We start from the raw sequence: 57,671 nt of genomic DNA on the forward strand, positions 1-57,671 counted from the left end.
AATCGATACTTGGTACTTAGTGAGTTTACAGGGTGAGCGCGGCGCGAATGCAAGCCTGCTGCGCCAAACCTTAGCGCAAGACACTAAGGCCCATGAGTTTGACGATATCGCCTCGGCATGGACGGCATTAAAAGCGCAAATTCAGCCCGATGATGTGGTAATTGTGTTTGGCTCCTTTTACACTGTGGCAGGTTTTAAGTCTCTCTTTAAGCAGGATAACCGTTTTGTCTAGCCAGTTTCATAATCGATTAGTCGGCACTGTGGTGCTGGTCGCCCTCGGGGTGATTTTTCTGCCGGATATTTTAGATGGCAAGAAGGACCGCCAAGAGGAACAATTTGCCGAAATTCCCCTGCGTCCTGCCGCGATAGCGCAGCAAAACGCCGATGATATGTTTGAGGTGTTGTCCACTCAGGATGTGGATGGCGAAGGCGCCATGCCTGAAGAGGCCTCTCCGAATGATGAGGCGGCGTTAGCGCAGGCGGTCAATACTGACGTCAAAGGCACGCCTGCAGCAAAAGTTGAGCCTAAAGCGGAAGCGGTGAAGGAGCAAGCCAAACCACAGACGGCAAAAGCAGAAACTAAACCTGAAGTGAAAGAGCCGGTGAAAACCGAGACTGCTAAGGCCGAGCCGAAGAAAGAGACGCCAAAGCCGACTCCAGTGAAAACTGAGCCGAAAAAGCCAGAATCCAAGCCAACCACAGTGGCGAAAACTGACAAGCCTAAAGCCGAAACTGCGAAAACAGAATCTGCAAAACCTGCCAAAGACGATGGCATTAAAGTGGTGAGCCGTGATTCATTAAAACCTGGACTTACCCTGCAACTAGGCGCATTTAGCAATGCCGCCAACGTAAAAGCGCTGGTGGCGCAGTTACGCAAAAGTGGTTACAAGGCGTACACAATTCCAGACACACCAAAGGATGGCGTATTGACTAAAGTGTTCGTGGGGCCTGATGTTTCCGAAGCTAAGCTCAAGAAAATGCAGGAAGAAATTGAAACCCTAACCCGTTTGAAAGGCAGAATTGTGCCTTTTAATCCGTTGGAATCTTAATGCTGAACTGCGGAGGCTGAAATAATTTATTTACCTCGCTAGGGGTGAGAATCGTTTCAGTCTCTGGTAGAATCGCGCCGTCTTAAAGCCTATGCTGGAAAGCCATCTCAATGGTTTGGATTGATTACGCTATCATCTTTGTTATCGGGTTATCGACTCTTATCAGTCTGATCCGCGGATTTGCCAAAGAAGCCATGTCGTTAGTGGTATGGTTCGCGGCTTTCTTTGTTGCCAGCCAATTTTATCAAGATCTCGCCGTTCATCTCACGCAAATGAACGATGAGGTGCTACGCAATGGGGTCTCCATTGCTATTCTTTTTATCACTACATTAATACTCGGCGCCCTGATCAATTACATCATTGGGCAATTAGTGGTTAAAACCGGATTATCTGGCACTGACAGACTCTTAGGTCTGTGTTTCGGTGCCATTAGGGGCGCACTGATCGTCAGTGCGCTGCTGTTTTTTATGGATGCTTTTACAGGTTCACCCAACACCCAATGGTGGAAGGATTCTGTACTAGTGCCCGAATTTGGCGTTGTGATCCAATGGTTCTTTAACTATTTGGAAAACACCTCCAGCTTTGTACCCAAACTATAAAAAAGACAATAAATTTATCCTAAATGATGGAGGATAAGTCATTGTTGAGGCCGAACACCTAAGGTACGGACTCAACACTGAGATGAAGCTCTTAAGTCGTATGGCTGGAGATTTACTTCGTCTTTTACTTATATTTCAACATGAAAGGGCATAGAACATCTTACAATGAGGAAGCTTACCCATGTGTGGTATCGTCGGAATAGTTGGCCAATCATCGGTTAATCAGACCATTTATGACGCACTGACCGTGCTTCAGCACAGAGGTCAGGATGCGGCAGGTATTGTGACCGTTGATCGTGGTGCTTTCAGACTACGTAAAGCCAATGGTCTGGTCAAAGATGTATTTGAAGTCAAACACATGCAGCGCCTACAGGGCAACGCTGGTATTGGCCACGTACGTTATCCTACTGCAGGCAGTTCCAGCGCGTCAGAAGCGCAGCCTTTCTATGTTAACTCGCCATTTGGGATTTCATTAGCCCATAACGGTAACTTAACCAACACGGTTGAATTAGCTGAAGGCCTGATCAAAAAGCGTCGCCATGTGAACACCACATCCGACTCAGAAGTATTATTGAACCTGCTGGCCGATGAGCTGCAAAAAACCACCAGCTTGATGCTGACCGCCGATGAGGTGTTCGACACTGTTGCCAAGGTGCACGAGCAAGCCCGTGGCGCCTACGCGGTAGTGGCCATGATTATCGGTCAAGGTCTGGTGGCCTTTCGCGATCCTTTCGGTATTCGTCCTCTGGTATTAGGTAAGCACGAAACCCCAACCGGTACTGAGTACATGGTGGCCTCTGAGAGCGTGGCGCTCGATGCCGTCGGTTTTGAAGTGATGCGCGATGTGGCACCAGGCGAGGCAATTTATATCTCTCTCGATGGTCAGCTTTACACTCGCCAATGCGCCAAAGAGCCAAGCTACTCACCTTGTATCTTCGAATTCGTGTATTTTGCGCGTCCAGATTCGACTATCGACAACGTCTCTGTTTATGCCAGCCGCGTAAACATGGGTGCCAAGCTCGGTGAAAAGATCAAAAAAGAATGGTACGACCATGATATCGACGTGGTGATCCCGATTCCTGAAACTTCATGCGATATCGCATTAGAAATCGCCCGTTGCATGGACTTACCTTACCGCCAAGGTTTTGTGAAGAACCGTTATATCGGCCGTACCTTTATTATGCCTGGTCAACAGGAGCGTAAAAAATCGGTACGCCGTAAACTCAATGCCATCAACACTGAGTTTAAAGGTAAGAACGTGCTGTTAGTGGATGACTCTATCGTTCGTGGTACCACCTCAGAACAAATCATTGAGATGGCGCGTGAAGCGGGTGCGAAGAAAGTGTACTTTGCCTCGGCGGCACCGGAAATTCGTTTCCCGAACGTTTACGGTATCGATATGCCAACCTCGAATGAACTGATTGCCCACGGTCGTGATGCCGACGAAATTGCTAAGCTGATTGGCGCCGATGGCATTATCTTCCAAAATCTGCCGGATCTGGTTGAAGCGGTGAGAATGGAAAACCCAGAGATCAAACGTTTCGAAACCTCAGTGTTCGACGGTCACTACATCACTAACGATGTTGACCAATCTTACCTCGACCACTTAACTCAGTTACGTAACGACGATGCCAAAGCCGACCGTAATAAAGACATTGGCACTAACTTAGAGTTACACAACGTTTGCCATCCATAAGATGAAATGCTTAAGATGAAAAAGTGTGTTTGGCGGTAAGCGTTAGCACACTTTAAAACGCCAAATAAAAAGCCAGTGATGAGTCACTGGCTTTTTTGTTTTGATAATAAACACTTATGAAGCTTTGGGATTCTCGCCTGATTGATTGAGAGCCGTTTGCTCATCCTGCGCATTTTTACGCTCAACCCAATAGTCCGCATGGGGAATACCGAGTTTTTCAGGATCGAATAGCGGCTCAATACCTTGTTTTTGTTGTGACTCATAATCCTTAAGGCAAGTGAAGGCGATGCGTTGCAATAGAATAATGGCAATAATGTTTAACCACGCCATTAAACCTACGCCAATATCACCCATGCCCCATGCTAAATCGGCGGTTTTCACTGTGCCGTAGACAGTTGACGCCATCAGCACCACTTTCAGTACTACGGTCAGCCAAGGACGATTTACCTTACGGTTGATATAAGCGATGTTGGTCTCGGCAATATAGTAGTAGGCCACAATGGTGGTGAAGGCGAAGAAGAACAACGCGACGGCGACGAACATATTACCAAAGCCTGGCATCATGCTTTCCATCGCGGTTTGTACATAACCAGGGCCCGCTGCAACGCCGGCAATGCCAGTGTAGAGTGCGACACCTTCAGGCCCTTGCACATTGTAAAGTCCAGTGATAAGCAGCATAAAACCAGTGGCAGAGCACACAAAAAGAGTGTCAATGTACACAGAGAATGCTTGTACTAATCCTTGTTTTGCAGGATGACTTACCGCTGCGGCCGAGGAGGCGTGTGGCCCAGTACCTTGACCCGCTTCGTTGGAGTAAATACCGCGTTTTACCCCCCACATAATCGCAAGACCTAAAATCGCACCAAAGCCTGCATCGAGTCCGAAGGCGCTTTTTAGGATCAACATAACAATATCGGGCAGCTGACCAATGTTAAGGGCAATAATCACGCAGGCGACAATGATATAGCCGAGCGCCATAAAGGGCACTACGGTGCTGGCAAACTGGGCAATACGTTTTACACCACCAAAAATAATGAAACCTAACAGCATGGCGAGGATAGCAGCGGTGACGTTAGGGTCGATATCGAAGGCGGTTTTTAGGCTCGAACCAATCGAGTTAGCTTGTACGCCGGGCAGTAAAATCCCGCAGGCAAAAATGGTCGCAATGGCAAATGTCCAAGCGTACCACTTCATGCCTAAGCCTTTTTCAATGTAAAAGGCAGGGCCGCCGCGGTATTCACCATTGATTTTTTCTTTGTAGACTTGGCCTAAGGTGGATTCGACGAATGCGGAGCTGGCGCCAAGAAACGCCACCATCCACATCCAAAACAATGCACCCGGGCCGCCGAAGGTAATAGCCGTAGCGACACCGGCAATGTTCCCGGTTCCCACACGACCGGCTAGGGTCATGGCTAAAGCTTGGAAGGAAGACACGCCAGCATCTGTGCTCTTACCATCAAACATTAAACGGATCATTTCGGGTAAATGGCGTAACTGTAAGAAACGTGAGCGCAGGGAGAAAAAGAGTCCTACACCGAGGCAAAGATAAACGAGTGCGGGGCTCCAAACGATATTGTTGACCGCATTAACAATCTCATTCATATAATTCAACTCCAATATTCTGTTGTTTTTGCAGAGTTTTTAAGATTTTTGCTTGTGATTTTGGGTACTAAACAGCCAATTAGGCCTAAGGTTAAGACGCGTGGGGACGTCCAAGAGCTTCAACATAACGACTTTTTAAGCCGCTTCATAGCTAAAGTTGTTAAATAATTGATAATTTAACGTTCTTTATTTGATTGCTTTATTGATAGGGGATTTAGCGGTGCTCTAAGTCGCTAGGTTTCGAGTCGTGTCTGTCAACTGAGAGATTGAAAAAGGCGGGGCAAGGTGTGTGGGTTTGCACTCTTTATTTTGCCTAAGCAGATGTGAGTGTGGGTATCCATACAAGGCTTAAGAAACTGGGCTTACATCACCAGCCATAACAGCATCCATAGTCCGAATAGCCATGCCAAACTGCGGCGGCTAACACTATGTTTTAATAGCAAAGACAGGCTTACAGCCACGGGCAAATACAGGATAACTCCCCAAGAAAGGAAAGGCATCTCAAGCCCAAGCCTTTTTAGCCCCATTTCACAAAGCAGACTTAATGCTAGCAATAACAGGCTGTGGAAGATCACCAATTGATTGAATCTTAAGGCGAGTGCTGGCTTAAAGGCTGGGATTGAAGGGCCTGGCAAGGTCAGTGTATTCATTTGTTTTCTCGATTTTTCGTAACGGATGCAAGGGATTTTAGTTTTAGATGAGAATCATTCTCAATTAAATTTACACAGCTTTAGTGTTTCGTTACCGCAGAGCGAGTTAAATCGGCCCTTGAGGTAAAACGGCGGTTTGCACTCTTGTCCGCTTTGGGCTAAATTACACTGTAATTATATCCAGTATTTAATGTAGATATGATCCTCTATATTGCTGAAAAACCAAGCCTAGGGCGTGCAATCGCCGATGTGCTGCCTAAACCCCACAAAAAAGGTGACGGGTTTATCGAAGACGCAAACGGTAACTGTGTGTCTTGGTGTGTCGGGCACTTGCTCGAACAGGCTGAGCCCGATGCCTATAATCCCGAGTTTAAATCGTGGAAGTTTGAGCATTTACCCATAGTGCCAGAGAAGTGGCAGCTTAAACCTAAGGCCGCGACCCGCAGCCAACTCACAGTACTTAAAAAGCTGGTGAAGCAGGCCGATACTTTAGTGAATGCGGGTGATCCCGACAGGGAAGGGCAGTTATTGGTTGATGAAGTGATCGCCTATTTGGGCGTGACGGGCGATAAATTACAGCAAACGCAGCGACTCCTTATCAGCGACTTAAACCCGCAGGCGGTGAAACGTGCCTTGTCACAACTCCGCAGTAATCGTGAGTTTATTCCTTTGTCGACCTCGGCACTTGCCAGAAGCCGCGCCGATTGGCTCTATGGCATGAATATGACGCGGGCCTACACTATTCAAGGGAAAAAGGTTGGCTATCAGGGCGTACTATCGGTCGGCCGAGTACAGACCCCGCTGCTTGGGCTTATCGTGCGCCGCGATGAGGAAATCGCAAATTTTCAATCTAAGCCTTTTTATGAGGTTCTGGCCCACTTAGTGACGGACAAAGATCAGGCTTTCACGGCGAAGTGGCAACCCAGTGAAGCCTGTTTACCCTATATGGATGAGGAAGGGCGCGTGCTCGCTAAGGGCCTAGCACAAAATGTGGTGCGTCGGATCACCGATAAACCCGCCAAAGTGACCCAGTTAAGCACTAAGGATAAGCAGCAGAATCCGCCTTTACCCTATAGTTTATCGGCGCTGCAAATAGATGCCGCCAAGCGCTTCGGTATGAGCGCCAAGGACGTGCTCGATACCTGCCAGAGCTTATACGAGCGCCATAAGCTAATCACTTATCCACGCTCAGACAGTCGTTATTTGCCCACCGAGCAGCATGGGCTTGCAAGTGGGGTATTAGCGGCCATTACGGGCGGTGCGCCCGAGTTAGTCGCACATGCTGAGGCGCCCAATCCTCGGCTTAAATCTAAGGCGTGGGATGATAAAAAAGTCGATGCTCACCACGCCATTATTCCAACGGAAAAACAGCCCAATCTAGCTGGTTTAAGCCAGCGGGAAAGGCAGCTTTATCTGCATATTGCTCGCCAGTATTTGGCGCAGTTTTACCCTGCCTATTGCTACAGTGAAACCGCGGTCGAAGTGACGATCGAAGGTGGCCTTTTTAAAACTAAGGCAAAACAGGATAAGTCTCTCGGTTGGAAACAACTGTTTGCCAGAGAAGAGAACGAACGAAAGGACGCATCATCCGCAGCGAGTTTTGCGCAAGGCGACAAGGACACAGAGGAAGGGGAATATCTTGGTCAGTTACCGCCTCTTACCTTAGGACAAGTTCTTCATTGTCACCAAGGTGAATTAGTCGAGAAGCAAACTCAACCTCCCAAAGCCTTTACCGATGCTACCTTGCTGAGTGCGATGACGGGGATTAACCGTTATGTGACTGACCCAGAGATCCGCAAAATTTTAAAGGAAACCGATGGCTTAGGTACGGAAGCGACTCGCGCAGGCATTATTGAACTGCTGTTTAAACGGGGCTTTATTCAGCGTCAGGGCAAGTCGATTGTGGCCACGGAGGTGGGCAAGGGCTTAATTAATAGTTTACCCCTTAGCGCCACGACACCCGATATGACGGCGCTGTGGGAGGCAAGTCTAAACGGTATCTGCCATAAAGAAATCTCATATCAAGGCTTTATGCAACCACTGCTGGGGACGCTAAATAACTTAATTGAAAATGCGGGCGCTCAATTACCCTCAGCCCTCAATGGCTTAAAAGGGCAGGGCTTTAAGCGTGCAGCAACGAAAAAGTCCGGCTATCGAAAAGCTGGAGCCAAAGGGGCAGGATGGAAAAAATCCGGCACTAAAAACGCGGCAGTGGGAAGCTCGGCCGCTAAAACTACCGCGGCTAAATCGACGGTCTCGACATCCGGTACGCCTACTACGCCTAGACGGCGAGCGAGCAAAGCGCCCGCCCAAGCTTGATGACACAAATGTAATCAAACTGTCGCTAATGCTCGCGATCTAGTAACGATATTTAATATATTCCGCGATATTTAATTGCCGCCAATCACGATATTTAGCGAGTGCTGATAGATGAAACGTTAATTTCATCTTGGTTAGAAACTCGCTCCCCTGCTTTTTTGACTATGTTTGTCATGCACTCAACCCCGTTGAGTGCATTTTTTTAGGCAAAAAAAAAAGAGTAAGCCAATACGGATTACTCTTACGGAAATTGGTCGTTGAATGTTGTAGCCAAAATCACTCATATGGATGAGGAGCCAGCACACAATGACAGCTTTTACTTAATTAACCCTTAAAATTAACATTTATCTCAAATGTTCACCGCGGTTGAGACTAATGAGCTTATCTAAGATCCGCTCGCCATCCATTCGAATGCCATTGTGTTCATATTCTGAGGTTAACCAATACTTTAAGTGCGCAACTTGTTTGGCTGTTTCGAGGCTATAGTCCATCTCTACGTACATATCTTCGCTGTAAATCGCCGCAGCAACGGGGACGCGGTTATGGCTGAGCTGCTCAAGATTATACAGTGCTGGCCAGTCCGTCTTATGGGCAAGGAGATTGGCCGCGGCTTGCAGTGGCGCTAAATGGCTAAATTGTTCAAACATCCAAGGGTAAATCATTTCGCCGGTAAACAGGAAAGGCTTACCCACTTGATAGTTAAAGGCCGGATACTGCTCACGCACCCTATGGGCAGACCACTGTGACGCACTGTGTTGGCAGTAGATGGCCTCGTGTAACAGGGCGAAAATCGGGTTGGTGTTATAGTCGAGCAATTGACAGAAATGATTTAAAAACAGAGGGTTGACATAATCACCTTGGGGCGAGTGCACCAGCGCCTGTTCAAGCAAATAGTAAACCGACTCTGGGCCTTGCTCCATGCCCAAGTTAATACCGAGCAGTTGCAGCATTTCGACCGTGAGGCGCTCGCCCGTGGCTAAATGCACTGGATGTTCGAGTAAATGTTTGGCGAGGCGAGTCACCAGATGCTGCGCATCGTGGAAGCGTAGGAAGAAGTCCTTATTCTTAGCGAGTACGCGCTGATAGGTGGCTTGATACACCTCATCGCTGCTACGTGTTAAAGAAGGAATTCCGCCGGTAATATAGGCTTCACTCACGCCCTGAGAGGCGGCGCTTAAGTAATGCAGCACGCAGAAACCACCAAAACTTTGACCTAAAATCGCCCATTTATCGGCGGGACAGAGTTGGGTACGGATCGCCTCGGCATCACGGACAATACTATCTGCCCTGAAGTGGCTTAAATACTCGGCCTGTTGTTCTGGGGTTAAGTGGCCGAGGCTTTGGTAATTGATGGGACTAGAGAGTCCTGTACCCCGTTGGTCGAGCAACAATACTCTAAACTCTTTGAGTGCGCGGCGGATCCAACCGCTATTATTAGCGGGGCGCATGGCAGCAAAGCCGGGGCCTCCCTGAAAAAAAACGATATATGGCAGTTTTTTATCTTTATTTTCAATGGCGCAGAGTTCCCGAGCGAACACACTGATCTGTTCACCAATCGGCTGTTGATAATTAAGCGGCAGGGTAAAAGTGTGTTTTTTGGCGAGAACACCAGCGAGCATCATATCGGGTTTCATCAATTAACCTTAAGGGGAGGGCTTGTTGTTTATGGCAGATTGTATACAAAAGCTCTGTTGTCGCAAGTTAGGATTATTTGATTAGCCTTTGGTTGAGATCAATTTTTATTGTAAAAAATTGAGCCATCATAAGCCTCTTAGCGTAATCTATCGGCTATGGATAACACGAGATTGAAGCTATGAAGTATCAAATTATTCCTGTGACACCTTTCCAACAGAATTGCAGCTTGATTTGGTGTGAAAAAACTAAGCGTGCCGCGGTTGTCGATCCGGGAGGGAATGTCGACCGTATTCTAGGTGAAATGGACAAATTGGGACTGACCCTCGAAAAAGTGCTGCTGACCCACGGCCATATCGACCATGTGGGTGGCGCTAAACTCTTGGCGCAGCAAACGAATGTGCCGATCATTGGCCCCCATGAGGCCGATAAATTTTGGATTGATAATCTACCTAAACAAAGCCAAAACTTTGGTTTTCCCCACTGTGAGGCCTTTGAACCCGACCAATATCTGCAGGATGGTGATGTCGTTACCGTAGGTGAACAAAACTTAAGTGTGCTGCATTGCCCTGGGCATACACCGGGTCACGTAGCATTTTACTCCGCTGAGGCCAAGCTTGCGTGGGTGGGCGATATCCTGTTTAGAAGCTCGATTGGCCGTACCGATTTTCCCCAATCAAATCATCAAAGTTTGATCCATTCCATTACCACCAAGCTCTGGCCTTTAGGGGCCGACGTGGAATTTATTCCCGGCCACGGACCTATGTCGACCTTTGGTGAAGAGCGTGAACATAACCCTTTCGTGGCGGATCAATTACTGCTTTAACTGCTCATCCATACGTTTGATCTATTTCAGTCATGTTTTGCGCAAGGTTAAAACTGGCACACTCGGTTTTCTGGTGTGCCTGATTGAGATTGCAATAAACACCTAAGCATCGAACGCTTTAAGCTAACCAATGTAGCCGACTCTTTCCATATCTTCTTCATTTATATCGATATCGTCCGTTTGTAGCGAGATATTTCAAAAAAGCACTTTTAGTAAGTGATAATCGTTCGTAACTATTTATATTGCCTAATTTTATTCTGAAATTTACTTTTTTGTTACATATTCCCAGCTAGACTTAAATCAGCGGTTGTATTTGTCTATTGGGGTTTACTATGAATACAAAAACAATGATGAGTGTTGTCTTTTCCACCATAGTCGTCAGTGCGTTGATTACGGCGGTGTTGAGTTTTAATGTCAAATCTAAGATTGAGCTTTTTAACAATGCAGCGAATATTCGCTATCAATCCTACCAAATTGCCGATGAATTAAGGCAAAGCTCCGATGATTTAACGAGGCTCGCCCGAACCTATGCGGTGACTGGGGAGGATAAGTACGAAAAAATGTATATGGATATTTTGGCGATACGTAATGGCGAAAAACCGAGGCCGGAAAAATATCACCAAATTTATTGGGATTTGGTACTCAGTTACGGAGATAAACCTAAGCCAGACGGTGCCAGAGTCGCTATCAAAAGCCAAATGAAGGCCTTAGGGTTCTCCGACGAGGAATTCCATTATCTCGAGCAGGCTCAGCAAAATTCTGATGCCTTAGTCGCCCTTGAGGTCAAGGCGATGAATGCGGTCAAAGGGATTTTTATGGATCCTAATACCCAAACCTACAGCATTAAAGGTGAACCAAACCTAGCGATGGCGCGAGAACTACTGCACAGCGAGCAATACCATAGGGAAAAGGCCAAGATCATGCAGCCTATCGACGAGTTCTTTACTGCTTTGGATAAACGTACCGAAGGCGAAGTGAGCAATCGATTAGACTCCTTGAATATGGCACTCAATGGCTCACAGTTTGTGTTGTTTCTGGTGATTTTGGTCGCCGTTGGTGGCTTTGTGATTGTGAAGAGTCGCATCGTAACGCCGATAGTGCAAACCTGCCGTGAACTACTCGATATTCAACGTTCTAAAAATCTGGCGCGGCGGATCTCTGTCTCGGCGCAGGGTGAAATCGGTGAAATCGTCAATCAAATCAATTTGTTTATTTCTTCTCTCGCCAGCTCATTAGCGACAACGGATGGAATTGCCAAAGAAGTTGCCGATCTGGCGAAGCAGACCAAAGCCTCCATTCAAGTGTCGCGTGAAAGCTCGAACCGCGTCGCGAAAGAGTTAGATGCCAGCGCGAGCGCGATGGAAGAGATGACTACCACCTTAGTGCATGTGAGTGAGAGCACCTCCAACGCCGAAATTCGTGCGGCAGAAAATGAAACCCATGTGGGCGTTGGCCAAGATACAGTATCTGAGGCGCTCAATGCCATGGCCGTGCTTGAGAGCGAATTTACGACTACCCAAGATTCGATGCAGCATTTAGTGAACGAGAGCACCCAAGTGAGTAATGTGCTGAGCGTCATTAAGGCAATTGCCGAACAAACCAACCTACTGGCGCTCAATGCGGCGATTGAAGCTGCGAGGGCAGGCGAACAGGGCCGAGGCTTTGCTGTGGTGGCCGATGAAGTGCGTTCACTCGCCCAGCGGACACAGGATTCCACTAAGGAAATCGACGATATTGTTGCCAGTTTGCAGAATCGAACCAATCAGGTGGGCAGCTCTGTCACCCAGGCGGCGAGTTTAATGCAGAAAGCCTCAGGTGAATTACAGCGTATCGTGACTGTCTTCGATGATATTCGCCATAGCACGGCGGCCATCCATGGGATCAATACGCAAGTCGCCGCCTCAACCGAGGAGCAATCTTTGGTTTCTAAGGATATTGCCACTAGTCTTGTGGTGATCCGCGATAACTCCCGCGAGGTATCGCAAATTATCGAGCAAATTGAGTCCACCTCCATCAGTTTGGATAATCAATCCCAAGCGCTACGCACCAAAGCGGGGGAATATCAGTTTTAATACTTAATCTCGGGGTCCTGCAACGGGACTGGCATAGATGACAGGGATGTCAGACTGTTCCGCTTAATCCAATCAACCTTTCCGCTTCTTTTCCCTTTTAAATTCGAGTTGCCTTTGTTAGCTTGTTCTACATTCGGTAAAAATAATGTTTATGAATAATGATGCTAATTGATGACTACAGTTGTCATACGTGTGCCTATTGATTAGTGGAATAGAGAGGGAGCCTAGGTCGATGGATCACCAAATGGAAGACTTATTAGAGCATTGGCTCCCCTTAGCCGATGATGCCTGGGTGCTGGCGGTGATTACCCATATCCAAGGCTCGTCCTACCGTAAGCCCGGTGCCATGATGTTATTCCACGAGTTTGGCCAAGGCGCGGGGATCTTAAGTGGTGGCTGTTTAGAGGCGGATCTTCGCCGTCATGCGCAGCAAGCCATGCAATCGCAGCAGATTGCTTGTGTCACCTACGATGCGACCGATGAATCCGATGCCAGCTACCGCCTAGGTTGCGGCGGTAAAGTCGATATCATGTTGATCCCTCTACTTAAAGAAAATCATGATCTTGGCCTAGTGGACATAGTGCAAGCGTTTCGTAAGGGGCAGTCGGGATACTATCAATTACCTCTCGCACCCGCGGGCAGCGATGCTCGCAGTTACGCCGCGCAGTTTTATCCGGCCCAGAGTGCCCCTTTTCCTACCGCGGATTTTCCTAAGGCGGGCATACTCAGCCAGCCTGAAGGGGAGGCGCTCATCATCCCGCTCAGACCGCGATTTCATTTAGGGATTTTTGGTGGGGGTATCGATGCTAAGCCCGTGGCGACGATTGCCCACAGTTTAGGTTGGCAGGTGAGCGTGTTTGATACGCGCACCGCCTACGCGAGAACTGCCGACTTTCCCCATGCCCATATCGTCAAGCAAAGTGTTCATGAGGCGAGCACCCTTGTTGCATCCTTAGATTGTGCTGTGGTCATGCACCATAACCTGAACTTAGATGCGGCGGCGCTCAAAGCCATTCAACCCTTTGATCTTAAATATGTTGCGCTCTTAGGGCCTGCCCATCGGCGGGATAAAGTGCTGGAGATGGCTGAACTCAGTACCGATTCGTTTAGTGGCTTTTTCTCGGCGCCCGCGGGACTTGCGCTTGGTGGTGAGTTACCGAGCGCCATAGCCTTGAGTATTTTGGCCCAATGCCATGGTGTGTTACACGGCGCGCCATGTTCGATTCTCGATGGGATCATGCCCTAATGCCGAGTCGCCAACGCTTGTTAATTGCCGTGCTGGCTGCAGGGGAGAGCCGGCGATTTCAGGGGATTAAACTGGCGCAGCCATTATCAACGCCCTCGAGTGTAAATAGCGGACAAAGCATCTTACAACGCCATATCGACCGTTTGGCTCGTTTCACCTCCGCACCATTGGCAATGGAGTCATCCAATCAAGTCAGCGCTTCGTTGCTGGTGGTGCTCGGTGCCCACGCCCACGAACTTCGTCCCCAACTTGAGGCTTTTGGGGCGAATCAATGCACGCTACTGCATAATGCCGACTGGCAGACGGGTTTGTCATCGTCGCTGCGAGCCGCGGCTATCTATGCAAAAGCACAGCAGTTTGATGGCATGTTACTCACCTTAGCGGATCAGGTCGCGCTGACATTTGAAGACTATCAGCAGTTGATTGAGACTTGGCAAACGAGTCAGCAATCTGTGGCCGCGCTTTATCATCACGAAGCAGGGAAGCTGGATGAATTAGGCGCTCCTGCTATTTTTAATGCCTCAATACTCGATTTATTAACGGATTTGACCGGCGATCGCGGCGCCAAATCCATCTTAAAACAACTGGCAAATGTGGGTGAGCTAGTGGCTGTTCCCTTACCCCATGCCGCGATTGATATTGATACTAAAGCCGATCTTGCGTCGTGGTTGGCACTTAAGGAGTGAGTTATGGCAATACCATCCTCGGAGGCGGCAAAGGACCAGAGTCTTGCGATGCCTTCCCAAAACCTGACCATTAATGGCAGATCTTTTACCTTAAATGCGGATCCCAATATGCCTATCCTCTGGGCGTTACGGGATATTTTAGGCTTAACGGGCACTAAATATGGCTGCGGCGCCGGACTCTGCGGCGCCTGTACCGTGCATTTAGATGGTCAGCCTGTGCGCGCCTGTTTAACCAGCGTATCCCAGGCGCAGGGCAAACAACTGACCACGATTGAAGGGCTGGATAATCAAAAGCTTAAAAATGCTTGGGCCGAACAGAATGTTCCTCAGTGTGGTTATTGTCAGGCGGGGCAATTAATGTCCGCAGCAGCTTTAGTCACTCAGCATCCAAAACCGTCGGCGGAGCAAATTGATGCTGCCATGTCGGGTAATTTGTGTCGCTGCGGTACCTATCCTCGGATAAAAGCGGCGCTGCAAAGCTATGCCAAACAGGAGGGCTAAGATGAGTACATTCACCGCAGTTGAAAATATCAGTCGCCGCGATGTGTTAAAACTCTTCGGCGCCGTTGGGGGCGGTCTCGCCCTTGGCGCCAGTGGCCTCAGTTGGAGCCCAATGGCATTGGCACAGGACCAACAGGCGCGGCTCAATCTGTTTATCGCCATCGGTGAGGATGACAAGGTCTATTTGACCTGCCATCGCTCCGAAATGGGTCAGGGGATCCGCACGGGGATTTTACAAATCTTGGCCGAAGAACTGGAGGCCGATTGGGATAAAATTGTGCCTATTCAAGGACTCGCCGATAAACGCTACGCCAGCCAAAATACCGATGGTAGCCGCAGTATCCGCGAAAACTATGATCGCATGCGAGAGATGGGCGCGATGGCTCGAACCATGCTTGAACAAGCCGCTGCAGCCCGCTGGAAAGTCCCCGTGAGTGAAGTGCAGGCTAAAGATCATCAAGTGCTGCATGCTAAATCTGGCCGTGCTGCGCGCTTTGGTGAATTAGCCCTTGATGCGGCGGGATTACCACTGCCCGCGGCCGATTCACTGCGATTAAAGGCGGTTAAGGATTTTAAGCAAATTGGTGCTTCGCGTCAGATAGTCGATATGCAGGCCATGCTCACGGGTAAGGCTGTCTATGGCTATGATATTCAAGTGGATAACATGCTTTATGCCAGCATTATGCGCCCACCCGTATTGGGGAGCGATGTCGCAAGTCTTGACGATAGTGCGGCGCGCAAAGTAGCGGGTGTGGTCGATGTGTTCCGTATGCCTACGCCCAAGGGCGCTCCTGCTTTTCAAGCCTTAGGCGGCGTAGCTGTGGTGGCGACAAATACTTGGAGTGCGCTGCAGGGACGTAAAGCCTTGCAAGTGAGCTGGACTGAGTCAACCAACAGCAGTCACGATTCTAAAACCTACCTTAAAGAGCTGGTGGACAAGGTACAAGCCCCTGGCAAGGTGGTACGTCAAGTTGGTGATGAGGTCAAAGCGTGGCCAAAGGATGATACCCTTAAGGCGATTTATACCGTGCCTTACCTTATCCATTCCTCCATCGAGCCGCCGGTGGCCACCGCCAATGTGACCGAGAAGGGCTGCGAAATTTGGGCATCGACACAAACACCGCAGAGTACCCAGCAAAATGTGGCCGCGGCCTTAGGTATCGCTGAGGATGCGGTGAAAGTGAATGTGACGTTACTGGGCGGCGGCTTTGGGCGCAAGTCCAAACCAGATTTCAGTGTCGAGGCAGCGCTACTCTCCAAGCAATTTAAACGGCCAGTGAAGGTGAGTTGGAGCCGTGAGGATGAAATCCAAAACGGTTATTACCACGCCATCAGTGCCCAGTGTTATCAGGCCTTGTTCGATGCTAATAACAAACCAACGGCGCTGCTCGCGCGTACGGGCTTCCCGTCGATCAGCTCCACCTTTGCCGAGGGCGTTGAGTATCCATCCGGTGGAGAGCTGGATTTAGGCTTTGTCGATGTGCCCTTTGCCCTCGCAAATTTACGCTACGAGGCCGTTAAGGCCACAGCCCATAGCCGTATCGGTTGGATGCGCTCGGTATGTAACATTCAACATGGGTTTGGCGTGGGCAGTTTTGTCGATGAAATGGCCCATAAAGCCAAGTTATCTTGCCCCGATATGTGGCGCAGTCTACTGGGCCAAGCAAGGCGAGAGACCTTTGAAAACCAAGGCTTTAAATATGGCAACTATGGCGAAGACTTAAACCGTCATCCAGTCGATGTCGGCCGTTACCTCAAGGTGATTGAGGCGGTTGAACAAGCCCAAGCCAAGGCGCCTAAAGTTGGTAAGAATCAAGGTTGGGGCTTTGCGGTGCACCGCAGCTTTGTGAGTGTGGTGGCGGTGGCGATGCGGGTAGAAGTCGGCGAGGACAAACAGCTTAAGGTGCTAAATGCCATTGCTGCGATTGATGCCGGCACTGTGGTTAACCCCGACAGGGTGAAAGCGCAGACTGAAGGCGCGATAGTATTTGGTTTAAGCTTGGCGCTAATGGGGGAGATCAGTTATCAAGAGGGTAAGGTGATGCAGTCTAACTTCCATGATTATCCCTTGCTACGTTTACCCCAAGTGCCAGAGATGGAGATCATCATTATCGACTCGGATGCACCGCCTGCGGGTGTGGGTGAGCCCGGCGTGCCGCCGGTGGCACCAAGCCTGACCAATGCGATATTTGCCGCAACAGGCCTTAGGATCCGCGACCTACCAGTTAATAAACAGTTAAAGGTGTGATGCTGTAAACGACACCTGAGTGAGCAAAAAAGCGCCTAATAAGCGCTTTTTTCGTTTTTTTACCACAAATAAATTGCTTGTTAGCAAATTTACGGGCATTAATGCCGAAAATTAGCAATAGATCAGGTTTTTGTTACCAGGATAGAGGTAATTTAACCAATATGTTTACTCAAGTGACCTAAGGTATGCGGACTCGCGTACACATTCATTTGAATCGGTTCCTAGTCGGCCTGTGAGTCAGTTTTCGATTGCAGATCCCTACTAAAAATTGATCGACACGGAAGTGAAGGGCGCTATAACACCATAATACAGCCGCACCTTAAGCGCATTTGAGTATTAACTTCCGTGAAAACAATACAAAGGGGTCATCATGGAAAATCGTTGGCAAGTCGCTATTTCGGCGGGGCTATTAGCTGCTGTCTGGTGTGGTATCGCAGATGCCTTTCATCTCGTTACTTGGATTGGCTTTTTAGGTTGTAGCACCTTCTTTGCTCAGCCGAAGGCTGGTTTTCAAGGCGTGATGATGGCGTGGTGCACCAATCTCTCCGGTGTGTTTTGGGCTTGGCTCATTATCAGCGGTAGCAGTTTCTTCGTATCGCCTGTGGCGGGTTATCTGTTTACGGGTATCGCGACCTCGGCAATGTGCCTGCAGGCCAGTTATCAAAAATTAAGCTTTATTCCCGGTGCCTTTATTGGCTGTTGTATTACCTTTGCCATGGCAGGGGATGTCGCCAATATTGTGCCATCCTTAGTGTTGGGCGCCCTGTTAGGTTTTTGCATGAGTTTGTTGACGGCGCAGTTAGTCACCCTTCGCCAAAAATGGTCAGCATCAACAGGTTCTGAAATCGCCAGTGCCGATTAAATTCATCATTTCTTAATGTGCAGATGATGCCTGTGCGCTAAAAAAAGTGATGGAATATATGAGCTATAATGCTGATTTAGTACCCGATAGCCTTTAGGTCTTAGGAAATATCAAGATGAAACAAATCCAGTTTCGCACCATTGATGCCATATTGATCAAATTCAGTCTCAACGGAAAGTTTTGGGTTGTCTGCTCTATGGTGGCGCTGATCACCGCCGCCGTTGCACTCGTCAATTACCAACATGCCCACCGCAACCTCGAAGCCGCCTCTTTGGCTCGGGTGCAGGCGACGGTCGATGCCTTTGCTCAAGTCGCGAATGCACAGCAGTTGACAGGGGATACGTTGTCACAGTTTGCCCGTGACAATGGTTTAAGTGTTGTCAGTCGCCAAACTGAGGCACAGCGCCAAAGAGATAATGTGACCGCCAGTGCCAGCGTAGGATCCAGCGGCGCACTCGAGCTGTCGCAAAATGTTGCTCAATGGGAAAGCGAGGGGCGCAGCGATGCCAACTTAATGTTTTGGCTCGCGTTAATCGGTTTATTGCCCTTATTCCAACTCAGCTACTGGATTTCAACCTCCCTCGGTGGTGGCCTGTGGGATATGTACATGGCCATCAAACGCTTAGCCGATGGTGACTTAAGTTTCAGATTAAACTTTTTCGGCACCGATGACTTCAGTTTAATCGCCCGCGAAATTGACCGCTGCGCCGATAACATGAGTGAAATGGTAAGTGCTATCCGCAGCAATGCCCAGACGCTCTCCCTCGCCGCCGACGAGTTTAATCAGCAGGCCAAAAGCAGTGGCGAGTTAATTGGTGCCCAGCATCAATTTTTAGACTCTGTGGCCGTTGCCATGGCGCAGATGACCTCGGCGATTGAAGAAGTATCGGTCAATGCCAGTAATACCTCGCTCCAGACCAAAGATAACGCCAGCCAAATGAGTGCCAGCCAAGGGCGTATTAGCCACACGGTGGATAGTATTGGGCAACTCTCAACCAAGATTGGCGCGGCATTTTCATCGGTAGAACAGTTATCTAAGGATGCGGCGGGTATCGATGCCGTGGTGACGACCATCAACAGTATTTCTGAGCAGACCAATTTGCTGGCGCTGAATGCGGCCATCGAAGCAGCCCGTGCGGGTGAGCAAGGTCGCGGTTTTGCGGTGGTTGCCGATGAAGTGCGTACCTTAGCGGGACGTACTCAACAAGCCACTGTCGAGATCCAAGCGATGATCGAAGGATTGCAATCGGGCACTCGTCAGTTATCCAATATCACTACCGAGATTGTGGATCGCGCCGATGAAGGTCGCAGCGCCATTATTGCCGTGGGCGACGATGTCGAGGGGATGGCGCAATCGGTTAATGCCGTATTCGATATGAGCAGCCAGATTGCTGCATCGGCGGAAGAGCAGAGCGTTGCCGCCCGTGATATCGCTGGCCAGCTCAATGAGATCCGCCATCAATCCGATACCATTAAACAAACGGCGCAGCGCAGTGTCACCCTAGCGCATGATTTGCAACATGCCTCGGTTGAACTCGAAGGGATCCTTAAACAGTACCGCACTAGCTAATCTTACCTTCAATGTGGGCATTGCCAGTTTTCAGTGTGGGTAGTTGAGCAATAACACCCGATACTGAGTCTCATACAAAGCATTAGCGTATCATCTGAAAATGGCGGAAATCGTAGATTTCCGCCATTTCATTTTCGAAATACCTCAAAGCAGATAACTGAGTTGCATAGCAGTAATTGTCACTATTTCCCCAATATCACGCTCTCCTTTTATTACTAAAATATCCCTATTTTAGAGGGGTACTGGTGCAACAATGCCAATCTTAACTAACCCTTTTGCTGCTCGTTTAGCTAAAAAGCTTTTGCGTCATAATAAGTCGGCCGAATCGGATATTGCGATATATACATTGCCACTGTTTCCCCTGTGACACGACGCCTCTGTATTAACATGAAGTATCCCTATAGACTCGACGACGGCATCTGCAACACATGGAAGTGTAAATGCCGCGTTCACATGGCCTATGATGTTTCCGACATCATAGTGGCATTTCCCATATCCCTATGGGTCAGATGTGAAAGAGCGGCTATGCCGCCAACGATCACTGTTGTAACAATGGCAATTTTAATGACCATTGAACTGTTCATCTGGCTAAAAGCTTTTGCCCCAAAACGAGATAAGTTCGTCGTCAGGTGTGTAGGATGAATTGTCATTGTTTCCCCAGTGACACGCCGTGAATATGTCCCTATAGGCTCGACGGCGACATCCATGTCGCCAACGGTCACTGTTGCAACAATGGCAATTTTGACGACCATGGCATTGTTCATTTGGCAAAAAAGCTAATTGCCCCTTTCCGCGCTTCGGTTCGTTAGGTCAACCGAAAATTCCCGCACCTGCTGCCATACATATTCTTATCTATTTGCCTATGTTTGGCCTTACCAGAAATCGGCTAATAATGTATAGGTATGGCTCTTCTCTGAACATGGTGGAATAGGTATAGTTCTAGCCAAATTCCTCTTAAATTTCAGTGATGAGTGAAGCTGCTTTATATCAACAAATCTTGGGGCTAAAGGCACCTTGGGTCGTATCCAGTGTTCAACTCGATGAACCACGTCAGAGCATAATTGTTACCATCGCCTACGCTTCTCAAGCAGGCTTTAAATGCCCTATATGCCACAATGCGAGTCGCCATTACGATTCCCGTTTCCGAAAATGGCGTCACTTGGATACCTGCCAGTATCAAACGCTCATTCAAGCTAACGTGCCACGAGTACACTGTACCTCACACGGTTATCAAACCCTCCAAGTCCCATGGGCCAGTGGCAGCAGTCGTTACACTGAATTGTTTGAGATGCGTGTATTAACCTTGCTTGCGATGAGTTCTCTTAATGCCGTCAGTCGGTTCTTTAAACTGAGCTGGGGAGCCATGGATAGGATTATGGCGCGCGCTGTTTATCGTGGACTGGCAAAACGCAAACTGATTAATACCGATTATTTATTGGTCGATGAAACCGCTCTTAAAAAGGGGCATGAATATGTCACGCTGCTCTCTAATCATGAAGGACAAGTTTTAGCGGTTTCAGAGGGACGTTCAGCTGCAAGTTTTGATGCCTGCCTAAAACAGCTGCCTGCAGATGCATTACGTCAAACTCAGTCTATCTGTATGGATATGAGCCCTACTTACATTAAAGCAGCAAAGAAAGCGCTGCCCAATGCAGAGAGGAAAATCGCATTTGATCACTTCCATGTAGCCAAGATGCTAACGGAGGCGGTTAACCGGATCCGCAAAGACGAGTTATTCAGGTTGGCGCCGTCAATGCGGCAAGAGGCACATCGCACACGTTTTTACTGGTTAAAGCGACGAGATAATCTCAGCGAACCCGACCGAGAGAGGGTCAATAGACTCATCCCGGCAATGATGAATACGGCTCTTGCATGGTATTTTAAAGAGCAGGCTCGGAACATCTGGCATGGCAATAGTGTTCGAGGAACAAAGCAGCGATGGAAAGATTGGATAGCTTTAGCTAAAGCCAGCGGTCTCAAACCCTTAATGGCAGTGGCAGATACAATCGAGAACAAACTCTGGGGCATACTTAATGCCATGCGCTTTGGTCTATCAAACGGTTTGGCAGAAGCAATCAATAGCCAAGTTAGACAGCTCAGAGTAAAGGCTATGGGGTATCGAAATTCAGAGCGATTTCAACGTGCCATCCTCTTTCACTTTGGAAAGCTGGATATGGGGTTCCACCAATAACAACGAAGAGCCATAGGTATACAGTCGTATTTAAATTTAGGTATTTTTGTATGATTTTCAGACAAAATCAGTGCACACTTATTCCATCCGAAATAAATAAAACTCTATAAAATCAGGTGAATATAGTAACTGAATTTTAGTTAATAGGTTTGGAAAACGCGCATGCGCGTTTTTCCAGATGGAGTATTTAGCAAAATGCTGATAAGTTCATTACATACAAATAGTTAACTGTGCGCGTTTTCACAGGTCCAATGAGCTAAACGCGCATGCGCACGAATAAAATGTTAGCTTTCTCAGTAGTGAAACAAGGAATTATACAAATATTATGCTTGATAAAATCTTTAAATATACAGGACTCAGGCTTGAATTTTTCGACAACATGCTAATGCGAGCGAGCCAGAAGTATGCATTGAATGATCCTTTTGAACTTAGACCGAGTCATAGAAAAAGTAATAAAGCATTTGCTGATGAATATTACTTTGATTATGCAGTAGTTTCTTTATCTGAGACGAATAATAACTTATTGATGTGGTCTCATTATGCTGACCAACACAAAGGAATGGTTATTGAATTTGACATGACTCAGCCGTTATTCGATTCATATAAAACTTATAAAGCAACCATGCCGGACCCTGACGAGGAGTATGACTGCGTTGATATTATAGATGAAGAAGAAACAAAAAAGCGTGAGGCAATTAAATCAGGGCAAATACAAAGAGTGAGATACAACTCAATGCGCCCGAGTATATATAATTTTGATAATGTACTTGAGCACTTTTTGGTTAAGAGTGAAGAGTGGATCTATGAGAAAGAACATCGTGTGATATTGCCATTAATTACAGCAGACAAAATCATAGTTCACGAAAAATACTTACCTAAAATTGAGTTTACCCTTTACGATAGCAGCGAGCTTAATAAGGTTCCATTAGATAATAATATGTACCTAATCAATCTTAAAGAGGTTACTGAGCGAGATGGAAATCGATTTTTGAGTGGTTGGTATAGTTCTACTACTCCAGAGGAAGACCTTAAGTATGGTTTCATTGAGTCGACATATTTGGAGTATTTAAGAGAGATCTCAGAGGACCCAAGTACAATCTTCCTCTACCAAGTGCCACCTAAAGCAATAAAATCAATTTTTCTTGGTTGTAGAGTCAGTTGTGAAGATAGAAATGCTGTCATGGAGAAAATTCGGACGTCTGACTCTTTGAATCACATAGAAATATTTCAAGCTACTCCTAGTAATGAAAGATTCGAGCTTGAATTTAAAAAGCTAACAAAAGCTTAAAGACGGATTCACAACGCGTGGCATTTTTATTATGCGTTGATTTTAGTGATTACGGAGTAATGCAGGTACTTCACATTGCGTTGCTCACCACTTAAGCTGGCGTTATGGCCTTAGGAGATTTTGGTGTCTTCAGACAAAATTATAGATCATAAAATACTATCTCTTGATGAATGGCTTTCGTTCATTTCAGTACCCAGAAATGAACGAAACTTTCAAATTCTAGATTGCCAATTTGCTACTGACTCACATCGTGAAGAATACATTTCCAACATACAAAGTAGATCACTAGAGGAGGTGAACTACTTAATATCACAGTTTCTTATTGAGGGAGGCAGTTTAGGTTATGATCGGTTTCTTCTAGATTGGTTGTTGAGTCACCCCCGCGAAAAATTTGAGGCTATGATTGAAAAGAGTAGGTTTTTGAAGAGGCTATTAGTTCAAAGTGATGATGTACATACATGGCCAGATATAACATGGGTGCTAGACCTACTTCCACACTACCCACAAGAAGCAATACAAGCTATAGAATCATATTTTCAGGCTCATTGTCAGTTTTTTCCTGACGGAAGAATATTCGGTTTGGGTGATGCGCAAGCGTTAATTCGCGCGAAATACATGAATCACGCGCTACCAGCATGTGAATCTGTACTAAGTCTATCACCCAGAGACTTTGAATTGCTTGTGGGCTACTTGTACCAAAAGAAAGGATATGGTGTGGTTATCACGCCTAGGGTAAAGGATGGAGGGTATGATGTAGAAGCTGAAATTGCTAATGAGCGAGGAACTGAGCGGCTTCATATCGAATGTAAACGATATCAACAAAAAATTGGGGTTGCTATAGCTCGACAAGTGCTGGGAACTTTAAGTGTAAGCAATGCCACCAAGGCGGTAATCGTTTCAAGCTCATATTTCACAAAGCCAGCTTTGGATGAGGCTAGGCGATCAAAGAGACTTGAGCTAATAAGCATCAAGAATTTTGATGAAGAAATGAGAAAGTATTGTAGTTATAACTGGGTGGTATACATTGATAGGTATATCATGGAAATAAAAAATAGCCATAACAAACATTGCAGCGGACAAGCCGCTGAATGCAGCGTTAACCCATAGATATTTTTATCTGAAGCAAACGCGTTTGAGTTAAGGCTTAATTCGTAAATGTCCCCAAAGCATGCTGCTACGTATTTCTTTAAAGCAAACAGGCTTCGCCGATGCTAAACAGGTGAGCCATGGTGATTAGCGAGACGACCGTCCGCCCCATGGCCGCTCTTTGGCATCCATGCCATCAAGGCATTCGTGAATCCATTACATCTGACGGGGCGGGCCTGTATCCAAGGATGGACTTGAACAACATCCCTGTTTAAATGCCTGTTTGCCATCTGATAGGCTGGACGCCTGAATGTCGTGCAATGCAAGGACGCATGAGAACGACCATGGCTCTCGTTTATAAGCTTAGAACCCCTATGTGTCTATTCACCGTGTCGTCTAATGAATATCATGGCTCGCCTATGAAGCCTGCACTTAACGTACTCACTTTTAAACAAAAACATCGGCCTAGGCCGATGTTTTTTATATCGATTAAAGTAGTCACTCAAGCGAGTTAGGCTTCTTTAAAGGTGCTCCAAATTGGTGCGTGATCTGAGGGTTTATCGATGCCGCGCAGATCGTAATCGACGTCGGATTCGACTAAACGCGCTGCCAGTGACGGCGTGGCTAAGATCACATCGATGCGTAGGCCGCGGTTATCATCGAAGCCTTTGCTGCGGTAATCGAACCATGAATAACGCTCGCTGCGGTCGGGGTGTAGTTGACGGAAGGTGTCCACCAATCCCCAATCTTGCAGGGTCTTGAGCCATTCACGCTCTTCGGGTTGGAAACTGCATTTACCGGTTTTTAGCCAACGTTTGCGGTTGACTTCACCAATGCCGATATCTAAATCGATGGGCGAAATATTGATATCACCAATGATGGCTATATCTTCATCGTTGCTATGATTTGCGTGCAAATGCGCCATTAAGTCCTGATAAAACTTACGTTTAGCAGGGTACTTTGTCGGATGGTCGATGCTTTCGCCCTGAGGAAAATAACCATTCAACACAGTTAACGGACGGCCATTTGCCTGAGCAAAGGTGCCGATAATCATGCGGCGCTGCGCATCTTCTCCATCGGTTGCAAAACCCTTTTGCACCTTAATTGGGGCGACTTTGGAGAGCATGGCTACGCCATAGTGTGCCTTGCCGCCGTGGTAATGCACGTGATAGCCCATGGCCTCGACTTCGGCGAGCGGGAAGGCTTCATCGTGCACTTTGGTTTCTTGCAGGCCGATAATATCGGGCTGATGGCTGTCGATTAACGCTTGCAATTGATGCAGGCGAGAACGCAATCCATTGATATTGAAAGAAACGATTTTCATTAAGGGAGAACTCGTTTGAAGGGTTTTACCACAACGCTTTGATATACGCCCGCAGCGAAGTAAGGATCGGCATCTGCCCAGGCTTGAGCCGTGGCTAACGAATCGAAATCCGCCACCACTAACGAGCCACTAAAACCCGCATCGCCTGGGTTTTCGCTATCGATAGCAGGGTGTGGACCCGCAACCAGCAAGCGACCTTCATCGGCCAGTTCCTGTAAGCGTGCTAAATGCGCAGGACGCGCCGCTAAACGTTTTTCTAAGCTGTTCTCAACATCTTGAGCTGAAATCATATACCACATTATTTGAGTTCCTTGCGTTGATCTTCGGGAAGATGTTTATAAAGGTAAAAGACGGTGATAACGGTATTAATCAGGGTTAAGGCGGTGAGGCCAAACACTTTAAAGTTCACCCAAGTTTCTAACGGCAGTTTAAAGGCGACATAGATATTGACTAGGCCACAGATGGCAAAAAAGCTTACCCAGTACCAAGTTACGTGTGCCCAAATCTTATCGGCTACCTTCATCTCTTTACCCAACATGGACTTTAAAATCGACTTGTTGAGTAGCTGGCTCACGCCTAGGGCTAGGGCAAATAAAGCATAAATAATAGTGACTTTCCACTTGATAAAGGCATCGTCATGGAACACTAAGGTGAGGGTGCCAAACACTGTCACCATAGCGAAAGTAATAAGGTGCATCTTCTCCAATTTTTTGTACAGCGCATAGGTCACGACTAATTGCAGTGCAGTGGCTGCGATTAAGGCGCCACTGGCGATATAAATATCGAAAAATTTATAGACGGCAAAAAAGATAATGAGGGGCAGAAAATCAAGCAGTTGTTTCATAAATAATCGTGTTAAGAAGACGTGGGCTTGAGTGTAGCACGGGGGGCTAGAGGGAAAAAGCCGTGAAAGGTGACCGATTACTAACTGTTGCATGAAAGCGGCGGCAAGGGCTGTTGCAATCCATGTTGCCCTTACAACTAAGTGGGCCGTGACCGATAAGGCTAAGCTTGTGCGGCACGTTTGGCTTGGGCGCGCGTGGCTAACGGGCAATCGGCGCAGCGATGACTGTTGGCGAGTTGATACCTTAAGCAACACACGCGGCGAATATTGTCCGCGTCAGCTGCTGAGGCGGGCAGCAGATTAATGCTGTTGTAGAGTGGATTATCTTCGCCATCGTCAAAGGATTTAGTGTTAAACAGCTGCGTCTTAAGCTGTTCAAATTCAATTTCTGGCAATGCCATTTCGCCTAAATACCAGTGAATAAGGTAGCCTAAATGGCTCCAATACAACTTTGCGGGGGTTGGGCTTAAACCGATTAATCGCTCAACGCTAGGGATTAGATGGCTTTGAATCCACTGAATAAGTTGTCGCTCGCGGGGTGGCGTTAAGACAGTGGTTTTAACTATGCCAGCTTTTACTATAGCGGCTTTATCCCGAGGAGTGGGAGTTAGTTGAAACTCAAAACCTGCGACTCTGCCTGAATCGTGGGGCCGAAGATAAAAATGCTCAGGCGCTATATCAATCAGCTCAATCTGCTCAATGGTGCTCGCGAGTGAGTGCGGCGCGCTAATAATCCATTCCAACATGGGCGGGACTAACAGACCGAAATACCACTGTCCCCAGAGCGAGTGCAGGGCTTTGGAATTATGGCTATGGCTGAGCAATATCTGCTCGGGAATATTTTCTAACGTGATGAAAGATGAGGTTTTCCCCAAAGGTGGATAGGCCTTGGCAAAATCCAGTAAAAGCTGCTGATAAACGGCTGGCTGACTCCAAGTATCAAAACTGAGTCCTTGGGGCTTGGTGGTTGCCACAAAGTGCTGGGCATAAAATGGGGCGCGCAGCGCCAGTCGTTGATTAAACGCTTTGGCGACTTGAGTTAAATCCGCAGGGCTTAGCGCTGTTAAGTCGGTTGTTTGCGCGCCGCCCGTAGTGTTTAAACTTTGCGAGCATTTGCTATGGCAGTGCTTGGTATGATCAGGTTGGGTTCCTCTGGAAAGCTTGGCTAAGCTCGGTACCGTTTCCCTTTGGCGCGCCATAATCACTCCTTAGGCTTGAATTGATTAAACTGCGGTGAGTCTACTCACCGCAGCTTTCATTGATGAACAGCTGGTTATCGTCAGTCCGTTAGAAGCGATAATCTACATTCACGCTCACGCTGCGCGGGGTACCATATTGGTACTGACTAAATTGCCCCACTTGGCTGTAGTAGGTTTTATCTAAGGCGTTGTGCACATTGGCGCTTAGCTTTAGCTGCTCGGTAAAGGCATAACTTGCCATCAAGCTGGCCAATGCATAGGAGTCTTGCTCAACCTCGACTCTGCCTAAGGGCGAGTTGACGGTTTGATAGACTCGGCTTTGCCAATTAACCCCAGCGCCAAGCTGCAACTTGTTCCAATTGCCGCTAAAGGTATAAGTGGTAAAGAGTTTTAGCTGCTGGCGAGGTGATGAGGTGTTGATGCGATTGCCCTTAGGATCATCGGTGCTGAATTGGGTGTAGCCGAAGTAGATATTCCAGTCATCGGTGATTTTGCCTGTGGATTCAAACTCAAAGCCTTGGGTCTTAGTGCCGTTAACCTCTCGATACACAGGGATAGTGGTGCCTGGCAATACATCTCCGGTGCGTTCACCAACATTGTCTTGGCGAATTTCAAATACCGACAACGACATATCTAAGCTTTCATCCATTAAGCTGGCTTTAATGCCCGCCTCGTAGTTTTTGCCTTTGACGGGGTCGATGTAACTTGCATCGATGCGCTGCAAGGTTTGCGGCGCAAAAATATCCGTATAACTGGCGTAGAGGGAGTATTGCTCACCGAGCGCGTAGGTCAGGCCAAAATAGGTGGTGAGTTCATTGTCGACCTTAAAGTCATACATGCTGCCAAAGTTATCTTGGTCGGTTTGCCACTGGTTAAGGCGCAGGCCCGCGAGCAATGCCAAGGCATCGGTCAGATTGAGCTGCGTGGCCACATAGGCGGCGCTTTGCTCGGTTTCGCCGAAGGAGCCCGTGGTGTGAGTCTCTTTCCACTGAGGTTTTGGATACTGGAAGTTGGGATCGCGAAAATCTCCCAAGGGCGGCACGGCGGCCGTAGGATAATAGTAAGGGTTGGCAAACTCTTGGCGCTGACCCGTCCAGCCAAAGGTCAGCTGATGTTCTTGGCCAAACAGGGCAAACATTCCCTGCGCCCGTAAGTCGAGGTTATGTTGGGTACGACTTCCATCGACATAGGCGATTGAGCCTGCGGTGGCACCAAGATTAGTCACGGGGTCAGGGTAACCTGTAGCCCACAGCACATTATATTTCAGCGAGTTATCGCCATAGCTGTAGGTGCCTTTCAGCTCCCAACCGTTATCAAAACGATGTTCAAGGCTGGCGAAGGTATTGAGTCCTTGGGTATGCGCCGAGGCCCAATCGGGGGCGGTGGAAGTGGCGCGATCGTAATTTGTTCGGCTGCCATCACTGTGGAACAGCGGCAGCCCGCCGGACATAGTCGCTTCGGGCGTGGTGTCTTGATAATCTACGCCTAAGGTCAGCAGTGTGCTGTCGGTAATATCGGTTTCAAAAATGCCATAGAGGGTGGTGCGTTGTTGCTCGTATCTGTCTTGGAAGGATTCTTTATCCTGATAGGCGGCGACAACCCGGCCACGAATGCTGCCACTGTCATTTAAACCGCTGGATAAATCGACCATACCGCGCAGATTGTTCCATGAGCCGACACTCACAGAGGTGCTGCCCATAAATTCTTGCGTTGGGCGTTTACGAATAAGGTTAATCGCGGCCGAAGGGTTACCCGCACCTGTCATTAACCCTGTGGCGCCACGGACAATTTCCACGCGCTCGTAGATGGCGGTATCGATAAGGTTATCGCCGTAGTTAAAACGGGTGTCATAGGTGGTAGGCACGCCATCGTAAAGAATGCTAGTGACCGCAATTCCGCGCGAGCTGATGCTGTATCTGTCGTTGTCCATTGGCCGAGCATTGATGCCAGCCACGCTGGTCATGGCTTCGATGACGCTGTTGAGTTGTTGGTCATGCATCATTTGGCTGGTAACAGAGGTGACGGATTGCGGCGTCTCTAAATAGGACAAATCTAGACCCGTTGCCGTGTTCATCGCCTGAGTTTTGTAGCGATTATCATGGAGATCCTTAGCGCCAACGACATTAATGATTTCAATGTCTTTGGTGGATTTTTTCTGGGTATCGCTGGCATCGGCATAAGCATAGGGCATGCTGAGTATGGCACTGCAGAGAATAAGCTCAGGGCGTGTGATGGCGAGTTGGCAGTGCGCCGTGAGACGGTTGAGGGGGAAGGTTTTCATAATAATGATCTTAAATTCCATTTAGGCTGTTTGATTGACTAGGTTGTTTTTGGGCACAGACGCGTGCCCAGAGTGGGCGTAAGGCCCACTCAAGGTTAAAAGTGATTTAGGATTTGGGTTTAAGCTTCTGATTTCCAAAGGCATGGCTTTGCCTAAAGGCGGCCAGCGGATTATCTATTCCGCCCGCAAACCGCAGATTTTTTTCCCTGTCGGCAAGGTCAATCATCTGCTGGTTGTTATTGAGCTGAATGCGATTCAGGCAAGTGCGGACGAAGCTGTCTTTAAAGAGATCGTATTGTGCAAATTTGTCTGCCAACTGCGGATGCTGCGCTTGATAGTCACGCACATTGTCTGCCACAAGCTCCCAAAATTGCGCTTCGCTGACCTCGGTTTGCTTATCCAGAATTGGCGCTAAGTAACGGAAAATACAGTCAAAAATATCGAGCAAGATATAGTTGAGCTTCATCTCTTCCTCAAGCTCGACCGCAAGGCGCTGCACTTCTTGCGGCAGTGGTTCGCTGCCGTTGAGTACAGCGACTTCTTCGCCGATATCCTTCATCAATATTTTGACCGGGATGCCGGCATCGAGCACCAAAATCAGGTTCTCGCCATGGGGCATAAACACCAGATCGTAGGCAAAGAAGGCGTGCAGTAATGGCGATAAGTAGAGGTTGAGATAGCGCTTGACCCACTCCTTGGCGCTTAAGCCCGAGTGCTTGATTAAGGCGGCAAGCAGGGCTTGCTCCTGATGATCGACGTGTAATAGTGCCGCCATGGTCATCAGGGTTTGCTGCGGCTCAATGTGCGGCAGCGGACTCTCGCGCCACAGCGCCGACAGCATTTTCTTATAGGCGCTATCTTGGGTAAGTGCCTCTTCGTAATACCTGTGGTGATAACCAATCGCGGCAATTTCTTTTAGGATCACAAAACCTTGTTCGGCAAAATAGCTGTCGCTTTCGATAAGATCGGCCACCCAAGCGTTGATCTGCGGGGTGCAGCTCATATACAGCGGCGAAAGCCCACGCATAAAGCCCATGTTTAAGATAGAAAGCGCGGTTTTGACGTAGCATTTTTGCGGCGCGCTTAAGTTAAAGAAGGTGCGGATCGATTGTTGAACTTGATAGCAATCTTGGCTTTCGCCGAGATAAATGATGTCGCCGCGGGCGATTTCGCCGGCAAAGGTACGGGCAATTTTTTCGCGCCACTGCCAAGGATGAACGGGCATAAAATAAAAGCTATCGGCCGCTTGCCCCAGTGCGCTTAAGTGTTGTTGAAACTTGGTGAACTGTTCGCCAAGCTCCTGTTTTAACAAGCTATCATGGTCTAATCCTTCGAGGGAGGAGAAGGTGGTTTTGTCCTTACGCACCGCAATCCACACTAGCTGAAGCGCGCTGGCACTCTCGGGGGCAAATTGGTCATAGTCCTGCATATCAAAACCAATACGGCCATTGTTGGCGATAAACACCGGATGCCCCTCGGTCATGCCCGCCTCAATCGTTTGATAATCGGCCTTAGCGAGTGTAGTGGCGGGGATAGCTTGATGGGCCAACTTGTAGGCCTTGCTGTAGAGGGTGCTGGTGATTTCTTCAAGGTAAGTGGGCAACAGAGTTTCACTCATGCCCAAGGCATCTTTCAGTTTGATAATCAAACTCATGGCATCGAGTGGCTTGTCTTGGCCCGCGCTGCTGACTCGAATCGACCCTGCTTCTATCTCAAGGTGGTCGAGCTGATAATGGCGCGCGCTGAAGTAATAGGTGCAGTCCTTGAGCCTCAGTTCATAGTGATTGATGCCTGCCGCTTGGCGGTATATCTGTGGGCTGATGATCTTCTCATGGGTAAATTCGCAGAGGATTTTCTTCACTAAATGGCGATTGGCCGCCTGCCAATATTCCGGCATTAAGTGGGCGGGGACGTGCGGGTGGGCTGCGGCCTCCAGCGTGGGGAATTCGGCTTGAGTGAATGGCTTGAGTAATGCGCGGTTAGTGGCTAAGTTCATCGGTTTACCTGTAAAATGATAGGGTTAACAGCGGTTGCGTGGGTCGCATGAGTTGTTTGAGTTGCATGAGTTGCTAGGGATGCAGTGCGCTGCATAAAAGGTGTGCTGGTCTTTTGCGCTAATTGGCGACTCTCTGCGCTACAAATGCCGAGGAATGCGGCTTTACTGCGCAGTTGAATGGCTTTTTGGTAGCGGATCCCAATTTGGCTATTTAAGCGGTGGATCTTGTGATTCTGCTGATCTGGCTCGACCACCATTCGTTTAAAGGCGAGCGTGTCGAGAATAAGCTCGGCAATAGCCTGCATCACTTGGCCAGACAAGCCATGAACGGGTTTGCCCTCAAGTGGCGCGAGGATGAGGTGCATGCCGCAATCGAGCCGCTCCACGGCGTAATGTTCACCCACTTCATCGTGGGCGGGATCGTATAACTCCACCATAAACAGCGGTTTGGCTTGCCATTCACCGATCAGCGCGAGCTTGTGCTCGCTTGGCGCCATCGCTCGAGCAAGTGCATCGAGACTCATCCCCTGCATCCCCCAAAAGCGGGCATAGTCTTGGTTAAACCAGCGCTGCAGCATAGACAGGTGTTGCGGGAGATTGAGTGGTTTAAACACAAACTCATCAATCACAATGGGCTTTGAGAGTGAGGCCGCACAGTGGCGACTCCATTGGCTGGCCATTACTGCGCCTCCTTGTTCGGCGCCATCAAGACCGACACACTGCCGCCCGAAGGACTTATCCGCAGTGCTGCCTGTGGCTCACAATTACTATTTTGTGTAGGTTGCGCCGCCGAAGATAGTGGCTTGCTTGGTATGGCTTTTGTTGCCGAATAGGTGCTGCTGGTGGGCTGGCTTTGCCGCGCGTGGATCTTAGTTGGATCAAAGGTTTGGAAGGCGATACTGTCTTCAATCGAATAGGGCGCGTAACCTAAAACCGCTTGCAGAATCGTCGCATTGCGATAGCAGCCCATGCCCAGATCCGGTGAGCTGATGCCATGGGTATGCAGGCCCGCATTTTGGATAAAAATATCGCCTCTGACATCGATGCCATAATCCCGTTGAATGGCGAGTTGGCCGCGATCATCAAATTCAATTTGTGATTTAATGCCTTGAATAAATTCGGGTAAACGATATTGATAGCCAGTGCCTAAGACGACGGCGCCCGTCTGTTGCTCGAGGGCATATTCCTGTTCGAGGTGGTTGAATTTGAGTGTCAGCGTGTCCCCCGAGGTCTCTATCTTATCGAGCGCCACGTTGGTCAGCAGTTGGCATTGGATATCGCTGACTAAACGTTTTTGGTAAAGCAGGTCATAAATATCGTTGATTAACTCGGCATTGATCCCCTTGTAGAGAGATTTTTGATTCGCAATCAGGCGACTGCGTTTTTCTGGCGACAGTTCGTGGAAGTAATCCACATAATCTGGCGAAGTCATTTCTAGGGTGAGTTTGGTGTATTCCAGCGGATAAAAGCGTGGCGAACGGGTCATCCAATTTAATTGATAACCATAGGTATCAATATCTTGCAGAAGATCGTAAAAGATTTCCGCGGCGCTTTGACCACTGCCGATCACGGTAATGGCGCTTTGGCTCTGCAGGTAGGTTTTTTGCTGCATATAGCTGGCGCTATGCATCACACGGGGATCGTGTAGCGGGCAATTGTCTGGCACATAGGGCGTGGTGCCCGTGCCGAGCACCAGTTTGCGGCACAAATAGGTTTGGGGCTGGCCGCTGCGTCTATCCACACCCGTAACATGGTAGATACCTTCTCCGGCGTTGTAATCGAGTTGGGTGACCTTAAAACCGAATCTCAGGTTGGAGAGTTGTTTGCTAACCCATTGACAATACTGGTTATACTCATTCCGTGGCAGGAAAAAGTTTTCACGGATATAAAAGGGATACAACCTGCCAGTTTGCTTGGCAAAATTGAGGTAACTATAGCGGCTGGTGGGATCGGCCATGGTCACTAAGTCGGACATAAACGGTGTTTGTAGCCGAGAGGCGCTGAGCAGCATACCTGGATGCCAATCAAACTCGGTTTTGGCATCTAAAAACAAACAGCTAAAGTCATCGATAGGTTCACTCAGGGCGGCCAATCCGAGATTGAATGGACCTATGCCGATACCGAGTAGATCGAAAATCCTGCGATCATTTTCCTTTTTTGGGGTAGTCACTTACGCCTCCTTAAGTTCCAGTTGCCAACCGAAACTGTGGTTGTCATCATCGGCTGATGGGCAAGTTGGAGTGTTCTCTCTGCCTCAGCCGAGTGAGTCATTCCCTTATCTTGCGGATCAGGATCGGTTCCATGTGTTGCGCATAAGCTGAGGATGAGTGCATCAGCGCAACGGCGAATAAATTAGCATTCGAAAAATTACAAATGCAAACCATTCTCATTTGATGATTGTCGGAGGTGTCGTACTTTTGACTGGGAAATAAAGGGCTGAAATATGGTTTGCTAGTAAGGGAGCTGCCGTAGCATAAAATGAGTAAAACATGTTCTTAAGAATGTTTTTTAAAAATATTCAAAGCAAAAACAGTGAATTACATTTAAGTTAACGTCGGATTTATTTCGGGCTGCCAGCATTGCAGGACGCAGGTTTAAGCAACGAAAGTGTGAGTCAATCTTGAGTGTAAATCGACTGTAAATCCGAGTCATTGACTGGGTTATTAGGCGGAATTTAGGGCAACGCGGAGAGGGAAGGCATAAAAGCCATTTGGGAAAATGGCTTTAAACGCGAAGATGAACCTAAGGTAATTGCACAAAGGCGGCGGTTAACTTTCGAACTAAGGGTAATACCATCAGTAAGGTTGGGAAGGCCACTGCCCATGAAATCCCCCACGCACTCAGCCAAAGCTCAACAAATTGCGCCGATGCACCGACACCGTTGAAGGTACTGATCCCTGATACTATGCAGCTCATTAAAATCGAAAGAAAAAATGGCATCACAACCGTAGCGTATTTAGCGGGCAGCTTAGGCGTACCAAAGAGCGTGCGGGGCTTGGGAGTCGGGACTGAGTTTACGCTAGACATTAAAACCTCAATAGGTGGTGCTTTTGCAAAAGCTGTTAGGTCAGCAGATTAGGTGAAAGCATTTTTTGGCGAAAGACGTTAGGGATTGCGCTGTAGGCATTGAGCTTATCAAACCTTAAGCACAATCGGTTCGCCATTTTAGGGGCAAAATCCCCTAAAAGCCATTTGCACTTAGCCTCGATTGAGTTTCTGGCCATTGCTCTGGAAAGCCTGCGCGAAAACGGGAGCACTGCGTTAATATTGAGTCCAGCCTTAATCTTGCCAGTTAGTCACCCATAATTCCCCGGTGACATTAACCCAATGACCACGGGAAATCGGAGAGGTGCCCAGTTCGTTATCGAAGGGAAGGGGGAGGCTCGATTGCAGTAAATACACAGTATCATCGGGCGTTTGGGTGATCTCAACGATTTGCCCGGATGCCTCAAAGTGACAATTATGTTTAGGGAATTGCAGACTCTGGCGGTGTTCAATGATGTCGGTCTGTAGGTTTGCCTTGGCTAAGCGGCCGAAGAGTTCAACCTTAACCCACTGATTCAACGGAAAACGTTGTTTAGCCTGTTGATCGCTACCCTGATAATAAAACCATACTGGGGCGCCATTATCGCATTGGGCGGCGACTTCACCTTGAAAACCACAGCCCCAAGGCGTGACGTCGAGAATATAGATTTGATACTGCATAAAAAGTCCATTTACCATAACAAAACTGCCGATGTTACCGGCGTTATATTAACATCTCTTTCGCTAAGACATGAGACTCAGCGCCAAATATAAGCCTTGGGTTTGACAGTTTTAAGATGCAGTTGGTTCTCTGCTCGACATGGTTTTTGCCTTGGTACTTAATACCATAAAAAAGGCCAAATCCGCAGATTTGGCCCTGAATGATTGTATCACTCCGATGAGGCGATTAGGTTGCCGCTTTCATTGCGCGGGTAAATTCGCCCAAGGTGGACAGCAGTTTTGCTTCATCCTGTTGATGAGCTTCGATAATTTTAACCACGGCCGAGCCAGAAATTGCACCCGCGGCGCCCGCTTGAATGGCGGCGCTCACTTGAGCCGGCTCGGCAATCCCAAAGCCTAATAGCGGTGGCGGCGCATTAAATGCTTGCAGCTTAGCTAAAATTTCTTCAACGGGCGTTCCTGCCTTAGTGTCTGTGCCTGTTACACCGGCGCGGGACAATAGATAGGTATAGCCTTCGCCACTTTGGCTCACTTTTTCAAGGGTGTCGCTATCGGCATTGGGCGGCGCGATAAAAATCGGCGCGATACCGTGGGCCTTAGCGGCTTGAATAAATGGCGCAGCTTCTTCCACTGGCACATCGGCGATAAGTACTGAGTCCACGCCCGCTTGCTGCGCTTTGGCATAAAAAGCATCGATGCCATTGGCGAATACGAGGTTCGCGTACAGTAATAACCCGATTGGCAGCTCTGGGTATTTCGCGCGAATTTGCGCTAATAAGTTGAAGCACTGTGTGGGCGTCGTACCCGCGGCGAGGGCTCTGAGGTTCGCGCCTTGGATCACAGGGCCGTCTGCCAGCGGATCGGAGAAGGGAAAGCCTAATTCCAGTGCATCGGCACCATTTTGCACTAAGGTGTCGATAATTTTCAGTGACAGCTCAGGGCTTGGATCGCCCAAAGTAACAAAGGGCACAAAGGCGCCGCGGCCTTCGGCTTTTAAACGGCTAAAAGCGGCGTGATAACGTCCAGCTTGATGAGGGATAGTTTGGGTTGCAGTGTTGCTCATCGTTGTTATTCCTCTTTACCGTTTAAAATGTCTGACACAGTGAAAATATCCTTATCGCCTCGGCCCGAGAGGTTAACGACCAAAATGGTTTCTTTGGTACACTCTTTCGCTAGGCGCAGGGCGTAAGCGAGGGCGTGGGCCGATTCGAGCGCGGGGATAATCCCTTCGCTGCGAGCCAATAGTTGGAAAGCTTCTAGGGCTTCATCATCGGTGGCCGATTCGTAGCGCGCACGGCCTATCGCGTTCAAATGGGCGTGTTGTGGGCCGACGGATGGGAAGTCAAGGCCCGCCGAAATTGAATAGGACTCTTCGATTTGGCCTTCACTGTCCTGCATCAAGGGCGCCTTCATACCAAAGAAAATCCCGGTTTTGCCATGTTTGAGTGGCGCGCCGTGCATATGGGTATCAATGCCTTTACCTGCGGGTTCGACCCCAATCAGCTCGACACTGGTTTCATCAATAAAGTCGGCAAACATACCAATGGCATTAGAGCCACCGCCGACACAGGCGATCACCGCATCGGGCAGACGACCTTCGCGCTCTAGCATTTGCTTCTTGGTTTCTTCACCGATCATACGTTGGAACTCACGCACTATGGTCGGGAAGGGATGCGGCCCTGCGGCTGTGCCTAAGAGATAGTGGGCTTTTTCATAGCTGCCTGACCAGTCGCGCATCGCCTCGTTACAGGCATCTTTTAAGGTGGCCGAGCCTGAGGTGACAGGAATGACTTCTGCGCCCATCAAACGCATTCTAAATACGTTAGGTGATTGGCGGGCAACGTCTTTCGCGCCCATATACACTTTGCATTTTAATCCCAGCAGCGCACAGGCAAGGGCGGTGGCAACACCGTGCTGGCCAGCGCCGGTTTCGGCAATAATTTCCTTTTTACCCATACGTTTAGCCAGTAATGCTTGGCCTAATACTTGGTTGGTTTTATGGGCGCCGCCGTGGAGTAAATCTTCCCGCTTGAGGTAGATTTTTACCATAGGGTTAGGGCTTAAATTGCGGGTTAGTGTCAGTGCCGTTGGGCGACCCGCGTAGTTTTTTAGCAGGTCGGTAAACTCGGCTTGAAAGGATTCATCGGCCTGCGCTTCGACAAAGGCGTTTTCGAGTTGCTTGAGGGCGGGGACTAAAATCTGCGGCACATACATACCGCCGTATTCGCCGAAATAAGGGTTAAGCTTTAACTGTGACATACCTTGTTCCTTATCCTATTCATTTGTTTCGATGACGGTTTAGGTTAACGCCATCGAGTTTCAATTCTTGCTAGCCTGTACTTTGCACAGGTTTTTATAAAAGTGGGTCTAGAGTCGTAATTGACTAAATGCCGCTTGGATTTTCTCTGCCGACTTAATGCCGGGTGCGGTTTCGAGGCCAGAGTTAAAATCTAAACCGTAAAATCCTTGGGCATTGGCACGGGCAGCATTGTCAGCATTGAGGCCACCCGCGAGCATGGCCTCGGCTTTATGGGCAATAGGTAGTTGCCAATCAAAGGCTTGCCCAGTACCACCAAAACCTGCGTCATTCTTGCTATCAAAAAGATAACGCTGCACTCCTCTTGGCATAGCAGCAAGTTCGCTGCTTTGAGCATCGACACTGACCGCCTTCCAAATTTGGGTGTTCAGTCCGGCCTGTTGCAGTAATTGGCTTAGCTCGGCAATTTCCAGCTCAGTCTCGCTGCCGTGCAGTTGCAGCGCGGCTAAGCCACATTCTTGGGCGATACTCGCCATGAACTCAGGCGTGCTATTAACAAACACCCCGACAAACTCAATGGCGGGCAAATTAGCGGCGCGGTATTGCTGTACTAATTGTTTGGCGGCATCTTTAGTGAGCGCGCGTGGCGATTTTTCAGCAAAAATCAGCCCAGCATACACGGCGCCCGCAGTGGCCGCCGCTTGAATATCTTCAAGGCGGGTGAGGCCGCAGACTTTATTGTGACCGAAGATCAATTTACGACAGGCTAAATCAATGTTTTCTTCGGCCATAATCGAGCTCCCGACCAAGAAGCCATCGACTAACGGACTTAAGCGGCGTACTTGTTCGTTAGTGTAAATGCCCGATTCGCTGATCACTACGCGATCGCTGCCGATGTGCGGCGCAAGGGCTTCTGTGGTGGCTAAATCGGTACTTAAATCTCGTAAGTTGCGGTTATTAATGCCAATAATAGGTGCATTTAAGACGATGGCGCGTTTCAGTTCTTCTTCATTGCTGACTTCGGTCAGCACATCGAGTTGATACTTGGCCGCCTCGTTGGCAAGTTGCTGATATCGCTCATCATCGAGCACAGAAAGCATCAACAGAATCGCATCGGCGCCCTGATGAGCCGCTAATTTGATTTGATACTCATCAACAAAAAAGTCTTTACACAGAATCGGTTGACTCACTTTGGCCCGCACTTTCGGGATATAGTCCATGTCCCCTTGGAAAAATTGCTCATCGGTTAATACCGAAATCCCCGCAGCATATTGGGTATAAATAGAAGCGATGGCTTCGACATCAAAGTCTTTACGGATTAAGCCTTTGGATGGACTGGCTTTCTTGCACTCTAAAATATAACCCGCCTTCGGGGCTTTTAAGGCGGCAAATAGACTACGGTCCGAAATCTTGGGGGTTAAGCTGTCTTCAGGAAAACGCAACTTAAGGGCGGCGATATGGGCGGCCTTAGTATCGACGATACGGGTTAAAACGTTGGCTTTTGCTGTGCTGGTTTGCATGCTACCCCTTACATCCTGCGATGCTTGATTATCTTCCGAGCGATGCGCGTCGGGTTGTTGAATCTGTGCCATGGTCATTATTCCTGTGCCTCGCTGCTGACTTTAGCGAGTTGATTCAGTAATTCAAAGGCTTTGCCGCTTTTTATGGTGTTGAGCGCAAGGGCGGTGCCGGCTTTGACTGAGTCCGATAGGCCACACAGATATAAGGCACAACCGGCATTGATGGCAACCGCATGGGTGTGGGCATCGCTGCCTTGTCCTTGCAAAATAGATTGCGTGATTTGGGCGTTTTGTGCAGGTTCGCCCCCTTCAAGCTCACTCATTTGGGCCTGCGGCACACCAAAATCCGCAGGCGTTAATTGATATTCAATAATCTCACCATCTTTGAGTTCGGCGACCTGTGTACTGCCATGGAGCGCCACTTCATCTAAACCACTGCCGTGCACCACCATGGCTCTTTGCGTGCCAAGGGCTTGCAGTACGCGGGCGATGGGCGTCACCAGCTCTGGGCTATAGACCCCAAGCAGCATAAATTCTGGGCGTGCAGGGTTAATCAATGGCCCTAACACATTGAATATGGTGCGAGTTTTCAGCGCTTGGCGCACGGGCACCGCATGTTTGACACCGCCATGGTAGTGGGGCGCAAACAGGAAACACAGATTGAGTGATTCGAGGCAGCGGCTCGCCAGCTCGGGTGACATGGTTAAATCAATGCCAAATTGGGCGAGTAAATCCGAAGAGCCCGATTTGCTTGATACGGAGCGATTACCGTGTTTCGCCACTTTTGCACCAGCGGCTGCGGCGACAAAGGCAGCTGTGGTGGAGATATTAATGGTATTAAAACCATCGCCACCCGTGCCGACGATATCGATAATCCCTTCAGTCCGCATAGATGAGGGATAAGGGAAAGGCTTTGCCGCGGCGCGCATCGCATCGGCGGCGCCACTGATTTCGGCAATGGTTTCACCGCGAATTTTAAGGGCCATTAACATGCCTGCCATCACGGCTTCATTCATTTCACCTTGAATAAGGGTGCTAAAGAGACTGGCGGTTTGCTCGCGCGTTAATGCCTTACCCTGAAACAAGATATCGAGCAGGGGCTGAATCGATGTTGCGCTCATTATTGTGCTCCTGCGGTATTGTGGGTGATGTCTTGAGTCAAAAAGCGTAGGGTTTGGGTTAACAAGGTGCTGCCCAAGGTGGTTAAGATGGATTCTGGATGAAACTGAAAACCAACCGCCCTGTGCTCGGCGTGCAAAATCGCCATTGGCATCTCTTCTGTGGTGGCAATGACTTCAAGACAATCGGGGACTTTTGTCGCCACTAAGCTGTGATAACGGGCGACAGGTAAGGGCGAAGACAAGTTAGCAAACACACCTGTACCATTATGGAAGGTGGGGCTGGCTTTACCGTGCACCACAAAAGGCGCGCGCTCCACTTTACCGCCGTAATATTCCACCATGGCTTGATGACCTAGACAGATCCCAAGCATAGGCACTTTGCCCGCGACTTTGTCAATGAGCGCCATCATGGAACCCGCTTCATGGGGCGCACCTGGGCCTGGCGATAAGACTAAGGCGCTAGGCTCGGTTTCCGCTAACAGCTTGTCGGCAATATAGTCGGCGGCAACATCATTACGGTAGATCACCACTTCACAGCCAAGGCTTCTAAATTGGTCGACTAAGTTGTAGGTAAAGGAGTCGAAGTTATCGAGTAAATAGAGTTTCATCTTAGGCTCCTTATCTTGGTTGTTCAGTCGTCGTAGTCGCAGTTGCTTGATGGCTTTTATCTAAGCCAGCGCCCATCTTGATGGCAGAAATCACCGCCTGCGCCTTTTGGCGCGTTTCATCGGCTTCACTCTGGGGATCGGAATCAAACACTACGCCAGCACCCGCTTGGATATGGGCCACGCCGTTTTTCACAAAGGCGGAGCGGATAACAATACAGGTGTCCATATCCCCAAGGGCGTTGAGGTAACCCACTGCGCCACCATAGCTGCCTCGGCGGGTCTTTTCTGCCTGACGTACGAGTTGCGAGGCGCGCACTTTCGGGGCGCCAACTAGCGTGCCCATATTCATGCAGGCTTGGTAGGCGTGGAGTGCATCTAAGTCTTGGCGTAGTTGACCTGTGACGCGGCTGACTAAGTGCATCACGTGGGAATAACGGTCGACTTTAAGTAACTCGGCCACTTTGCGACTGCCGCTTTGGCTGATTCGGGCAATATCGTTACGGGCTAAATCGACCAACATTAAGTGTTCGGAAAGCTCTTTTTTATCCAAACGCAATTCGAGTTCGATACGGCTATCGAGGTCGAAATCAATCTCGCCGCTGGCGGTTTTGCCGCGCTTACGGGTGCCTGCAATCGGGTAGACTTCGACTTGATTGTTGCTGGCTTCATATTTCAGCGCGCTCTCGGGCGAGGCGCCCAAAAGGGTGAAGTCATGGCCCCTGAAATAAAACATATAGGGGCTGGGGTTGGTTAATCGCAGCGCGCGGTAAGCGCCTAAGGTATTGGGGCAGGGCAGGCTAAAGCTGCGTGAAGGCACGACTTGGAAGATGTCGCCGGCAATAATGTGTTCTTTCAAATCGATAACAGTTTGCTTGAAGTCCTCATCACTGACATTCACTTGCTCTGTGGCCGTTATGCCAACGAGGGCGGGTGCAGGTGTTGCACTCTTGGCTAAGGCTTCACATTGGGCGCGGATATTCTCTGCTCGCTCGGCTAAGGCTTGGGTCACAACGGAATGCTTTTCTGTGCCTTCACTGAAGTGGTGGGTGATTAGCTCGGCGTGCTTTTGCTTGTGATCGATAAGAATTAAGGTTTCGGCGAGATAAAATAAATAATCAGGACAATCATTTGCACCATTTGGTGCTTCAGGCAGTGGCTCGACGGTATCAATCAAATCGTAGGCGAGCACGCCACCTAAAAATAAGTCTTCGAATGCTGGCTTGGATTGGCTGTCAGTATGAGCGCCGCAGTCGATATGCTTTACAAACAAGCGCAAACCATCGAGGGGTGAGGTGGATTTTAAGCGCGCATCTTCATCCTTAAGCTCGGTATCCTTTTGCAGCGTGACCACTAAGTTGTGGCCATCGCGTTGGCATAGAGTTTGGCTTGCGCGAGCAGTAAAAAATTGCTCGATGGGGGAGAGTAAACTGATGCCATTGTCACTCAGTGCGCTAAAGCGTAAACGATAACCGTCGCAGCGGATCATCAGCGCCGCATGGGTCATCACCATGCTCTTAAGATTTTCCTTGCTGTCGATTTCCGCCGATTCTAACAACATGGTATGGGGCGCATCTTGAGTGATGTGCTGGTACAGACGCAGTGGGTCGCTATGGTATGCCAGCGCAGCCTTGAGCGTATGTGAACGTGCGAATGTCTGTTGAGACGAGGCAACATTTTCGCCATCAACTTGGTTAACCTGATTAAATGTCTTTAGGGTCATGCTTATCTCGCTTTTTATCCGTTTACCGCGTTGCAGACATTTTTCGCACCAACAAAAAAGCCCGCATTTCTGCGGGCTTTTTTGTTGATTCTGTTACTTTCAAATGAGCACAGAGCTTCACACCACCCGCTAAGTTGGGAAGTGCCACCACCAAATGATGTTGAAAGAAGCGTTAATCTGAGTCATTCAAAAGGGTCTCAATAATTCGTTAGTTGAGCTATAGAAAACATGAGCCTGAGGCGAAAGTCAATTGAATATTTTTCAAAATGATGGATTAACGCCGCTAAATCACTGTACCGAATGCCATTCCTGCTCGATAAAGTGTGAGATAAATGCACATTTCATCTTAAATTCACGTACAATAACGGCATGAATACTCAAAGCATATTGGCTGACTTGCACAGCCACACGACCGCATCCGACGGTCATCTCTCGCCGTCCGAGCTGGTCGCCAGAGCCCTTGAAAAGGGCGTGCAGTTATTTGCAATTACCGATCACGATACGGTTGCAGGCTTAAGTGAAGCCCGCGCCTTTAATCAAGCGCAGGCCGAACCGTTAAAACTGATTTCTGGAGTTGAGATTTCAACCCGCTGGAATAGTTACGATATTCACATAGTGGCGCTCAACTTTGATGAGACCCATGCCGAGTTATTACGCTTTTTAGCACATCAGCGTGAGTTGCGTGAGCAGCGCGCCGAAGAAATCGGCCATCGCTTAGCTAAAGCGGGAATTGAAGGCGCCTATGAGGGCGCTAAAAAACTCGCCGCAGGCGCCGCCTTAAGCCGTGGTCACTATGCACGCTGGCTTGCCGATAATGGCCATGCGGTGGATATGCCAAGTGTGTTCAAACGCTATTTAGCTCGCGGTAAAACTGGCTATGTACCCAACAATTGGGGCGATATGGCCAGCGCGATTGAGGTGATCCACAACGCGGGCGGCCTCGCGGTATTGGCCCATCCGAGCGGTTATAAGCTGTCGGCCAAATGGTTAAAGCGTTTAGTGCGAGAATTTAAAGAAGCCGGCGGGGATGCCATGGAAGTGGTGCTCGGCCAACAAACGGTGGACGATAGGGCCAATTTAGTGGCGCTGAGTGTCCAAAATCAGTTGCTTGCATCGATAGGGAGTGATTTTCACTTTCCAAGCAATTGGATTGAACTAGGTAAAAATCTCTACCAGCCCCAAGGAATTGATTGGGTCTGGCAGTCGGGATCTTGGGTGGAACGACCATGAGTCAGTTTTTTTATGTACACGAAGTAAATCCACAGGTACGCCTGATCAGTCAAGCCGTGGCTGTGCTTAAGTCCGGCGGTGTGATTGTATATCCAACCGATTCGGGCTATGCCCTCGGTTGTATGATTGGCGAGAAAGACGCGATGACGCGCATTACCCGCATTCGTCAAATCGAACACGATCATAATTTCTCCTTGATGTGCCGTGACTTATCTGAGCTTTCGACCTACGCCAAGGTAGATAATCAGGCCTACCGCATCTTAAAAAGCTGCACGCCTGGACCTTACACTTTCATCTTTAAGGCGAGCAAGGAAGTACCCCGTCGTCTGCAAAACGACAAAAAGAAAACCATTGGTATCCGCGTGCCAGACAATGTGATTGCCTTGGCGCTACTCGAGGCGTTAGATGCGCCGCTGATGTCCACCAGTTTGGTGATGCCCAATAGTGATTTTGCAGAGTCAGATCCCGAGCACATTCGTGATCTGCTAGAGCATCAAGTGGATGTGATCCTGCACGGTGGCTACTTAGGTGAAAAACCGACCACAGTCATCGATATGTCGGAAGATGGTTTCGAAGTGCTGCGTGAAGGCGCGGGTGATGTTACCCCATTTCTCTAACACGCGATTTACTGTAAGAGATTGAGGCGATAAAACCATCATTTGACAGTGTTATCGCCGCTCAATTGCGGGTATAATCGCGCGTTTGGCGTAGGGGGGCTTGATTAGCGAGCTTAAGCCTAGCTCAGTACGGGTTCGAGTCAGTCATCTACAGCCGTTTAAAAACGATTGTTTTACATGGGGATAGCGGATGCAGGGCACGCAACAAAGTTTACCCTTAGCCGTTGTTCGCGGTCAGGCGATGACCGAAATGCCACAGGATTTGTTTATTCCACCTGAGGCGTTAGAAGTGTTTTTAGAGTCCTTCGAAGGGCCGCTCGACTTACTTTTGTATCTGATCCGTAAGCAAAAATTAGATGTTGTCGATTTACCCATTTCGCAGATCACCGCGCAATATTTAGAATATATCGCGATGCTCACTCAGGCGCGTATCGAACTGGCCTCGGATTATCTGGTCATGGCGGCAACACTGGCTGAGATTAAATCCCGTCTGCTGCTGCCGCGTATGGTGGCGGAAGATGAAGTGGAGGAAGATCCACGGGCCCAGTTGATCCGTCAATTGAAGGCCTATGAGGTAATCAAAGAAGCCTCGCAAAAAATTGATGATTTACCTCGGCTTGAACGCGATGTGTTCCAAGCAACCGCGGCACCTTCACCGAATATTAAACCTTTGGTGATCCCGCCTGATGTATCGTTATTTGAAATCGCCCGCGCCTTTGGCGAAGTGCTCAAACGTATCGATGCCAACGAAGATCATCATGTTAAGCGTGAACAGTTATCGACCCGCGAGCGCATGAGCCAAATTTTAGCCATGCTTAATAGCGAGACGTTTACGCCCTTTGAGCGTTTATTCAGTGTCGAAGAAGGCCGCGCCGGTGTGGTGGTGACCTTTTTAGCGCTGATGGAATTGGTCAAAGAATTATTAGTGGAATTGTACCAAACAGAGCCGTTTTCAACTATTTACGTAAAGGCCTATTAATTGATGCAGATAAATCCAATTCAATTAAAACAGCTTATTGAAGCGAGTCTGTTTGTATTGGGGAAACCCTTGTCGGTGAAAATGTTGAAAGAAACCGTGTTGGCGGATTTCAGCGTTTCCAGAGACAAAATCAAAGCCGCATTGGAAGAGTTGCAGCAGGATTATCAGGAACGGGGTGTTCAACTTGTGAAAGTGGCTGGGGGTTATCGCTTCCAGACCTTGGAAGTCCTGAGTCCTTTTTTGCAGCCCCTGTGGCAGGAAAAAGCACCTAAGTATTCGCGGGCAACATTAGAGACCTTGGCGGTGATCGCCTATCGTCAACCCGTGACCCGTGGCGATATTGAGCAGGTGCGTGGTGTGGCCATTAGTAGCCATATCATTAAAAGTTTGTCAGATAGACATTGGATTAAAGTCGTTGGCCACAAAGAAGTCCCGGGGAGACCCGCACTCTACGCCACGACCTTAGAATTTTTAGCCTATTTTGGCTTAGATACCCTAGCGGATTTACCTGCGCTTACGGATACTGAGTCATTGCAGGCGGTATTTTCAGGTTTGAAAGTAACGCCTGAACAGTCAGAAGAGCAAGATACTAATGAGTGAAAAATTGCAGAAAGTCTTGGCCCGTGCAGGCCATGGCTCCCGTCGTGAGATGGAGGCATGGATTGCTGCAGGTCGAGTTAGTATTGATGGCGTAATTGCCAATCTTGGCGACCGTATCGAAGCCGATGCCAAAGTACGTATCGACGGTCGAGCCATATCGCTTAAGTCCGCCGATGATGTGATTTGCCGCGTGCTCGCCTATCACAAACCCGAAGGTGAGATTTGTAGCCGTAAAGACCCTGAAGGTCGTCCAACCGTGTTTGACCGTTTGCCGAAGGTGCGTGATTCGCGCTGGGTTGCGGTAGGGCGTCTGGATATTAACACTTCAGGCTTATTGCTGTTTACCTCAGACGGTGAACTCGCTAACCGCTTGATGCACCCTTCTAACGAAGTTGAACGTGAATACGCGGTACGTACCTTTGGTGAAGTACCAGAGGCTGCGGTACAACGTCTGCGTACCGGCGTAATGTTAGAAGACGGTATGGCACAGTTCGATGCCATTAAAGCCGCAGGCGGCGAGGGTATGAACCAATGGTGGCACGTATGTCTACGTGAAGGCCGTAACCGCGAAGTGCGTCGTTTATGGGAATCCCAAGAGGTGCAAGTAAGCCGTCTTATCCGTGTGCGTTACGGTATGGTGGAATTGCCTAAATCGCTGCCTCGTGGTGGCTGGGTTGAATTGCCTATTGAGCAAGTTAACTACCTGCGCCAATTAGCGGGTCTTGAACCTGAAACTCGTACTATGCTGGCCGCCGATAAACACAGCGTGGCCCGTGCTCAGGTGAAGAGTGCAAAAATTCGCCGCGCCGTACGCAAGCATAAAGTGACAGCGACGCCTAAGGCTAAGCCAACACGTCAGCGTAGTTAATACCATTCGAGTGATGTTAAGTCTCTCAGTAAAAAGGCCGCTTGCGGCCTTTTTTGCTTTCTGCGACTGATAAAAATAAAGGGAGCGTAGGGCTCCCTTTATTTTTATCTATTAGTACATTAGAGCAGCATTGCTTATTGAGCGTTAAATTGCTGACCGTTAATTTCGCTAGAATCTTGCCCCATTAAATAGAGGTATGTTGGCATGATTTCTTCGGCCGTTTTTAAAGCTAATGGATTTTCGGCAGGGTATGCTTTAGCACGCATTTCGGTGCGAGTCGCGCCTGGGTTAATGCTATTAACGCGTACAGACGTGCCATCACATTCGTGGGCGAGCACTTGCATCATGCCTTCGGTGGCAAATTTAGAGAAGGCATAGGGCCCCCAGTAGGCGCGGCCCTGACGGCCAACACTGCTTGAGGTAAAGATAATCGAGGCGCTGGGTGCTTGGCGCATAATCGGCAACAGGGCCTTAGTCAGCATGACCTGTGAAGTGACGTTGACTTTAAGTACATCTTCGAGTGATGGAATATCGATGTGTTCAAACGGGCCTAAAGCGCCGAGTAAACTGGCGTTGTGCAGCAAACCATCTAAGTGACCAAACTGCTCGCCAATGGTTTCGGCCATATCGCGGTAGTTTTGCTCGGTCGCACCTTTTAAATCTAACGGCACGATCGCAGGAGTTGGGTAACCCGCCTGTTCGATAACGTCGTATACGGCTTCGAGTTTTTTGACGGTTTTACCGAGTAAAATCACGGTGGCACCGTGTTTGGCAAATTCAATGGCCGCCGCGCGACCGATACCTGCGCCAGCGCCTGTCACCAGTATGGTTTTACCTTTGAGTAAATCTTTTGCTGCTTGATATTCCAACATGAGCCTTTTATTCCTCTTGGCGAAAATGCCCGCCACTTCTAGAGTCGCCGAATTGCTAAACGCATGTTTCAAACAAATGAATGAAACTTTGTTGCAAATAGCTAAAATGTTTGTGACAAACTTGTGGCTAACTCAATATTTTTACGTTAACTTGAAATGAGTTAGGGGCTAACATAAGCCCTATTAGTCATAGCTTTTGCGCTATTGTGACTAATTTCTTGGGGAAAACAAAACTATTACAACAAGATTTGGGGAAAAAAAATGAAAAGACTCATTTTGTGTGTTGCGATTGCATCAGCACTGGGCCTCACAGGATGTGGAGAGGACAGTTATAACGAACTCAAGGATAAGACAGACCCGCTCATCCCTGAATCCCATATGGTGTTTGACCCCGCGAATGCTAAAGTGCCTTTGCCTAATGATTTGTTGTTTAGCGGCACTACAGACGGCACCTTATCAATCCCGGGGGAAAGTTCGGGGAACTATGTCGATCCGCAAATTGCTCTTGGTGCCTTAGATGGATGGTCAACTACATCTCCCATTTCAATCGATCTCGAACTCGCTAAAGATCACGATGGCACACAACTGACCCTGATGGCCGCATCGGTTGCCCAACCGGGCGCAGTGAGAATGTTTGAGGCCACAGTGGGTGGTCCATTGTCATCTGATCCTGAATGTACCACTAAACCGTCAGTATCTGCCTGTAAAGTCGGCGATGAATTGCAATTTGGTGTGGATTTTGTGTCGATGGCATCGGGTAACAAAGTCGTTATCGTGCCACTCAAACCGCTAAAAGCCGGCCAGTCTTATATTTATGCGACAACCAAGTTAATCCAAGATTCAGAGGAACGAGGCATTGCCCCTTCAACGACCTATGGTACGTTGAAGATGGACATCAACACCTTACCCCTAGAAACGCCTGATCAATTGATGCTGCAAACCTTGATCAACAGTTATGAAAAGGGCATGGCTGCGGCACATAATGTTGATACCTCAACCATTACCTATTCAGGCTTGTTTACCACTCAATCGGTAGCAAACGTCTATGAAACCACAAAACTCTTGATGGCGCAGGGCGCGCCTTATGCCCCAAGTTTTGCGCAAATGCCCACCCCTGCGGGTTACACTGTGGCTCAGGCTGCTGGTTTAACTCCAGCAGATGGCGCGGCGTATGTAGTATCGAATCTAGCCGATGTTTATACCGCTAAGATTAAATTGCCGATTTACGGTGACTGTTCTTCGGTCAGTTGCTTGTCATCTGCAGGTCAGCCGCTGATCAATGGCCGCTGGAAAGCCCAAGGTGATAGCCCTGTTTCGGTATTATTAGCGCTGCAAGCGGGTACCTTAAGTCAAACCAACTTTGGTATGCAGGCAGTAGCGAATGGGATTGCAAATCCTGCCGATGCCTTAGCGAATCCTTCTCTGATGGCGGGTAAAACCTGGTTGCTCGATGATGGAACGGCAGCGGATAAAACCAAGCATTTAACCAAATTTAACCCCATCCCTGCGATTAAAGGTTATGAAACGGTACCTGTACTGATTTCTATGCCAAATGCGACTAAACTCGCGGCCTTCTATCAGCAACAAGGGTTAACCTTTACCCCACCGACTTCTGGCTGGCCAACGACGATTGCGCTACATGGTTTAGGCGGCGGTAAGGAAATGTCATTAGCCTATGCGGGCAGTTATGCAGCTATGGGCGTGGCAACGGTAGCCATCGATATGCCTTTACATGGTGCTCGCTCGTTCGATGCCAATGGCGATGGGGTTTACGAAGTATCGGCAACCGATCCTTCCTTCGGTAACGTGATTGGTACGCCTGATGCCTTTAAAAATGGTAATCCACTCGTCTTCGTGAATATCTCAAGCACGCTATCGGTGCGGGATAACTTCCGTCAGGCCACCATGGATCACCTTGGCGTGCGTTTAGCCTTAACGGGGTTAGCGCAGGGGCTTGCACAGGCTAATCAACCACAAGTATTCGATATTTCCAAGATTAGCGCGCAGGGCTTAAGTTTAGGTGCGATTGTCGGTACCGACTTTGCGACTTATGCCAGCACGGGCATGAAAAATCCAAGCACGGGTGAAGCGCTACCTAACCCTTATGCCATCAATGCGGTCTCTCTGGCGGCGCCAGCGGGTGGTTTAGCGGGCGCGTTTGCTGGTTCTGCGACCTTTGGCCCAGTGCTGTTTAGCAATGTGACTGCTTCTGCAACGTTCCAAGCATTAGTGGATAAAGCCAATACTGCGGGATACGAGCCTGGCAGCCCAGAATATGCGGCATTAGTACAAGGGGTTTATGCGCAGTTTATTCCAACCTTTGCCTTTGCGGTGCAAACGGCGGTGGATTCAGCGGATCCGGTTAACCATGCAGGTATGTTAAAAGCAACGGGATTACCCGTGCACTTAATCGAAATCGCGGGTGATGGTAACGGTAACTTAGCTGACCAAGTGTTACCTAATCGCGTCGATAACTTCCCACTCTCAGGCACTGAGCCGTTGATCTCGGCAATCGGTCTGCCTTGTGTGGATGCAACCACCAAAGGTTCTGGTGCGGTGCGTTTTGCTAAGGGGCACCATAGCTCAATTGTTGACCCAAGTGAGAAGAGTTCAACGGATGGTATGGCCGCTGCGGCAACCGTTGAGATGCAGACGCAAGTGGCGACCTATGCTTCTACCGCAGGTAAAGGTGAAGCGACGATTTTCGTCACCGATCCAAGCGTGATTTCGACCTGTTCTAACTAGTCGCGTGTAAAATCCTAAAAACCCAGCCTTTGCTGGGTTTTTTTATGGCGCTTTAGGCTGTTAGAATAGCGCGCACTAAACCGAATCACCTTAGGCCCCAACGGAGAGTACTTTGGAATTTCTATACGAATATGGCATGTTTTTAGCGAAAGCTGTGACAATTGTGGTTGCGCTTGTTGCTGTGATTATTGTGGTGCTCGCGTCCACGGTGAAGCACAAATCGGATAAAGGTGAACTGAGGATCACCAATCTTTCAGAAGAACTGGAAGATCTCAAACACAGCTTGAAGGAAGAACTGCTGTCGAAGAAGCAGTTTAAAGCCTACGAAAAACAGCTGAAAGCGGACGAAAAGGCGAAGGAAAAAGCGGCCGAAGAAGACAGCAAAGGTAAAGTTTTTGTAATTGATTTTAAAGGCAGTATTGATGCCGCCGAAGTGGCTTCTTTGCGGGAAGAAATCAGCGCGATTTTAACCATTGCCGAAAAGGGCGACGAAGTGGTGGTGAATGTCGAAAGTGGCGGTGGCATGGTCCATGGCTACGGTCTGGCCTCTAGCCAGCTTGACCGTCTGCGTCAGGCCGAGATCCCATTAACGATTTGCGTGGATAAAGTTGCCGCCAGCGGTGGTTATATGATGGCCTGTGTGGCAAACAAAGTGTATGCCGCGCCATTCGCCATCGTAGGTTCAATCGGTGTCGTTGCCCAGTTGCCTAACTTCAACCGTTTATTGAAGAAACATGAAATCGACTACGAGCAACACACTGCCGGTGATTTTAAGCGCACCTTAACCGTGTTTGGCGAAAATACGGACGAAGGCAGACAGAAGTTCCAACAGGAGCTGGAAGAAACCCACGTGTTGTTTAAAGCTTTCGTGAGCAAGTATCGTCCTCAACTCGACTTGGCTAAGGTGGCCACAGGCGAACATTGGTACGGTCAACAGGCGATTGAATTAGGCCTTATTGATGCGATTTCAACCAGTGACGATGTGTTAATGCAGTTAGCTGGCGAACGTACTGTGTACAAGTTGCGCTACCAAGTCCGTAAGAAACTGGCAGATAAAATCGCCCATGGTGCGTCTTTATCGGTAAATGCGATTTTTAATCGATTAGTTGAGAAAAATCGTTCCATGTAAGCCGACGAGTTAACTCACTCCTGATGAAAACGCCTGCGAATATGCAGGCGTTTTTGTTTTGTCCGAGCGCGAAATAAAATAATACATTTTTTTAACATTAAGTTTGGTTTAAGACTATTCAAAATAAGCAAGATCTTATACAACTAATCACCTAGGGAATTAAAAGCTGAACAAATCATATTAAGGATTTTCCATGTTACAGCGCGTCGACTACAAGACGAACCTGATGGTGGGTGATCAAACCTATCCCGCATTTGAGCTACGTAATATTCTCGATTTTATTGCCTCGCAGTTAGGCGAAAACGCCTTACAGCAAGTCTGTGAGCATATCGGCGTTGGCCTAGCAGAACTCAATCATTGCCAGTTTGTGTTTGTGTGGCAGGTAGAATATGCGATGGAGTTTTTACGTTTGCAGGGCGGTGACCCCGATATTGGCACTAAATTAGGCCTAAGCTATCGGGTGAGTAGTTTAGATGTGCTCTTGCCCCATCTTGCGCAGTTGACTTCTCTACAGGCCTGCCTGCAGTTTGTGGTCAATCATCCCCAACTAGTTGGCAGTTTTACCGATACCTTAGTGCGCCTCGAAGAAGACTGTGTCTGCATTCGTTGGCTCAATACTGGCCGTATCGACAAAGCACAATATGGATTTCAATTTCTGCACAGCATAGGTTCGCTGTTAGGGCTGGCGAGAGAGCTCACGGGGGAGGCGATAACGCTTAGGCAAATCCATTTGGCGGAACCTGTCCGCGATGAGCGTTTTTTAACCCAGGCAACGGGGGCTAGGGTGCAGTTTAATTGCGAATATTATGAATGGAGCATTTCCCTCAACCAACTCGCGCTTGCCATCCAGTATCCTTTCCCTGCCTACGCCGAAAAGACCGCTTCGGTATCAACCACATCCTTTATCGAAACCGTACTGGCGGCAATCAACGAGCATTTTCCCCAAGTGCTTCATTTAGATGACATGGCGACGCAACTACATATGAGCGATCGCAGCTTTCGGCGTAAGCTGGCACAGCTTGGCTCGAGTTACCAACGTTTAGTCGATCAGGTGCGTTGCCAAAGGGCGGTCGAGTTGATTTTAGCTAACGAGTTGGATATTGAGGCGATTGCCGAGACCTTAGGCTACAGCGATGTTAGCCATTTCCGTCAATCTTTTAAGCATTGGATTGGCCATCCGCCTGGGTATTTTAGCCGGCTAAATGTTGGGTAAAGGGAAGAGTGAAAGCGCTAATTAACAATTAACGCTTTGGTCTGTCGTCAAATATCACTCACACTCACTTTAAAGAACTTGGTTTTTTCGGATAGTTGTTTGAATTTCCAAGGCGGGTTAATTACCGTGATGTTTTTTATACCGAGCTTTGTTAAGTCATCTAATGAATAGTACCAGCCAATGTTCTCTTCAGAATCATTTTGCTTTTGATACAAGGGACTTTGACCTAAATAGGTTATTTTTTGACTGACACCAACCTTAGTGAAAAACTCAGCTTCTCTGGACGTTGTTGTCTTCATATACGCGGTGAAGCTATCTCTGGCTGCTTTTTGTTGGCTCTCGGGTAAAGTTTTTAGGTATTCTTCCGTTGCTTCCTCCATCCCAGTGACACCGCCATGAAAACCAATAACAGCATGATTGGATATACGGCGCTTATGAGCTGAAGAGAATACATAATTAGCACAAGAAGATAGACAGTATTCGGTAACCTCGACGCCAAGATTATTGTTAAAAATAATCTCGCCTAAATCCATTCCTCGATTGACTTCACCTCCCTTGCTTTTAATTGATACCCACTCGATTTGGTGAGGATTGTTATCAATCAATGAGATAAGTTTTTGATTGGCTTCCTTAGAGAGTGCTCCCTCATAGAAAACCGTATTATCTTTTAAGTTAACTTGGGTTTGTTCTTCTGCACTGGCATTAGAAAACGCGACAAAAAACAAGGTGAAAAATATAGTCTTACGCATGCCGCCTCCATTTGGCATTTAACTGAGTATTACCCATCCCTATCAGTAAACTAATCTAGAAAGGATTTATAGTTGGAATGAACATTCCAACTGGACAGTAAGTTAGCATCATTATCTAACCAGGTTCAATCAGTGGCGATTGGTAATAAGCAAGTTTCTTACTGAACATGTCTAAGTACAACTCCCTAAACTCGGTGCCAGTGAATCTATCCATTGGCGAATTAATTCCACGCCTTCTTGGTGCTCAAGGTTGCGACCGATGGGCGGCATGCGATCTTTAGGTTCTGACAGCGTTTGGCGATAGAGCAGAATCGAGTGGTCGGCATTGCCGGGAACGATATCGTAATCGAGTCCTTTAGGGCCGCCATCCCAGCCGGGTGGTTGTTTGCAGATCCCATATTGATAGCTGGTATGGTCGATATAAAAACCAAGGCGTAAGCCGGAGATGCTGGCATAGCCTTTGGCGCTGTGGCAATGGGCGCAGTTAACATCTAAATAGCCCTTAGCGCGGCTGGTTAAATCGGCTTGGAGGTTGTCTATGGCATAGGTTTTAGCGACTTGGTTTAACTCGGGTAACTGCTCCAGCTTGCCTTGCTTAGCCCACAGGCTGAGTTGATTGACGCTTTGCCCTTGGTCGATGATATCGTGATTCAATAGATGGGCTTTAAGGCCAATCGGGATGATTTGACTGCTGTTATCTTGATTGATTTGGTGGCAAATTTTGCACTCGGCGCGGCTCGGAATGTTGTAATCAAAGCTTTGGTTTTGGCCTTGATTAATCAGGGTATGATGCACGCTTGCGCCCGCGGTAAGCAGCTTTGCTTCACCTTGTTGCCATTGATAAACCAGACTTGTCCAGCCTTGGGAGCGTTTTATCAATAGCCTCGTTTCAATAAGGGTTTCGTTGGCTATGCCTGTGATAGCCGTATCCTGTGGCAGAGCAAAGGTTTTGACCAGCACGGCGCCAGTTGGAAACTCGAATGCCTCCTGCGCTTGGTATTGCATGCTGCTGCCTGCGGGTAAATAGATAAAGCGGTATTTACTGGCGTAATTAGAAAATAGCTGCGTAGCGAGCTGATAACCAAATCCCGGCGCTTGCGGCTGCGCGGTGGGGTTTGCGGGGTCGATAAAGAGCCCATATTGACTTAATTCTGGGCAGTCCTCTGCCATTAAGGCGGGCCAGTTAACTTGCCCAGTTGTATTCACACACAAACTAGTGGGCGTTGTCGGTACAGTTGGTGTCGTCGGCGGAGTCGGCGTTTGGCCATTATCGCTGCTTTGGCTGTCACCGCCGCCACAGGCTGTTACTAATATCGTTAGGCTGAAGATTGCGATGAGTGTTAGGCGGTTTTTCATTGGATTATCCGCTCTTTAAGCTGTTGCTTGAAATAAGAAGGCCTAAGTCGGCCTTCTCTGTCAGGGGGTCGCTCAGTCTTGGAGTGGTAAGCAAGTGGGTGATTGCAAGCCTGCTTTCACCCATTGTTACCGTTAACGCTAGTGCGAGCAGCTTGCTGCAGGCAGGCGTTTAATCCATTCGCTGATCAGCGCCACGCCTTCATCATGGGATAGGCTGCGACCGATTTCAGGCATACGATCGCCCGGGGTCGTACTTTGCATTCTAAAGTGCATGATGGACTCAGCGGCATTGCCAGGCACGACGTCGAAACCTAAGTTTCCACCGCCATAGGCGATCGGCGATTTACAGGTACCGTGGGAGAAACCTGCATCATCGCTATAGCCACGCCAGTATTCGAGTTTAAGGCCAGTGTTAGAAGCGTTACCCTCGGGTCTATGGCAATGGGCGCAGTTGATGTCGAGATAACCCTTAGCCGTCTGCATTAATGCGGTATCGCTTAAGCTTGCGACTGTGGCTTCGTCACCATCGTGGTAGGCGGGCACTTGTGGTACTTGGCTCAGGTTCGGTAATCCCTGCAAAATACCTAGGCTTTCCCATTTCAACAGTTGGTTCATAGTGCCATCTTGATAGCTGTAATTGCGGTTTAAATGGCGCGCCTTAGGACCAATAGGCACAAACACGGCGTTGCTGTTGTCATCGGCCTTAAACTGGTGACACTGTTTACATTGGTTCATGCTCGGGACCATGTAATTAAAGGTGAGGCTTTCTCCTTTATGGCTTAAGGTTTGACTGCTAATCGCACCGGCTTTCGCCAGCGTCGCATCTGTCTTGTCGGTCTTCCATACATAGGGCAGGGCGCTCCAACCGGTTGGACGATGGATCAGCAAACGGGTTTCAATCAAACTCTCGTTACTGATCCCACGCTTACTGGTATCGCTTGGCAAGGCAAAGGTTTTGACGATAACGCTACCCACTGGGAAATCAAACGCTTCGTTTTCGGAGTAACTGGCTTTTTGTCCCGAAGGCAAATACACAAAGCGGTATTTACTGGCGTAGTCGGTAAAGAGCTGAGTGTTTAGATCGTAAGGGACACCGCCCGAATTAGGCCCTGCCGTAGGGTTTTTGGCATCGCTGAACAGATTGTAATCCGACAGTTTAGGGCAGTTTGCTTTTAGCAGCGCATCCCAACTGACGTTTGAACCCGTCGCCTGACAAAGACTTTGGTCACCATCACCCACCAAGCCACCTTCGCCTTCACCGATAGTGCCACCGCCGCCAACGAGCACGCCGCCATCACAGCCCGCGGTATTATCGTCAACCCCGCAGCCAAACACTTGGCCCGCGAAGGTGACTGTGTGCACGGGTAGGCTCACCTGGGTACATTTCAGCAGGTTGTTCTGGGTCTTCTCGTATTGCACATCGGCGATGCTGATGTCGGTGTTGCTGTTGGCATAGAGTCTGCCGTAGGACACATCACCGTTATCACTGGCGCAGACGTTATCGCTGCCATCTGCGGCAAAGGGTGCCTCTTTTAAACCTAGGTAAGCGGCGGTGCCGTTATTGGCAAGCATTTCCCCTAAGCCGTCGTAGAGCACGCCGGGCAAGGTGCCGTGACTGATGACATACGCACGGATAATATCTTGAATTAAATAACCTTTAGGCTTGCTGCCATAGTCAGTGATCAGGTTGTCGTGCAAGTAGATATTGCGCGGCACAGGGCGCCAGCCATCTTCAATGGCTTGACCTGGTTGACCATAGTTGCCGACAAAGGAGGTCATATCGGGTTCTGCAATAAAGAAGCTGCTGACAGTCACCCCTAAGGTGTCGTGATGGGTAATTTCGTTATTGAAGATTTCCACATCGGCGGTCGACAGCACTATCACCCCTGTCCCCGGCGGCACTATATGCACACCAGCTGGGTTGGCCGAGGCGTTGGCGAAGTTAGGGGTGTTGTTGTCATACACTTTGTTGTTGAAAATCCGCACACTAGAGCCGTATCTGTGGTTGTTGATCGGCAAGTCGAACACTAAAATCCCGCCAGTGTTGCCCATGGCTTCGTTGTCATACACATCGGCATACTTAGAGTTTTCTACTTCGATCCCCGCAACGTTTTCCTTGGCGATATTGCGGCGCACCACAATATATTGGGATTGGCCCACATAAATCCCCGCATCGGCACTGCCGCGGACATAGCTGTCTTCAATCAAAATGTTTTCACACTCAACGGGATACAGACCATAGGCGCCGTTATCTTTGTCGAGCTCACCTTCCCACACCGCCCCCACGCGGCGCAGTATAATGCCATTGGTATTTTTAAGCTTGATGCCGTTGTTTTTGGCCTCATTGACCGACAGATCTTGAATGGTAATGTTCAGCGCATTTTGCACGAAAATCCCATCCCCCGAGTTAGCTTGGGCGAAATTGAGGATAGTGTCCTTCATCCCGTAGCCCATGATAGTGACGTTTTTGGCATAACTGCCATCCCCATCCACGTCGCCATCGAACAGTAATGTCGAATCGATATTAAAGGTGCCCTTTGGTAGTACAATCACAGCGCCACTTTGCGCGTTGATTAAGGCTTCTTGAATACGGGTGGTGAGATTATCCCCCGGAA

48 protein-coding genes and 1 other annotated feature (2 of these 49 cut by a window edge) are annotated in these 57,671 nt (G+C 48.7%); of the genes, 24 read left to right on the forward strand and 24 right to left on the reverse strand.

Going from position 1 to position 57,671, the window contains the following annotated elements; translation table 11 throughout:
- The 4 genes from folC to purF form a co-directional block, all read left to right on the forward strand.
- Positions 1-232: the 3' end of a bifunctional tetrahydrofolate synthase/dihydrofolate synthase gene (gene folC / locus SHEWMR4_RS07530; RefSeq protein WP_011622210.1), read on the forward strand. 1,067 nt of this gene lie to the left of the window's left edge; only the last 232 of its 1,299 coding nucleotides appear in the window; the start codon falls outside the window, past its left edge; its stop codon occupies positions 230-232.
- Positions 225-1,049, forward strand: coding sequence for a cell division protein DedD (gene dedD / locus SHEWMR4_RS07535; protein WP_011622211.1), 825 nt, complete (start codon positions 225-227; stop codon positions 1,047-1,049). The genes folC and dedD overlap by 8 nt, the downstream gene beginning before the upstream one ends.
- A gap of 110 nt (positions 1,050-1,159) precedes the next feature.
- A complete protein-coding gene (locus SHEWMR4_RS07540; RefSeq protein ID WP_011622212.1) occupies positions 1,160-1,648 on the forward strand; it encodes a CvpA family protein in 489 nt (162 codons plus the stop codon).
- A 181-nt stretch (positions 1,649-1,829) separates the two neighbouring features.
- Positions 1,830-3,344, forward strand: coding sequence for an amidophosphoribosyltransferase (gene purF / locus SHEWMR4_RS07545; protein ID WP_011622213.1), 1,515 nt, complete (start codon positions 1,830-1,832; stop codon positions 3,342-3,344).
- Between the two features lie 114 nt (positions 3,345-3,458).
- Here the strand turns inward: purF and SHEWMR4_RS07550 are convergent, their stop codons facing one another.
- Together SHEWMR4_RS07550 and SHEWMR4_RS07555 are read right to left on the reverse strand one after the other, a co-directional pair.
- Entirely contained in the window at positions 3,459-4,946 is a 1,488-nt protein-coding gene (locus tag SHEWMR4_RS07550; RefSeq protein WP_011622214.1) for an alanine/glycine:cation symporter family protein, read from the reverse strand.
- 362 nt (positions 4,947-5,308) lie between these two features.
- Positions 5,309-5,596, reverse strand: coding sequence for a hypothetical protein (locus SHEWMR4_RS07555; RefSeq protein ID WP_011622215.1), 288 nt, complete (start codon positions 5,594-5,596; stop codon positions 5,309-5,311).
- Positions 5,597-5,794: 198 nt separating this feature from the next.
- Here SHEWMR4_RS07555 and SHEWMR4_RS07560 point away from each other — a divergent pair, with 198 nt between their 5' ends.
- Positions 5,795-7,915 (forward strand): DNA topoisomerase III, encoded by a 2,121-nt coding sequence (locus tag SHEWMR4_RS07560; RefSeq protein WP_011622216.1) that lies wholly within the window; start codon positions 5,795-5,797, stop codon positions 7,913-7,915.
- A 344-nt stretch (positions 7,916-8,259) separates the two neighbouring features.
- Here SHEWMR4_RS07560 and SHEWMR4_RS07565 read toward each other — a convergent pair whose 3' ends face one another.
- Positions 8,260-9,549, reverse strand: coding sequence for an alpha/beta fold hydrolase (locus SHEWMR4_RS07565; protein ID WP_011622217.1), 1,290 nt, complete (start codon positions 9,547-9,549; stop codon positions 8,260-8,262).
- 179 nt (positions 9,550-9,728) lie between these two features.
- Between SHEWMR4_RS07565 and SHEWMR4_RS07570 the strand changes: the two genes are divergently transcribed.
- The 8 genes from SHEWMR4_RS07570 to SHEWMR4_RS07605 all read left to right on the forward strand — a co-directional run bounded on the left by SHEWMR4_RS07570 (position 9,729) and on the right by SHEWMR4_RS07605 (position 19,558).
- Positions 9,729-10,373: an MBL fold metallo-hydrolase gene (locus SHEWMR4_RS07570; protein ID WP_011622218.1), complete on the forward strand. Its 645-nt coding sequence runs from the start codon at positions 9,729-9,731 to the stop codon at positions 10,371-10,373.
- Between the two features lie 332 nt (positions 10,374-10,705).
- On the forward strand, positions 10,706-12,445 hold the full coding sequence (locus SHEWMR4_RS07575) for a methyl-accepting chemotaxis protein (protein ID WP_011622219.1): 1,740 nt from the start codon (positions 10,706-10,708) through the stop codon (positions 12,443-12,445).
- Positions 12,446-12,677: 232 nt separating this feature from the next.
- The gene (locus SHEWMR4_RS07580; protein ID WP_011622220.1) at positions 12,678-13,691 is read left to right on the forward strand and encodes an XdhC family protein; all 1,014 of its coding nucleotides are present in this window, start codon (positions 12,678-12,680) and stop codon (positions 13,689-13,691) included.
- Positions 13,691-14,377 (forward strand): NTP transferase domain-containing protein, encoded by a 687-nt coding sequence (locus tag SHEWMR4_RS07585; RefSeq protein WP_011622221.1) that lies wholly within the window; start codon positions 13,691-13,693, stop codon positions 14,375-14,377. Before SHEWMR4_RS07580 ends, SHEWMR4_RS07585 begins: the two co-directional genes overlap by 1 nt.
- Positions 14,378-14,380: 3 nt before the next feature.
- The gene (locus SHEWMR4_RS07590; RefSeq protein WP_011622222.1) at positions 14,381-14,878 is read left to right on the forward strand and encodes a (2Fe-2S)-binding protein; all 498 of its coding nucleotides are present in this window, start codon (positions 14,381-14,383) and stop codon (positions 14,876-14,878) included.
- A gap of 1 nt (position 14,879) precedes the next feature.
- Positions 14,880-17,126 (forward strand): xanthine dehydrogenase family protein molybdopterin-binding subunit, encoded by a 2,247-nt coding sequence (locus SHEWMR4_RS07595; RefSeq protein WP_011622223.1) that lies wholly within the window; start codon positions 14,880-14,882, stop codon positions 17,124-17,126.
- 370 nt (positions 17,127-17,496) lie between these two features.
- The gene (locus SHEWMR4_RS07600) at positions 17,497-17,988 is read left to right on the forward strand and encodes a DUF1097 domain-containing protein (protein WP_011622224.1); all 492 of its coding nucleotides are present in this window, start codon (positions 17,497-17,499) and stop codon (positions 17,986-17,988) included.
- 115 nt (positions 17,989-18,103) lie between these two features.
- Positions 18,104-19,558, forward strand: coding sequence for a methyl-accepting chemotaxis protein (locus tag SHEWMR4_RS07605; RefSeq protein ID WP_011622225.1), 1,455 nt, complete (start codon positions 18,104-18,106; stop codon positions 19,556-19,558).
- Positions 19,559-20,016: 458 nt separating this feature from the next.
- Here SHEWMR4_RS07605 and SHEWMR4_RS07610 read toward each other — a convergent pair whose 3' ends face one another.
- The gene (locus SHEWMR4_RS07610; RefSeq protein WP_227499233.1) at positions 20,017-20,310 is read right to left on the reverse strand and encodes a hypothetical protein; all 294 of its coding nucleotides are present in this window, start codon (positions 20,308-20,310) and stop codon (positions 20,017-20,019) included.
- 215 nt (positions 20,311-20,525) lie between these two features.
- On the opposite strand from SHEWMR4_RS07610, the gene SHEWMR4_RS07615 reads away from it, so the two are divergent.
- The 3 genes from SHEWMR4_RS07615 to SHEWMR4_RS07625 all read left to right on the forward strand — a co-directional run bounded on the left by SHEWMR4_RS07615 (position 20,526) and on the right by SHEWMR4_RS07625 (position 24,144).
- A complete protein-coding gene (locus SHEWMR4_RS07615) occupies positions 20,526-21,749 on the forward strand; it encodes an ISL3-like element ISShes3 family transposase (RefSeq protein WP_011622227.1) in 1,224 nt (407 codons plus the stop codon).
- Between the two features lie 325 nt (positions 21,750-22,074).
- A complete protein-coding gene (locus tag SHEWMR4_RS07620) occupies positions 22,075-23,037 on the forward strand; it encodes a DUF2971 domain-containing protein (RefSeq protein ID WP_011622228.1) in 963 nt (320 codons plus the stop codon).
- A gap of 123 nt (positions 23,038-23,160) precedes the next feature.
- Positions 23,161-24,144: a restriction endonuclease gene (locus SHEWMR4_RS07625; protein ID WP_157037025.1), complete on the forward strand. Its 984-nt coding sequence runs from the start codon at positions 23,161-23,163 to the stop codon at positions 24,142-24,144.
- A gap of 490 nt (positions 24,145-24,634) precedes the next feature.
- Here the strand turns inward: SHEWMR4_RS07625 and xthA are convergent, their stop codons facing one another.
- From xthA to SHEWMR4_RS07705, 16 genes are all read right to left on the reverse strand, one after another.
- Entirely contained in the window at positions 24,635-25,447 is an 813-nt protein-coding gene (gene xthA / locus SHEWMR4_RS07630; RefSeq protein ID WP_011622230.1) for an exodeoxyribonuclease III, read from the reverse strand.
- The gene (locus SHEWMR4_RS07635; protein ID WP_011072939.1) at positions 25,447-25,746 is read right to left on the reverse strand and encodes a YciI family protein; all 300 of its coding nucleotides are present in this window, start codon (positions 25,744-25,746) and stop codon (positions 25,447-25,449) included. The genes xthA and SHEWMR4_RS07635 overlap by 1 nt, the downstream gene beginning before the upstream one ends.
- Positions 25,746-26,291 (reverse strand): septation protein A, encoded by a 546-nt coding sequence (locus SHEWMR4_RS07640; protein WP_011622231.1) that lies wholly within the window; start codon positions 26,289-26,291, stop codon positions 25,746-25,748. The genes SHEWMR4_RS07635 and SHEWMR4_RS07640 overlap by 1 nt, the downstream gene beginning before the upstream one ends.
- Positions 26,292-26,452: 161 nt before the next feature.
- The gene (gene fhuF / locus SHEWMR4_RS07645; protein WP_011622232.1) at positions 26,453-27,490 is read right to left on the reverse strand and encodes a siderophore-iron reductase FhuF; all 1,038 of its coding nucleotides are present in this window, start codon (positions 27,488-27,490) and stop codon (positions 26,453-26,455) included.
- Positions 27,491-27,578: 88 nt separating this feature from the next.
- Complete coding sequence (locus tag SHEWMR4_RS07650; protein WP_011622233.1) at positions 27,579-29,792, reverse strand: TonB-dependent siderophore receptor; 2,214 nt, start codon at positions 29,790-29,792, stop codon at positions 27,579-27,581.
- An 85-nt stretch (positions 29,793-29,877) separates the two neighbouring features.
- Positions 29,878-31,767, reverse strand: coding sequence for an IucA/IucC family protein (locus SHEWMR4_RS07655; protein ID WP_011622234.1), 1,890 nt, complete (start codon positions 31,765-31,767; stop codon positions 29,878-29,880).
- Positions 31,764-32,447 (reverse strand): GNAT family N-acetyltransferase, encoded by a 684-nt coding sequence (locus SHEWMR4_RS07660; protein WP_011622235.1) that lies wholly within the window; start codon positions 32,445-32,447, stop codon positions 31,764-31,766. Before SHEWMR4_RS07660 ends, SHEWMR4_RS07655 begins: the two co-directional genes overlap by 4 nt.
- The gene (locus SHEWMR4_RS07665; protein ID WP_011622236.1) at positions 32,447-33,937 is read right to left on the reverse strand and encodes a lysine N(6)-hydroxylase/L-ornithine N(5)-oxygenase family protein; all 1,491 of its coding nucleotides are present in this window, start codon (positions 33,935-33,937) and stop codon (positions 32,447-32,449) included. The genes SHEWMR4_RS07660 and SHEWMR4_RS07665 overlap by 1 nt, the downstream gene beginning before the upstream one ends.
- A 572-nt stretch (positions 33,938-34,509) precedes the next feature.
- Positions 34,510-34,794: a DUF2798 domain-containing protein gene (locus SHEWMR4_RS07670; protein ID WP_011622237.1), complete on the reverse strand. Its 285-nt coding sequence runs from the start codon at positions 34,792-34,794 to the stop codon at positions 34,510-34,512.
- A gap of 252 nt (positions 34,795-35,046) precedes the next feature.
- Positions 35,047-35,472, reverse strand: coding sequence for a hypothetical protein (locus tag SHEWMR4_RS07675; protein WP_041408741.1), 426 nt, complete (start codon positions 35,470-35,472; stop codon positions 35,047-35,049).
- A 226-nt stretch (positions 35,473-35,698) separates the two neighbouring features.
- Positions 35,699-36,535, reverse strand: coding sequence for a tryptophan synthase subunit alpha (trpA, locus tag SHEWMR4_RS07680; RefSeq protein ID WP_011622239.1), 837 nt, complete (start codon positions 36,533-36,535; stop codon positions 35,699-35,701).
- A 5-nt stretch (positions 36,536-36,540) separates the two neighbouring features.
- On the reverse strand, positions 36,541-37,731 hold the full coding sequence (gene trpB, locus SHEWMR4_RS07685) for a tryptophan synthase subunit beta (RefSeq protein WP_011622240.1): 1,191 nt from the start codon (positions 37,729-37,731) through the stop codon (positions 36,541-36,543).
- Positions 37,732-37,839: 108 nt separating this feature from the next.
- Positions 37,840-39,249 (reverse strand): bifunctional indole-3-glycerol-phosphate synthase TrpC/phosphoribosylanthranilate isomerase TrpF, encoded by a 1,410-nt coding sequence (gene trpCF / locus SHEWMR4_RS07690; RefSeq protein ID WP_227499248.1) that lies wholly within the window; start codon positions 39,247-39,249, stop codon positions 37,840-37,842.
- Positions 39,250-39,326: 77 nt separating this feature from the next.
- Positions 39,327-40,370 (reverse strand): anthranilate phosphoribosyltransferase, encoded by a 1,044-nt coding sequence (gene trpD / locus SHEWMR4_RS07695; RefSeq protein ID WP_011622242.1) that lies wholly within the window; start codon positions 40,368-40,370, stop codon positions 39,327-39,329.
- On the reverse strand, positions 40,370-40,978 hold the full coding sequence (locus SHEWMR4_RS07700; protein ID WP_011622243.1) for an aminodeoxychorismate/anthranilate synthase component II: 609 nt from the start codon (positions 40,976-40,978) through the stop codon (positions 40,370-40,372). Before SHEWMR4_RS07700 ends, trpD begins: the two co-directional genes overlap by 1 nt.
- Positions 40,979-40,988: 10 nt before the next feature.
- On the reverse strand, positions 40,989-42,698 hold the full coding sequence (locus SHEWMR4_RS07705; RefSeq protein WP_011622244.1) for an anthranilate synthase component 1: 1,710 nt from the start codon (positions 42,696-42,698) through the stop codon (positions 40,989-40,991).
- Between the two features lie 51 nt (positions 42,699-42,749).
- Positions 42,750-42,857: a sequence feature (Trp leader region), on the reverse strand.
- Positions 42,858-43,067: 210 nt separating this feature from the next.
- Between SHEWMR4_RS07705 and rnm the strand changes: the two genes are divergently transcribed.
- The 5 genes from rnm (at position 43,068) to rluB (ending at position 46,992) form a co-directional block, all read left to right on the forward strand.
- Complete coding sequence (gene rnm / locus SHEWMR4_RS07710) at positions 43,068-43,928, forward strand: RNase RNM (protein WP_011622245.1); 861 nt, start codon at positions 43,068-43,070, stop codon at positions 43,926-43,928.
- The gene (locus tag SHEWMR4_RS07715; protein WP_011622246.1) at positions 43,925-44,545 is read left to right on the forward strand and encodes an L-threonylcarbamoyladenylate synthase; all 621 of its coding nucleotides are present in this window, start codon (positions 43,925-43,927) and stop codon (positions 44,543-44,545) included. Before rnm ends, SHEWMR4_RS07715 begins: the two co-directional genes overlap by 4 nt.
- Positions 44,546-44,735: 190 nt before the next feature.
- The gene (locus tag SHEWMR4_RS07720; RefSeq protein WP_011622247.1) at positions 44,736-45,524 is read left to right on the forward strand and encodes a segregation and condensation protein A; all 789 of its coding nucleotides are present in this window, start codon (positions 44,736-44,738) and stop codon (positions 45,522-45,524) included.
- Positions 45,525-45,527: 3 nt separating this feature from the next.
- Positions 45,528-46,124: an SMC-Scp complex subunit ScpB gene (gene scpB, locus SHEWMR4_RS07725; protein WP_011622248.1), complete on the forward strand. Its 597-nt coding sequence runs from the start codon at positions 45,528-45,530 to the stop codon at positions 46,122-46,124.
- Entirely contained in the window at positions 46,117-46,992 is an 876-nt protein-coding gene (gene rluB / locus SHEWMR4_RS07730) for a 23S rRNA pseudouridine(2605) synthase RluB (protein ID WP_011622249.1), read from the forward strand. The genes scpB and rluB overlap by 8 nt, the downstream gene beginning before the upstream one ends.
- 134 nt (positions 46,993-47,126) lie before the next feature.
- Here the strand turns inward: rluB and SHEWMR4_RS07735 are convergent, their stop codons facing one another.
- Complete coding sequence (locus tag SHEWMR4_RS07735) at positions 47,127-47,864, reverse strand: YciK family oxidoreductase (protein ID WP_011622250.1); 738 nt, start codon at positions 47,862-47,864, stop codon at positions 47,127-47,129.
- A gap of 261 nt (positions 47,865-48,125) precedes the next feature.
- On the opposite strand from SHEWMR4_RS07735, the gene SHEWMR4_RS07740 reads away from it, so the two are divergent.
- The 3 genes from SHEWMR4_RS07740 to SHEWMR4_RS07750 all read left to right on the forward strand — a co-directional run bounded on the left by SHEWMR4_RS07740 (position 48,126) and on the right by SHEWMR4_RS07750 (position 52,951).
- Positions 48,126-50,609 (forward strand): VolA/Pla-1 family phospholipase, encoded by a 2,484-nt coding sequence (locus tag SHEWMR4_RS07740; protein ID WP_011622251.1) that lies wholly within the window; start codon positions 48,126-48,128, stop codon positions 50,607-50,609.
- Positions 50,610-50,721: 112 nt separating this feature from the next.
- Positions 50,722-51,738, forward strand: a complete 1,017-nt coding sequence (sohB, locus tag SHEWMR4_RS07745) for a protease SohB (RefSeq protein ID WP_011622252.1) — start codon at positions 50,722-50,724, stop codon at positions 51,736-51,738.
- Between the two features lie 193 nt (positions 51,739-51,931).
- The gene (locus SHEWMR4_RS07750; RefSeq protein ID WP_011622253.1) at positions 51,932-52,951 is read left to right on the forward strand and encodes an AraC family transcriptional regulator; all 1,020 of its coding nucleotides are present in this window, start codon (positions 51,932-51,934) and stop codon (positions 52,949-52,951) included.
- Positions 52,952-52,998: 47 nt separating this feature from the next.
- On the opposite strand, the gene SHEWMR4_RS07755 is transcribed toward SHEWMR4_RS07750, so the two are convergent.
- From SHEWMR4_RS07755 to SHEWMR4_RS07765, 3 genes are all read right to left on the reverse strand, one after another.
- On the reverse strand, positions 52,999-53,700 hold the full coding sequence (locus SHEWMR4_RS07755) for a hypothetical protein (protein ID WP_011622254.1): 702 nt from the start codon (positions 53,698-53,700) through the stop codon (positions 52,999-53,001).
- 171 nt (positions 53,701-53,871) lie between these two features.
- The gene (locus SHEWMR4_RS07760) at positions 53,872-55,056 is read right to left on the reverse strand and encodes an SO2930 family diheme c-type cytochrome (RefSeq protein ID WP_011622255.1); all 1,185 of its coding nucleotides are present in this window, start codon (positions 55,054-55,056) and stop codon (positions 53,872-53,874) included.
- 138 nt (positions 55,057-55,194) lie between these two features.
- Positions 55,195-57,671: the 3' portion of an SO2930 family diheme c-type cytochrome gene (locus tag SHEWMR4_RS07765; RefSeq protein WP_011622256.1), read on the reverse strand. The gene runs 259 nt beyond the window's last position; the window shows 2,477 of its 2,736 coding nt (coding positions 260-2,736); its start codon lies beyond the right edge, outside the window; it ends in the stop codon at positions 55,195-55,197.

It is taken from the genome of Shewanella sp. MR-4 (assembly GCF_000014685.1).
Taxonomy (GTDB): Bacteria; Pseudomonadota; Gammaproteobacteria; order Enterobacterales; family Shewanellaceae; genus Shewanella.

Coding starts and splice junctions, on each gene's coding strand:
- SHEWMR4_RS07540 (WP_011622212.1), top strand. CDS start 1,160: ATGGTTTGGATTGATTACGCTATCATCTTTGTTATCGGGTTATCGACT.
- purF (WP_011622213.1), top strand. CDS start 1,830: ATGTGTGGTATCGTCGGAATAGTTGGCCAATCATCGGTTAATCAGACC.
- SHEWMR4_RS07550 (WP_011622214.1), bottom strand. CDS start 4,946: ATGAATGAGATTGTTAATGCGGTCAACAATATCGTTTGGAGCCCCGCA.
- SHEWMR4_RS07555 (WP_011622215.1), bottom strand. CDS start 5,596: ATGAATACACTGACCTTGCCAGGCCCTTCAATCCCAGCCTTTAAGCCA.
- SHEWMR4_RS07560 (WP_011622216.1), top strand. CDS start 5,795: ATGATCCTCTATATTGCTGAAAAACCAAGCCTAGGGCGTGCAATCGCC.
- SHEWMR4_RS07565 (WP_011622217.1), bottom strand. CDS start 9,549: ATGAAACCCGATATGATGCTCGCTGGTGTTCTCGCCAAAAAACACACT.
- SHEWMR4_RS07570 (WP_011622218.1), top strand. CDS start 9,729: ATGAAGTATCAAATTATTCCTGTGACACCTTTCCAACAGAATTGCAGC.
- SHEWMR4_RS07575 (WP_011622219.1), top strand. CDS start 10,706: ATGAATACAAAAACAATGATGAGTGTTGTCTTTTCCACCATAGTCGTC.
- SHEWMR4_RS07580 (WP_011622220.1), top strand. CDS start 12,678: ATGGATCACCAAATGGAAGACTTATTAGAGCATTGGCTCCCCTTAGCC.
- SHEWMR4_RS07585 (WP_011622221.1), top strand. CDS start 13,691: ATGCCGAGTCGCCAACGCTTGTTAATTGCCGTGCTGGCTGCAGGGGAG.
- SHEWMR4_RS07590 (WP_011622222.1), top strand. CDS start 14,381: ATGGCAATACCATCCTCGGAGGCGGCAAAGGACCAGAGTCTTGCGATG.
- SHEWMR4_RS07595 (WP_011622223.1), top strand. CDS start 14,880: ATGAGTACATTCACCGCAGTTGAAAATATCAGTCGCCGCGATGTGTTA.
- SHEWMR4_RS07600 (WP_011622224.1), top strand. CDS start 17,497: ATGGAAAATCGTTGGCAAGTCGCTATTTCGGCGGGGCTATTAGCTGCT.
- SHEWMR4_RS07605 (WP_011622225.1), top strand. CDS start 18,104: ATGAAACAAATCCAGTTTCGCACCATTGATGCCATATTGATCAAATTC.
- SHEWMR4_RS07610 (WP_227499233.1), bottom strand. CDS start 20,310: ATGGTCGTCAAAATTGCCATTGTTGCAACAGTGACCGTTGGCGACATG.
- SHEWMR4_RS07615 (WP_011622227.1), top strand. CDS start 20,526: ATGAGTGAAGCTGCTTTATATCAACAAATCTTGGGGCTAAAGGCACCT.
- SHEWMR4_RS07620 (WP_011622228.1), top strand. CDS start 22,075: ATGCTTGATAAAATCTTTAAATATACAGGACTCAGGCTTGAATTTTTC.
- xthA (WP_011622230.1), bottom strand. CDS start 25,447: ATGAAAATCGTTTCTTTCAATATCAATGGATTGCGTTCTCGCCTGCAT.
- SHEWMR4_RS07635 (WP_011072939.1), bottom strand. CDS start 25,746: ATGTGGTATATGATTTCAGCTCAAGATGTTGAGAACAGCTTAGAAAAA.
- SHEWMR4_RS07640 (WP_011622231.1), bottom strand. CDS start 26,291: ATGAAACAACTGCTTGATTTTCTGCCCCTCATTATCTTTTTTGCCGTC.
- fhuF (WP_011622232.1), bottom strand. CDS start 27,490: ATGGCGCGCCAAAGGGAAACGGTACCGAGCTTAGCCAAGCTTTCCAGA.
- SHEWMR4_RS07650 (WP_011622233.1), bottom strand. CDS start 29,792: ATGGAATTTAAGATCATTATTATGAAAACCTTCCCCCTCAACCGTCTC.
- SHEWMR4_RS07655 (WP_011622234.1), bottom strand. CDS start 31,767: ATGAACTTAGCCACTAACCGCGCATTACTCAAGCCATTCACTCAAGCC.
- SHEWMR4_RS07660 (WP_011622235.1), bottom strand. CDS start 32,447: ATGGCCAGCCAATGGAGTCGCCACTGTGCGGCCTCACTCTCAAAGCCC.
- SHEWMR4_RS07670 (WP_011622237.1), bottom strand. CDS start 34,794: ATGTCTAGCGTAAACTCAGTCCCGACTCCCAAGCCCCGCACGCTCTTT.
- SHEWMR4_RS07675 (WP_041408741.1), bottom strand. CDS start 35,472: ATGCAGTATCAAATCTATATTCTCGACGTCACGCCTTGGGGCTGTGGT.
- trpA (WP_011622239.1), bottom strand. CDS start 36,535: ATGAGCAACACTGCAACCCAAACTATCCCTCATCAAGCTGGACGTTAT.
- trpB (WP_011622240.1), bottom strand. CDS start 37,731: ATGTCACAGTTAAAGCTTAACCCTTATTTCGGCGAATACGGCGGTATG.
- trpCF (WP_227499248.1), bottom strand. CDS start 39,249: ATGCAAACCAGCACAGCAAAAGCCAACGTTTTAACCCGTATCGTCGAT.
- trpD (WP_011622242.1), bottom strand. CDS start 40,370: ATGAGCGCAACATCGATTCAGCCCCTGCTCGATATCTTGTTTCAGGGT.
- SHEWMR4_RS07700 (WP_011622243.1), bottom strand. CDS start 40,978: ATGAAACTCTATTTACTCGATAACTTCGACTCCTTTACCTACAACTTA.
- SHEWMR4_RS07705 (WP_011622244.1), bottom strand. CDS start 42,698: ATGACCCTAAAGACATTTAATCAGGTTAACCAAGTTGATGGCGAAAAT.
- rnm (WP_011622245.1), top strand. CDS start 43,068: ATGAATACTCAAAGCATATTGGCTGACTTGCACAGCCACACGACCGCA.
- SHEWMR4_RS07715 (WP_011622246.1), top strand. CDS start 43,925: ATGAGTCAGTTTTTTTATGTACACGAAGTAAATCCACAGGTACGCCTG.
- SHEWMR4_RS07720 (WP_011622247.1), top strand. CDS start 44,736: ATGCAGGGCACGCAACAAAGTTTACCCTTAGCCGTTGTTCGCGGTCAG.
- scpB (WP_011622248.1), top strand. CDS start 45,528: ATGCAGATAAATCCAATTCAATTAAAACAGCTTATTGAAGCGAGTCTG.
- rluB (WP_011622249.1), top strand. CDS start 46,117: ATGAGTGAAAAATTGCAGAAAGTCTTGGCCCGTGCAGGCCATGGCTCC.
- SHEWMR4_RS07735 (WP_011622250.1), bottom strand. CDS start 47,864: ATGTTGGAATATCAAGCAGCAAAAGATTTACTCAAAGGTAAAACCATA.
- SHEWMR4_RS07740 (WP_011622251.1), top strand. CDS start 48,126: ATGAAAAGACTCATTTTGTGTGTTGCGATTGCATCAGCACTGGGCCTC.
- SHEWMR4_RS07750 (WP_011622253.1), top strand. CDS start 51,932: ATGTTACAGCGCGTCGACTACAAGACGAACCTGATGGTGGGTGATCAA.
- SHEWMR4_RS07755 (WP_011622254.1), bottom strand. CDS start 53,700: ATGCGTAAGACTATATTTTTCACCTTGTTTTTTGTCGCGTTTTCTAAT.
- SHEWMR4_RS07760 (WP_011622255.1), bottom strand. CDS start 55,056: ATGAAAAACCGCCTAACACTCATCGCAATCTTCAGCCTAACGATATTA.